General features: G+C 76.1%; 37 protein-coding genes (1 of these 37 only partly in view). 17 read left to right on the plus strand and 20 right to left on the minus strand.

Annotated features, from left to right (window positions below; translation table 11 throughout):
* Nucleotides 1–44: 44 nt before the first annotated feature.
* Nucleotides 45–1,052 (minus strand): GlxA family transcriptional regulator, encoded by a 1,008-nt coding sequence (locus ACSNOB_RS01715; protein ID WP_436684750.1) that lies wholly within the window; start codon nucleotides 1,050–1,052, stop codon nucleotides 45–47.
* A gap of 123 nt (nucleotides 1,053–1,175) precedes the next feature.
* On the opposite strand from ACSNOB_RS01715, the gene ACSNOB_RS01720 reads away from it, so the two are divergent.
* Both ACSNOB_RS01720 and ACSNOB_RS01725 read left to right on the plus strand, forming a co-directional pair.
* Nucleotides 1,176–2,060: an NAD(P)-dependent oxidoreductase gene (locus tag ACSNOB_RS01720; RefSeq protein ID WP_436684751.1), complete on the plus strand. Its 885-nt coding sequence runs from the start codon at nucleotides 1,176–1,178 to the stop codon at nucleotides 2,058–2,060.
* Between the two features lie 2 nt (nucleotides 2,061–2,062).
* Entirely contained in the window at nucleotides 2,063–2,728 is a 666-nt protein-coding gene (locus ACSNOB_RS01725; RefSeq protein WP_436684752.1) for a hypothetical protein, read from the plus strand.
* Between the two features lie 53 nt (nucleotides 2,729–2,781).
* Here ACSNOB_RS01725 and ACSNOB_RS01730 read toward each other — a convergent pair whose 3' ends face one another.
* Nucleotides 2,782–3,786, minus strand: a complete 1,005-nt coding sequence (locus tag ACSNOB_RS01730; protein WP_436684811.1) for a zinc-binding dehydrogenase — start codon at nucleotides 3,784–3,786, stop codon at nucleotides 2,782–2,784.
* Between the two features lie 132 nt (nucleotides 3,787–3,918).
* On the opposite strand from ACSNOB_RS01730, the gene ACSNOB_RS01735 reads away from it, so the two are divergent.
* Nucleotides 3,919–4,632 (plus strand): spermidine synthase, encoded by a 714-nt coding sequence (locus ACSNOB_RS01735; protein WP_436684754.1) that lies wholly within the window; start codon nucleotides 3,919–3,921, stop codon nucleotides 4,630–4,632.
* A 121-nt stretch (nucleotides 4,633–4,753) separates the two neighbouring features.
* Entirely contained in the window at nucleotides 4,754–4,930 is a 177-nt protein-coding gene (locus ACSNOB_RS01740; protein ID WP_436684755.1) for a hypothetical protein, read from the plus strand.
* Here ACSNOB_RS01740 and ACSNOB_RS01745 read toward each other — a convergent pair.
* Nucleotides 4,887–6,518 (minus strand): glycosyltransferase 87 family protein, encoded by a 1,632-nt coding sequence (locus ACSNOB_RS01745; protein WP_436684756.1) that lies wholly within the window; start codon nucleotides 6,516–6,518, stop codon nucleotides 4,887–4,889. The two genes, ACSNOB_RS01740 and ACSNOB_RS01745, sit on opposite strands and share 44 nt — an antisense overlap.
* A 108-nt stretch (nucleotides 6,519–6,626) precedes the next feature.
* Between ACSNOB_RS01745 and ACSNOB_RS01750 the strand changes: the two genes are divergently transcribed.
* Nucleotides 6,627–8,318, plus strand: a complete 1,692-nt coding sequence (locus ACSNOB_RS01750) for a long-chain-fatty-acid--CoA ligase (RefSeq protein ID WP_436684757.1) — start codon at nucleotides 6,627–6,629, stop codon at nucleotides 8,316–8,318.
* A gap of 19 nt (nucleotides 8,319–8,337) precedes the next feature.
* Here the strand turns inward: ACSNOB_RS01750 and ACSNOB_RS01755 are convergent, their stop codons facing one another.
* The 10 genes from ACSNOB_RS01755 to ACSNOB_RS01800 all read right to left on the minus strand — a co-directional run bounded on the left by ACSNOB_RS01755 (nucleotide 8,338) and on the right by ACSNOB_RS01800 (nucleotide 32,570).
* Entirely contained in the window at nucleotides 8,338–8,694 is a 357-nt protein-coding gene (locus tag ACSNOB_RS01755; protein ID WP_436684759.1) for a hypothetical protein, read from the minus strand.
* 65 nt (nucleotides 8,695–8,759) lie between these two features.
* Complete coding sequence (locus ACSNOB_RS01760) at nucleotides 8,760–10,577, minus strand: acyl-CoA dehydrogenase (protein ID WP_436684760.1); 1,818 nt, start codon at nucleotides 10,575–10,577, stop codon at nucleotides 8,760–8,762.
* Nucleotides 10,578–10,712: 135 nt separating this feature from the next.
* Nucleotides 10,713–22,613: an amino acid adenylation domain-containing protein gene (locus tag ACSNOB_RS01765; RefSeq protein WP_436684761.1), complete on the minus strand. Its 11,901-nt coding sequence runs from the start codon at nucleotides 22,611–22,613 to the stop codon at nucleotides 10,713–10,715.
* Nucleotides 22,606–22,938, minus strand: coding sequence for a phosphopantetheine-binding protein (locus ACSNOB_RS01770; protein ID WP_436684762.1), 333 nt, complete (start codon nucleotides 22,936–22,938; stop codon nucleotides 22,606–22,608). The genes ACSNOB_RS01765 and ACSNOB_RS01770 overlap by 8 nt, the downstream gene beginning before the upstream one ends.
* Before the next feature lie 8 nt (nucleotides 22,939–22,946).
* The gene (locus tag ACSNOB_RS01775) at nucleotides 22,947–23,768 is read right to left on the minus strand and encodes a hypothetical protein (RefSeq protein ID WP_436684763.1); all 822 of its coding nucleotides are present in this window, start codon (nucleotides 23,766–23,768) and stop codon (nucleotides 22,947–22,949) included.
* The gene (locus tag ACSNOB_RS01780; RefSeq protein ID WP_436684764.1) at nucleotides 23,704–26,892 is read right to left on the minus strand and encodes an AMP-binding protein; all 3,189 of its coding nucleotides are present in this window, start codon (nucleotides 26,890–26,892) and stop codon (nucleotides 23,704–23,706) included. The genes ACSNOB_RS01775 and ACSNOB_RS01780 overlap by 65 nt, the downstream gene beginning before the upstream one ends.
* Nucleotides 26,889–28,658, minus strand: coding sequence for a non-ribosomal peptide synthetase (locus tag ACSNOB_RS01785; protein ID WP_436684766.1), 1,770 nt, complete (start codon nucleotides 28,656–28,658; stop codon nucleotides 26,889–26,891). The genes ACSNOB_RS01780 and ACSNOB_RS01785 overlap by 4 nt, the downstream gene beginning before the upstream one ends.
* A 273-nt stretch (nucleotides 28,659–28,931) precedes the next feature.
* The gene (locus ACSNOB_RS01790) at nucleotides 28,932–30,104 is read right to left on the minus strand and encodes an alanine--tRNA ligase-related protein (RefSeq protein ID WP_436684767.1); all 1,173 of its coding nucleotides are present in this window, start codon (nucleotides 30,102–30,104) and stop codon (nucleotides 28,932–28,934) included.
* 217 nt (nucleotides 30,105–30,321) lie between these two features.
* Nucleotides 30,322–31,467 (minus strand): fatty acid desaturase family protein, encoded by a 1,146-nt coding sequence (locus ACSNOB_RS01795; RefSeq protein ID WP_436684768.1) that lies wholly within the window; start codon nucleotides 31,465–31,467, stop codon nucleotides 30,322–30,324.
* A 14-nt stretch (nucleotides 31,468–31,481) separates the two neighbouring features.
* Entirely contained in the window at nucleotides 31,482–32,570 is a 1,089-nt protein-coding gene (locus ACSNOB_RS01800) for a ferredoxin reductase (protein WP_436684769.1), read from the minus strand.
* Between the two features lie 84 nt (nucleotides 32,571–32,654).
* On the opposite strand from ACSNOB_RS01800, the gene ACSNOB_RS01805 reads away from it, so the two are divergent.
* From ACSNOB_RS01805 to ACSNOB_RS01840, 8 genes are all read left to right on the plus strand, one after another.
* Complete coding sequence (locus ACSNOB_RS01805) at nucleotides 32,655–33,893, plus strand: PucR family transcriptional regulator (RefSeq protein WP_436684770.1); 1,239 nt, start codon at nucleotides 32,655–32,657, stop codon at nucleotides 33,891–33,893.
* Nucleotides 33,894–34,143: 250 nt separating this feature from the next.
* A complete protein-coding gene (locus ACSNOB_RS01810; RefSeq protein WP_436684771.1) occupies nucleotides 34,144–35,541 on the plus strand; it encodes a hypothetical protein in 1,398 nt (465 codons plus the stop codon).
* Nucleotides 35,538–36,629 (plus strand): transporter substrate-binding domain-containing protein, encoded by a 1,092-nt coding sequence (locus ACSNOB_RS01815; RefSeq protein WP_436684772.1) that lies wholly within the window; start codon nucleotides 35,538–35,540, stop codon nucleotides 36,627–36,629. Before ACSNOB_RS01810 ends, ACSNOB_RS01815 begins: the two co-directional genes overlap by 4 nt.
* 10 nt (nucleotides 36,630–36,639) lie before the next feature.
* On the plus strand, nucleotides 36,640–37,512 hold the full coding sequence (locus ACSNOB_RS01820; protein WP_436684774.1) for a hypothetical protein: 873 nt from the start codon (nucleotides 36,640–36,642) through the stop codon (nucleotides 37,510–37,512).
* Nucleotides 37,509–39,686 carry a tetratricopeptide repeat protein gene (locus ACSNOB_RS01825; protein WP_436684776.1) on the plus strand — a complete coding sequence of 726 codons (2,178 nt, stop codon included), beginning with the start codon at nucleotides 37,509–37,511 and terminating at the stop codon, nucleotides 39,684–39,686. The genes ACSNOB_RS01820 and ACSNOB_RS01825 overlap by 4 nt, the downstream gene beginning before the upstream one ends.
* 35 nt (nucleotides 39,687–39,721) lie before the next feature.
* A complete protein-coding gene (locus tag ACSNOB_RS01830; RefSeq protein WP_436684778.1) occupies nucleotides 39,722–41,173 on the plus strand; it encodes a VWA domain-containing protein in 1,452 nt (483 codons plus the stop codon).
* Between the two features lie 6 nt (nucleotides 41,174–41,179).
* Entirely contained in the window at nucleotides 41,180–42,910 is a 1,731-nt protein-coding gene (locus tag ACSNOB_RS01835; protein WP_436684780.1) for a hypothetical protein, read from the plus strand.
* Nucleotides 42,911–43,029: 119 nt separating this feature from the next.
* Entirely contained in the window at nucleotides 43,030–43,980 is a 951-nt protein-coding gene (locus ACSNOB_RS01840; protein ID WP_436684782.1) for a DUF6528 family protein, read from the plus strand.
* A 212-nt stretch (nucleotides 43,981–44,192) separates the two neighbouring features.
* Here the strand turns inward: ACSNOB_RS01840 and ACSNOB_RS01845 are convergent, their stop codons facing one another.
* From ACSNOB_RS01845 to ACSNOB_RS01865, 5 genes are all read right to left on the minus strand, one after another.
* Nucleotides 44,193–44,573: a VOC family protein gene (locus ACSNOB_RS01845; RefSeq protein ID WP_436684783.1), complete on the minus strand. Its 381-nt coding sequence runs from the start codon at nucleotides 44,571–44,573 to the stop codon at nucleotides 44,193–44,195.
* Nucleotides 44,574–44,594: 21 nt separating this feature from the next.
* Nucleotides 44,595–44,840 carry a DUF5988 family protein gene (locus ACSNOB_RS01850; protein WP_393111078.1) on the minus strand — a complete coding sequence of 82 codons (246 nt, stop codon included), beginning with the start codon at nucleotides 44,838–44,840 and terminating at the stop codon, nucleotides 44,595–44,597.
* 257 nt (nucleotides 44,841–45,097) lie between these two features.
* Nucleotides 45,098–45,835, minus strand: coding sequence for an ABC transporter permease (locus ACSNOB_RS01855; protein WP_393111080.1), 738 nt, complete (start codon nucleotides 45,833–45,835; stop codon nucleotides 45,098–45,100).
* Nucleotides 45,832–46,767: an ATP-binding cassette domain-containing protein gene (locus tag ACSNOB_RS01860; RefSeq protein WP_436684786.1), complete on the minus strand. Its 936-nt coding sequence runs from the start codon at nucleotides 46,765–46,767 to the stop codon at nucleotides 45,832–45,834. Before ACSNOB_RS01860 ends, ACSNOB_RS01855 begins: the two co-directional genes overlap by 4 nt.
* A gap of 277 nt (nucleotides 46,768–47,044) precedes the next feature.
* On the minus strand, nucleotides 47,045–47,719 hold the full coding sequence (locus tag ACSNOB_RS01865; RefSeq protein WP_436684788.1) for an HAD-IA family hydrolase: 675 nt from the start codon (nucleotides 47,717–47,719) through the stop codon (nucleotides 47,045–47,047).
* Nucleotides 47,720–47,973: 254 nt separating this feature from the next.
* Between ACSNOB_RS01865 and ACSNOB_RS01870 the strand changes: the two genes are divergently transcribed.
* Nucleotides 47,974–49,383: an acyl-CoA synthetase gene (locus ACSNOB_RS01870; protein WP_436684789.1), complete on the plus strand. Its 1,410-nt coding sequence runs from the start codon at nucleotides 47,974–47,976 to the stop codon at nucleotides 49,381–49,383.
* Nucleotides 49,384–49,425: 42 nt separating this feature from the next.
* Here ACSNOB_RS01870 and ACSNOB_RS01875 read toward each other — a convergent pair whose 3' ends face one another.
* The gene (locus ACSNOB_RS01875; protein WP_436684791.1) at nucleotides 49,426–50,088 is read right to left on the minus strand and encodes a 4'-phosphopantetheinyl transferase family protein; all 663 of its coding nucleotides are present in this window, start codon (nucleotides 50,086–50,088) and stop codon (nucleotides 49,426–49,428) included.
* 169 nt (nucleotides 50,089–50,257) lie between these two features.
* Between ACSNOB_RS01875 and ACSNOB_RS01880 the strand changes: the two genes are divergently transcribed.
* A complete protein-coding gene (locus ACSNOB_RS01880; RefSeq protein ID WP_436684793.1) occupies nucleotides 50,258–50,719 on the plus strand; it encodes a cold-shock protein in 462 nt (153 codons plus the stop codon).
* A gap of 45 nt (nucleotides 50,720–50,764) precedes the next feature.
* Here the strand turns inward: ACSNOB_RS01880 and ACSNOB_RS01885 are convergent, their stop codons facing one another.
* Nucleotides 50,765–52,144 carry an AMP-binding protein gene (locus ACSNOB_RS01885; protein WP_436684795.1) on the minus strand — a complete coding sequence of 460 codons (1,380 nt, stop codon included), beginning with the start codon at nucleotides 52,142–52,144 and terminating at the stop codon, nucleotides 50,765–50,767.
* Nucleotides 52,145–53,556: 1,412 nt separating this feature from the next.
* On the opposite strand from ACSNOB_RS01885, the gene ACSNOB_RS01890 reads away from it, so the two are divergent.
* Nucleotides 53,557–56,409: an AAA family ATPase gene (locus ACSNOB_RS01890; protein WP_436684797.1), complete on the plus strand. Its 2,853-nt coding sequence runs from the start codon at nucleotides 53,557–53,559 to the stop codon at nucleotides 56,407–56,409.
* Nucleotides 56,410–57,088: 679 nt separating this feature from the next.
* Nucleotides 57,089–57,671, plus strand: the 5' end (the start) of a protein-coding gene (locus ACSNOB_RS01895) for an AAA family ATPase (RefSeq protein ID WP_436684799.1). The gene runs 2,240 nt beyond the window's last position; 583 of the gene's 2,823 nt are visible here — the first part of the coding sequence; the start codon lies at nucleotides 57,089–57,091; its stop codon lies off the right edge, out of view.

Below are 57,671 nucleotides of genomic sequence, written 5' to 3' on the forward strand. Positions count from 1 at the left end.
CGATCGGACCAGGCACCGGGCGACCGCCCTCCGACGTCCACAGGTCAGTCGACGTGCGGCTGCCGCACTGCCCGCGAGAAGGCCCGCCGGTGCTCGCGCGGCGACACCCCGACGTGCTTCAGGAAGTGGTGGCGCAGGTTGTTGGCCGTGCCGAGCCCGCTCAACTCCCCGACCTTCTCCATCGGCAGGTCGGTCATCTCCAGCAGGCCCTGCGCCCGGGCCAGGCGTTGGTGGAGCAGCCACCGCAACGGGGTCGAGCCGGTGGCCGCCTGCAGACGCCGGTAGAACGTGCGGGGGCTCATCGCCGCCCGGCGCGCCAGGTCCTCGACCGTCAGCGGGCGGTCCAGGTGGGCGCGGGCCCACTCGAGCACCGGCGCCAGGCCCGCGTCGTCCTCGACGGGCACCGACAGGTCGATGAACTGTGCCTGGCCGCCCGGCCGGTGAGCGGGCACCACCATCCGCCGGGCGAGCTGGTTGGCGACGTGCGCGCCCAGGTCCCGGCGGACCAGGTGGAGACACAGGTCGAGCCCGGCGGTCAGCCCCGCGCTGGTCAGCACGTCGCCCTCGTCGACGTAGAGCACCGAGTCGTCGACCTGGACCCTGGGGTACCGCTCGGCGAGCTGCGCGGTGTGCATCCAGTGGGCGGTGGCGCGGCGGCCGTCGAGCAGCCCCGCCTCGGCGAGGGCGAAGGCCCCGGTGCAGAGCGACACCATCCGGGCGCCCGCGTCGTACGCCCGGCGCAGCGCCGTGACCAGCTCCACCGGCAGCGGCTCGCCGTCCTCGACGCAGGAGTCCGGCACGGACGGCACGATCACCGTGTCGGCCCCGACCAGGTCGTCGAGCCCGTACGGGCTGCGCAGCACGAACCCGGACTCCATCGGACGGTCGGCCCGCTGCGCGCCCGCCCCGCACAGCCGCAGCTCGTACCAGGGGTCGGCGAGGTCGGGCTGCGGCTGGCCGAAGACCGTGCAGGGGATGGCGAGCTCGTAGAGGTCCCACGAGGGGAGCCCGAGCGGCTCGGTGACCACCACGGCGACAGATCGCACGCTCACGCCGTCGATCCTATGGCAGGAATTTGGTGATAGCCGACTCCACTGTCACTGTCGGGTCGTGTCCGGCGCTGCGAGGGTTGCTCCGTACCTGATCACGCAACACCGCGAACAAGGAGATGTGGCATGGATGCCGGACGCACACCGGTGACCGTCATCGGGCTGGGCCAGATGGGCTCCGCGCTGGCCGGCGCGCTCGTGGAACGCGGCCACCCGGTCACGGTCTGGAACCGTTCCGCCGAGAAGGCCCGGGCGGTGGTGGACCGGGGCGCCCGCCCGGCGGACACCCCCCAGGAGGCGGTCGCCGCGAGCCCGCTCGTCATCGCCTGCGTGCGGGACTACCCCGCGTTGCGCGCCGTCCTCGACCCGGCCGTCGACCAGCTCGCCGGCAGGACGCTGGTCAACCTCACCTCCGGCTCGCCCGAGCAGGCCCGGGACACGGCCGCCTGGGCCCGCGCGCACGGCATCGACTACCTCGGCGGCGCGATCATGACCACGCCGCCGGGCGTCGGCAGCACCGAGGTGATGTTCCTCTTCGGCGGCGCCGGGGAGGTCTTCACGACCCACCGGCCGACCCTGGCGGCGCTGGGCGACCCGCTGCACCTGGGCGACGACCCGGGACTGGCCTCGCTCTACGACGTCGCGCTGCTCGGGCTGATGTGGTCGACCATGACCGGCTGGCTGCACGGCGCGGCCCTGGTCGGCGCGGAGGGGACGTCGGCCGCCGACTTCACGCCGGTCGCGCTGCGCTGGCTGGGCACGGTGGGGACCTTCCTGACCCGGTACGCCGCGCAGGTGGACGCCGGGCGGTACCCGGGCGACGACGCGACCGTCGACATCCAGATCGCGGCCATCGACCACCTCATCCACGCCGCCGCCGACCGGGGCGTCGACAACGCGCTGCCCGAGCTGTTGAAGGCCATGATGCAGAAGGCCGAGGCCGACGGCCACGGGTCGGACAGCTACGCGAGCCTGGTCAGCGTCCTGCGTCCGTCGGCCGGGACGAGGTGACCGTGGCGTCACCCACCCCCGCGACGGCCGCGCGCACGGTGCCGGCGCTCCCCGGCGACACCCGGGCCTGGGCGGAGCTGGTCTCCGCCACCGCCGACGAGTGCCGGGCGGTCCTGGCCGGCGGCGCCGACCGGGACTGGTCGGTCCCCGCCGCCGGCCTCGACTGGAGCTGCCGCCAGACCCTCGACCACCTGGCCCTGGGCGTGGTCGGCTACGCGGGCCTGCTCATCGCCCGCCCCACCGACCGGTACATCACCCTCTTCGCCGCCCTCGATCCGCACGCCGAGATCCCCGCCTGCCTGGAGGGCATCGGGATCGCCGCGACGCTGCTGGCCACCACGGTCCGCCACAGCGCCGAGCACGTGCGGGCCTGGCACCCGTGGGGGCACTCCGACCCGGCCGGGTTCGCCGCGATGGGGCTCGTCGAGCTGACCGCGCACACGTACGACATCACCCGCGCCCTCGGCCTCACCTGGGCGCTGCCGGAGCGGGCCAGCGCCGCCGCGGTGGCCCGGCTGTTCCCCGACGCGCCGGCCGGGCACCGCCCCTCGGACACCCTGCTCTGGTGCACCGGCCGGACCGCGCTGCCCGGGCTGCCCCGACGAACGGCCTGGCAGTGGGACGGCACCGCGCGCCGGCCCACCCCGGGCGGTGCACCGGCGGCCTGAGGCAGGGAGCGTCAGCGGCCGGAGGGGGCGGGGCGTCGGACGGGCGGCGCCGCTCAGGGACGCAGGATCAGCCGGATCGGGTTGCCCTGCTTGCTCTGCACCCGCCGCACCGCCTCCTCCGCCTCGCCCAGCGGCAGCACGTCGCTGACCGAGGCGCTCAGGTCGAGCCGCCGCTGCCGGGCCAGGGAGACGAGCTGCACGACGTGCTCGGGCTCCGAACCGTAGTGACCGAGCACCGCCTGCTGGAAGTAGTTGAACGGGCTGTCCGAGGCGATGGTGACCGGCTTGTTGGCGATTCCCGCGAGCACCAGCCGGCCCCGGCGGCCGAGGACCGTCAGCGCCTGCTCGCGGACGGCGGTCACCCCGGCGAAGTCGAACGCCACGTCCAGCCCCCGCCCGTCCGTCAGCGCCAGCACGGCGTCGCGGAACGCGGGGTCGGCCGGGTCGAGCACCGCGTCGGCCCCCAGTGTCGTCGCCCGGTCCCGCGCCGCCGCCAGCGGCTCCACCGCGATCACCGGGGCCGCGCCGACCAGGCGGAGCAACTGGACGGCGTGCGCCCCCAGGCCGCCCACGCCCCAGACCCCGACCGCCTCGCCGGGCCGGGTTCGCGCGGTCTCCGTCACCGCCGCCCACGGCGTGGAGACCGCGTCGGGAATGATGCAGGCCTGCTCGAACGGCAGGTCGTCCGGGATCGGCACGACCGTGCCCTCGTTGGCCACGGCGTACTCGGCCCAGCCGCCGTCGTAGTCCACGCCCCGGGTGAACACCGTGCCGCGCCGGTCCCGCTCCCCGGCCTGGAGCAGCACCCGCTGGCCCGGTTCCCACCCCTCGACGTCGTCGCCGAGCGCGTCGATGACGCCGGCCACCTCGTGGCCCAGCGTCACCACGTCCCCGGGCAGGTAGAGCGGGGTGAGGGTGCCGTCGATCAGGTGCACGTCGGACAGGCAGACCCCCGCCGCCCCGACCCTGATCCGCACCTGCCCGCGCTCCGGCTCCGGCACCGCCACCTGCTCCATCCGCAGCGTCCGGTCCGCCAGGTGCAGCCGTCCGGCCAGCATCTCCGCCACTGTGCGCGCTCCCTGTCCGGCCCCCGGTCGGCGGCCCTCGACGCTGCACGCATACCCCGCCGGGCGGCGGGAATGCGCGCCGGCGGCCGGCGGCCGGGGCGCCGCCGGGTAGCATCCCGCCCCGTGGGCGTGCGATTCGAGGAACTGGCCTGGCGGGAGACCCCGATCGGGCTCATCAGCCTGCGGCGGCGTCGCGACCCGTCGCTCGGCGTGGACGTGTACGAGGTCAAGCTCGACGACGAGTTCCTGATGTCCAGCCTCTTCCCGGTGGCGGAGATCGAGCTGGCCCGGCTGGGGCTGGCCGCGCTGGCCGGGCAGGACCTCGACGTGGTCGTCGGCGGCCTCGGCCTGGGCTACACCGCCCGCACCGCGCTCGCCGACGACCGGGTCGCCTCGCTGCTGGTGGTGGAGGCGATCGAGGACGTCATCGACTGGCACCGCCGGGAGCTGCTGCCCTTCGCCGCCGGACTGGCCGCCGACCCGCGCACCCGCTTCGTGCGGGCCGACTTCTTCGCCGTCGTCGCCGACGGCACCGGCTTCGACCCGCGGGAGCCGGGGCGGCGGTTCCACGCCGTGCTGCTCGACGTGGACCACTCGCCGCGCAACGTGCTGCACCCTCGCCACGCCGCCTTCTACACCCCGGACGGCCTGCGCCGGCTCGCCGCCCACCTGCACCCGGACGGGGTCTTCGCCCTCTGGTCGGACGACCCGCCGGATCCCGGGTTCGAGGAGGCGCTCGCCGCGGTGTTCCGTACCGCGCGGGCGCACGTCGTCCCGTTCGCCAACCCGCTGACCGGCGGGGAGTCGGCGAACACCGTTTACGTCGCCCGGCGCTGACCGTGGCCGCGCGGCGCCCCCGCCACCCGGCGTTTCCGGCCGTTGTGGCGGCATGCCACGGACCGGACCGGGAAGGCGGGCGGGGGCCGCGCGGCGCGGTCGGGAGTCACGGGAGGTGGACATGCGAGCCATGCTCTGGGTCGTCGCCGTCATCGCCGGCGTGCTCGTCCTGCTGGGGCTGCTCCTGGAGGCGGTCCGCTGGCTGGTGATCATCGGTGCGGTGGCGCTGCTCGCGGTCGTCGTCCTGGCGCTGGTCAAGGGGCGGCAGGCGACGCACCACTCCGCCGGGCGCCGGTGACGTCGAGCGCGGCGGCCAGCTCCTCGTCGTAACTGGCGAGCGGTCGCCCGTCGGCGGCGTACGCCACCAGCCGGCCGTGCGTCATGGTGGCCGACCGGAACGAGAACGTGCGGGGCCCCGGGTGGGGCGCCAGCAGGGGGATGGCGCGGGGCGCGCCGCCCGGGGCGGAGTGGTACTCCAGCCGGGCGACCTCCGGCGACACCACCCCGTTGACCCGGACCTTGGTCTTCTCCCGGCGGGTGCCGAAGGTGACCGGGGCGTCCGTGCCGTACGCGGCGCACTCCGCCGGGCCGCGACAGACGAAGAAGTAGCGCGGGTTGTCGACGTCGGAGAGCGTGTACGCCTTGAACGTCGGGTCGGCGCCGGCCGGCAGGGGCTGCACGGCGAAGAACGCCACGGCCAGCGCGGCGGTGGTGCCCACCCGCAGCCAGCCACGGGCCGCCGGGGTCCGCCGCTCCGCGCCGGCCACGGCCAGCGCCGCCCCGCCGAACCCGGCCAGGCAGAGCACCGCGACGCCGAGGGCCCGGGCGTTCTCGAAGAGGAACTGGATCCCGGGGGTGGTCGAGACCGGGGCGAGCACGGCCCCCAGCGAGACCACCATCGTCACCAGCAGCGCGGCGCCGGCCACCCGCCTGGCGATGCCCTGGGCGCCGACCAGCAGCATCGCCGCCAGCACCGGCCAGATCTGGTGGTGGGTCCAGGACACCGGGGACGCGGCGACGGTGGCGCACCCGACGAGCACGGCGGCGTGGCCCGGCCGCCCCTGCGCGGCCAACCGCCGCGCCCGCACCAGCGCCACCCCGCAGACGACGGCCACCAGGGCCGCCCAGAGCAGCGGCAGGGACGCCTGGTCGAGCCCCAGCCGGAGCAGCATGCCGTGCACCGACTGGTTGCCGAGCGAGGCGAGGTTGCCGATCCGCGACGTGTTGCGCACCGCCTCGGTCCAGTACGTCCAGCTCGCCCCGGGCAGGACCGCCGCGCCGAGCGCGGCGCAGGCCAGGAAGGTGGCCACGGCCCGCCCGGCGTCACGGTGGCGGCCGGTGGCGAGGAAGTAGACCACGAACAGCAGCGGGGTCAGCTTGATCGCGGCGGCCACCCCGACGAGCACGCCCCGCAGCCGGGCCGGGACGACGCCCATGCCGTCCAGCAGCGCGAGCAGCACGATGAAGATGCTGACCTGGCCGAAGCGGAGGTTGCTCTGCACCGGCGCGGAGAGCATGAGGGCGCAGGCGACGGCCGGCACGACGAGGGAGCGCCGGCGCCCGGGGTCGCCGAGCAGGCGACCGACCGGCACCGCGATGGCCACCACGGCGAGGCAGGTCAGCGCCAGCCAGACGCCCTGCGCGACGCCCTCGGGGACGGCGGCGACCGGCCACAGCACGAGGGCCGCGAAGGGTGGGTAGGTGAAGGGCCCGCCGTTCGCGGCCTCGAACTCGTACAGGGGCAGGCCGGCGTGCAGGTGCAGCAGCGCGCCACGGTAGATGTGCAGGTCGGAGAGGCGGTCCGGGCGGAGCGTCACGAGCGCCGACGACCCCGCGGCGACCAGGACGAAGACCGACCAGAGCGCCGCCACCCGCCGATCCCGCATCGTCGGAGTGTAGAGCCGGCGCCCGTCCACGGGGGACCCGGTCGATACCTACGCGACCGTAGGTTACCGTGAAGTAGGCCCACGGGACGCGAGGTGTGGAGGACGGACATGGACCTGAGTGCGGAGCGGCCCTGGCTGCGCAGTTACGCCCCCGACGTGCCGGCGACCATCCCGCCGTGCGACGAGTCGCTGGTCGACCTCCTGCGCGACGCCGCCCGCCGGTTCGGTCCCCGGGTCGCCCTCGACTTCTTCGGCGCCACCACCACGTACGCCGACCTGGCCGGCCAGGTGGGCCGGGCGGCGGAGGCGCTGCGCCGGCTCGGCGTCGGCCGGGGCGACCGGGTGGCGCTGGCGCTGCCCAACTGCCCGCAGCACGTCGTGGCCTTCTACGCCGTGCTGCGCCTCGGCGCGGTGGTGGTGGAGCACAACCCGCTCTACACGGAGCAGGAGCTCACCCACCAGCTCGCCGACCACGGCGCCCGGGTCGCGGTCGTCTGGGACAAGGTGGCACCCCTCGTGCGCCGCACCGCCGGCGCGACGGCGGTCGAGACCGTGGTCGCGGTGGATCTGACCCGCGCCCTGCCCCGGCGCAAGCGCTGGGCGCTGCGGCTCCCGCTGCCCCGGGCGCGCGCCGCCCGGGCGGCGATGACCGCGCCCGCGCCGGGGGCACTGTCCTGGGAGCGGCTGGTCGCCGCGGCCCCGCCGCTCGCCGCCGGCCATCCCGCCCCCGGCCCGGACGACACGGCGCTGCTGCAGTACACCGGCGGCACCACCGGCACCCCGAAGGGCGCCGTCCTGACCCACCGCAACCTGCGGACCAACGCGGCGCAGGGGCGCGCGTGGGTACCGGGCCTGCGCGACGGCGAGGAGACGGTGTACGCGGTGCTGCCGCTGTTCCACGCGTACGGGCTGACGCTCTGCCTCACCTTCGCCGTGGGCATCGGTGCCACGCTGGTGCTGTTCCCCCGCTTCGACCTCGACCAGACCCTGGACGCGGTGCGCCGCCGCCCGCCGACCTTCCTGCCCGCCGTCCCGCCGATCTACGAGAAGCTGGCCACCGCCGCCCGGGAACGCGGGGTGGACCTGACCTCCGCCCGGTACGCCATCTCCGGTGCCATGGCGCTGCCCCCGGCGACGGTGCAGGTGTGGGAGTCCGTCACCGGCGGGCTGCTGGTCGAGGGCTACGGCATGACCGAGACCTCCCCCGTGGCGCTGGGCAACCCGGTCTCCCCCGCCCGGCGGCCCGGCACCGTCGGGGTGCCGTTCCCGTCCACCGAGATCCGCATCGTGGACCCGGAGGACCCCGCGCGCGACCGCGACCCGGGTCAGCCGGGCGAGCTGCTGATCCGGGGGCCGCAGGTGTTCGCCGGCTACTGGCGGCGCCCGGAGGAGACGGCGGCGGCGCTGCTGCCCGGCGGATGGCTGCGCACCGGGGACATCGTGGTGATGGACGACGACGGCTTCGTCACGGTGGTCGACCGGATCAAGGAGCTGATCATCACCGGCGGGTTCAACGTCTACCCGTCCGAGGTGGAGGACGCCCTGCGCCGCGTCCCCGGCGTCCGTGACGCCGCGGCGGTCGGCCTGCCCGGCGAGCACGGCGGCGAGGAGGTGGTGGCGGCGGTCGTCCTGCAGGAGGACTCCGGCCTCGACGAGAGCGGTATCCGGACGGCGTGCCGGCGACACCTCACCGCGTACAAGGTGCCCCGACGGGTCGTCCTGGTCGAGGACCTGCCCCGCTCCCAGATCGGCAAGGTCCTGCGCCGGGTGGTCCGCGACCGGCTGCTCGCCGACGGCTGAGACCGGGCCGGCGGGTCGGTCAGCCGACGGGCGGGCCGGCCCGCAGGATGCGCCGGGCCCGGCGGCGGTCGAGCCACCGCGGCTCGGGCGGGTTCGTCGGATCGAAGCCGACGAACAGGTCCAGCAGGATCAGCACCCAGAACCCGGCCGCGCCGAGGATGTTACGGACGCGTCCCGGTTCCGGCGCGCCCGGCGGCAGCACGGCCTGCGCCCATCGCCAGGCCACCCAGGCGATCTCCCGGTCCGGGTGGCGCCGGCCGACGCGGCTGAGCCGCCGGACCTCGCGGCGCGCGGGAGCCGCCAGCCGCCACCATCGCCGCAGGACCGCCAGGCGCTCCTCGGCGGGTGTGGGGGCGGTCGTGTCACCGAGGTTCATGCCTGGCAAGGATAGGCGCGCCGCCGCCCTCCCACGGACCCCGGGGCCCTGGCCCGCGCGACGACTCAGAACCAGCCGTCGCGCATCTCCAGCGTCGTCCGGTCGAGGCTGTCCAGCAGGTCGAACTGGGGGCCGGTGCGGGGCAGTTCGTAGCGGAAGAAGTAGCGCGCGGCCTGCCGCTTGCCCGCGTGCAGGTCGGCGTCCGGGCCGTCGCCCGGGCCACCGGCCGCCGCCACGACGAGCAGCTGTTCCAGCCACATCCAGGCGATCACCACGTGGCCGACCGCCTCCAGGTAGACGCTGGCGTTGGCCAGCGCCACCTCCGGGTCCCCGGCGCTCCACAGCCGCCGGGTGACCAGGGTGACCCGGTCCAGCGCCGCGCCGAGCCGGGCGGCCAGCTCCGCGGCCTCACCCTCGGCCTTCCAGGCCCGGGTGACCGTGGCGCGGACCGTCTCGACCAGCAGCGCCAGCCCGGCCCCGTCGCGCATGGTGACCTTGCGGCCCAGCAGGTCCAGCGCCTGGATGCCGTGGGTGCCCTCGTGGATCGGGTTGAGCCGGTTGTCCCGCCAGTGCTGCTCGACGTCGTAGTCGCGGGTGTAGCCGTAGCCCCCGTGCACCTGGATGGCCAGGTCGTTGGCGGCCAGGCACCACTGCGACGGCCAACTCTTCGCGATCGGGGTGAGCACGTCCAGCAGCAGGCGCGCCCGTTCCCGGTCCGCCGCCTCCGGTGCCGTCTTCTCCTCGTCGAGCAGCCGGCCGCAGTAGAGGATCAGCGCCAGCGCGCCCTCCACGTAGCTCTTCTGCGCCAGCAGCATCCGCCGCACGTCCGGGTGGGCGACGATCGGCACCTGGGGCGCGCTGGGGTCCTTGTCCGCGAGCGGGCGGCCCTGCGGCCGCTGGCGGGCGTACGCGAGCGACTTCAGGTAGCCGGTGTAGCCGAGGGCGGTGGCGCCCGCGCCCACCCCGATCCGGGCCTCGTTCATCATGTGGAACATCTGCGCCAGGCCCTGGTGCGGCTCGCCGACCAGGTAGCCGACCGCGCCGGGGCGCCCGCCCGGCCGGTGCACGCCCTCGCCGAAGTTCAGCAGCGTGTTGGTGGTGCCCCGGTAGCCCATCTTGTGGTTGAGGCCAACCAGCACCACGTCGTTGCGCGCGTCGAGCGCGCCGTCGGCGTCGAGCAGCACCTTCGGGACGATGAACAGCGAGAGCCCCTTGACCCCGGGCGGACCGCCGGGGATCCGGGCGAGCACGAGGTGGACGATGTTCTCCGACAGCTCGTGGTCGCCGCCGGAGATCCACATCTTGGTGCCGTGCAGCCGGTACGTGCCGTCGTCCTGCGGCTCGGCGCGGGTGGTGATGTCGGCGAGCGAGCTGCCGGCCTGCGGCTCGGACAGGCACATGGTGCCGAAGAACCGGCCCTCCAGCATCGGCCGGACCCAGGTGTCGACCTGCTCCGGGCTGCCGTGCGCCAGCAGCAGGTTGGCGTTGCCCAGGGTCAGGAACGGGTACGCCGAGGTGCCGATGTTCGCGGCCTGGAACCAGGCGAAGCAGGCGGCCCGCACGACGTGCGGCAGCTGCATCCCGCCGATCGAGGCATCCATGCTGGCGGCCAGCAGGCCGGTCTCGGCGAACACGTCGAGGGCCTGCTTGACCTGCGGGATGGTGTGCACCCGGCGGCCGTCGAAGGTGGGCTCGTTCAGGTCGGCGGCCCGGTTGTGCGGGGCGAACCGCTCGGTGGCCACCCGCTCGGCGAGGTCCAGCACGGCGTCGAAGGTCTCCCGGGAGTGCTCCGCGTAGCGGGACCGCTCGGTCAGCCGGGTCACCTCCAGCCAGTCGTGCAGCAGGAAGCGCAGGTCGCGACGGGAGAGCAGGGTGGACGACAACGGGTCTCCTTCCGTCGGCGGGCGGGCCGTCGGCCGCGGCGCGGCCCGGCGACGCCCGTGCGCAGGGTCATCCTGACTGATCGGACGGCCCGGCGCACCACCCGGCGCCCGGCGCGGCGGGTCGCACCCGACCGGTCAGCGGGCGCCGGTCAGCTCGGCCAGCCGCCGGTCGGCGAGTTCCTGGATGCGGTCCTTGTCGCTGACGATGACCGTGCCCGGGTCGGCGTCCGGCAGCTCGTCCTCCAGCCGCCGGATCGGCCGGTACGCCCACCCGACGGCGGCGAGCGCCAGGGTGCACAGCCCGGCGACGACGGCGGTGAGCGCGATCCCCCGGCCGGGCCCGTGCCCGAGCACCGCGCCGAGCGTCCCGGCGACGCCGTCGCCGGAGGCCATCAGCGGCTCGAAGACCCGCTCGGCCAGCGGGGCGGCGGTGAGGAACCCGGCGGGCACCATCAGCCAGGAGAGCATCAGCGTGGTGGAGAGCACCCGGCCCTGCAACTCCAGCCCCACCTTGGCCTGCACGATCGCCAGCCAGTGCGTGTTGACCAGCGCCGAGGCGAGGCCCAGCCCGAACAGGCCCACCGCCGGGAAGACCGGGTCCGGGCGCAGCCCGACCATCAGCATCGCGACGCCGAGCAGCACCACGCCGGTCAGGATGCCGGTGGTCCGGCGCGCCGTGCCGCCCCACACGCCCATCAGGACGCTGCCGAGCAGCAGCCCGGCTCCGCTGGCGGCCAGCACCATGCCGAGCACGGAGGGGTCGCCGAAGGAGAGGGTGAGCGGGGTGGCCAGCACCTCGACGACGGCGAAGAAGTAGTTGAGCAGGGCGGTCAGGACGATCATCGCGAGCAGGCCGTGCCGGCGGGCGATGAACCGCCAGCCGCCGAGGACCTCCTGCCCGAAGGACTCCTCACGCTTCTTGAACAGGGTGTCGGGGAAGCGTACGGCGAGGGTGATGCCGACCGCGACGGCGAAGCTGATCAGGTCGATCAGGACGATGCCGCGCAGTCCGATCGCGACCACCAGCGCGCCGCCGACCAGCGGCGCGAGCACGGTGCTGGTCGCCGTGCCCAGCGAGATGAGGCCGTTGGCCCGCCCGTAGTACCGCTTGGGCACCAGCTGGGTGACCGCCGCGAGGTACGCGGGTTGCTGGAACGCGGTGGCCAGGGCGCTGGCCGTGAGGGCCGCGAAGACGTGCCAGAGCTGCGCCCGGCCGGACCAGAGCAGCACCGCCAGGACGACCGTGCCGCAGGCGGCGAACGAGTCCGCGCAGACCATGATCAGCCGGCGGTTCCAGCGGTCGGCCAGCGCGCCCGCGATCGGCGAGAGGACCACCGCCGGCAGCAGCGCCAGCACGGACGCCAGCGCGAACCAGGAGATCGAGCCGGTGCGCTGGTAGACGAACAGCGACAGGGCGAACCCCGTCAGCCCCGTGCCGATCAGCGACACCAGCTGCCCGAACGCGACCAGGAAGAACGTGGTCAGCCCGGAGCGGGGCGGCGGCACCGGCGCGGGGGCGGCCGCCCGGGGCGCACGCCGGCGGGGCGGCGCGGCGGACCCGGCGACCGGCCCGGTCCCGGTCGCCGCGCCGGCCGCGCGGGGCCGGGGCGCGCCGGCCGACGTCCGGGAGGGCGCGGCCGGGACCGCCACCTCGCCGACGGCCGACGCGGCGGCAGCCGGCTCGGGCGCGTGCGGCGCCACAGCCGGCTCGGGCGCGTGCGCCGCGACAGGCGGTTCGGCCGCCTCCGCCGCCTCGGGCGGGTCGGCCAGGATGATGCCCGCCAGCTCGGTGGCCTGGTGCTTCTGGAAGTAGTGCCCCGCGCCCTCGATGGTGCGCAGGCAGACCGAGTCGGAGAAGTACGCCCACTCCAGGTAGCGCTCCTCGTACAGCTCGGTGGCGCGGTCGCCGGTGCCGACCACGCAGACGATGGGGGCGGCCAGGCGCCGGGGCAGCCCCTTCGCGTAGACCTCGGTGTAGTAGTCCTCCCCGACCCGGGTGTCGGCCAGGAAGACCCCCATCAGGAAGTCCTTCTCCCGTTCGTCGAGCACGTCGGTGAAGAAGCCCATGGCCCGCAGGAAGTCCAGCGCGTGCCGCTTGGAGGTCCAGCGCTCCATGGGGAAGGCACGGCGGAACCAGCGGGCGAACCGGCCCGGCAGCCGGGGCGCCGGGAAGTGCCCGCCGACCACCACCCGGAGCAGGTCCACCCCGGCCGCCTCCAGCCGCCGGCCCAGCTCGACGGCGGTGGCGCCGCCCATGCAGTGGCCGTAGACCAGCACCGGTCCGGAGATGCCGGCGGTCACCTCGGCCACGCACCGCTCGACCAGCTCGGCCATCTCCAGCGGCGGCTCGTCGGGCCGGTTGAGGTCGTGCCCGGGGCGTTGCAGGGCGTAGAGCGCCACGTGCTCGGGCATCGCCGCGGCCAGCGACTGGTAGGTGACCGCGCCGGCCCCGGCGAACGGTACGCAGAGCACCGTCACCGCCGGCGCGGCCGCGCGGGGCGGGGTCAGCTCGTGCAGCAGTCGGTCCGGCTCACCCGCGGCGGCGTCGGCGTGCCCGGTCAGGCCCCGGATCGTCGGGTGGCGGAACAGGTCCAGCACGCTGATGGGCGGCTGGATGCCGCTGAGCGCCCGGATCGCCGTGAACGAGTCCCCGCCGAGGTCGAAGAAGTCGTCGTCGATGCCCACCCGGTCGTAGCCGAGCACCTGCGCCCAGCGCTCGGCGAGGGCGGCCTGCAACGGGGTGGTCGGCGCGGCGCCGCCGTCGCCGGCCCGGGCTCCGCCGCGCTCCGGGGCCGGCAGCGCCCGCCGGTCGACCTTGCCGTTGTCGGTCAGCGGCAGGGCGTCGAGCGGGACGTACGTCGTCGGGACCATGTAGTCGGGCAGCCAGTCGCGCAGGAACGCCCGCCACCGGCCGGCGCCCTCGTCCGGGTCGTCGGGGCGCGGCGCGAGGTACGCGACGAGGGCCGGCTCGCCGTCGATGTCGCGCACCACGACGGCCGCCTCCCGCACCGCCGGGTGCCGCTGCAGGGCCGCCTCGATCTCGCCCAGCTCGATGCGGTGGCCGCGCACCTTCACCTGGGAGTCGTTGCGCCCGAGGCACTCGATGGTGCCGTCGGGACGCCAGCGGGCCAGGTCGCCGGTGCGGTAGAGCCGCGCGCCGGGCCGGTCGGCGTACGGGTCGGGCCGGAACCGGTCGGCCGTCAGCGCGGGCTGGTCGAGGTAGTCGCGGGCCACCCCGGCGCCGCCGAGCCAGAGTTCCCCGACCACGCCGACGGGCACCGGCCGCAGCGCCTCGTCGAGCACGTACGCCCGGAGGTTGGCGATCGGCCGGCCGATGGTGACCTCGGGCGCGTCGGGCGCGATCCGGGCCGCGGTGGCCCAGATGGTGGCCTCCGTCGGCCCGTACATGTTCCACAGCTCGCCGACCCGGGCGGCCAGGTCGCGGGCCAGTGGCAGGGGCAGCGCCTCGCCGCCGCAGAGTGCCTTCAGCCCCGGCATCCCGGGCCAGCCGGAGGCGAGCAGCAGCCGCCAGGTGGCCGGGGTGGCCTGCATGACGGTGGCCCCCTCGCCGCGCAGCAGCCCGGCCAGCCCGGCGGCGTCGTAGCCGACGTCCCGGCCGGCGACGACCACCCGGGCGCCGACGACCAGCGGCAGGAACAGCTCCAGCACGGAGATGTCGAAGGCGTAGGTGGTCAGCGCGACCAGGGTGTCGTCGGCGGTCAGGCCCGGCGTGTGCCGCATCGCGGTGAGCAGGTTGACCACCGAGGCGTGGCTGACCCGCACCCCCTTGGGTCGGCCGGTGGAGCCGGAGGTGTAGAGCACGTACGCCAGGTGCCCGGGCGCGGTGACCGGCTCGGGGTCGGCGGCGCACTCGACGGCCAGGGACGGGTCGTCGACGCGCAGCACCGGGCCGGCGAAGTCCGCGAACCGGTCGGCCAGGCCCGGCTCGGTGACGAGCACCGCCGAGCGGCTGTGCTCCAGCACCCAGCGCTGCCGGTCCAGCGGGTACGACGGGTCCAGCGGCACGTACGCGCCGCCGGACTTGAGCACACCGAGCAGCGCCACCAGCAGGTCGGCCGAGCGTTCCAGGGACACCGCCACGGTCACGTCCGGCCCGACGCCGACGCGGCGCAGCCGCCGGGCGAGCCGGTTGGCGCGCACGTTCAGCTCCGCGTAGCTGAGGGTGCGGCCGGCGAAGGTCACCGCGGGACGGTCCGGGGTGCGGGCCACCTGCTCCTCGACCAGCCGGGCCAGCCCGACCGCCGGCGCCGGCGCGTCCGTGGCGTTCCACTCCCCGAGCTGCCGGTGCCGCTCGGCGGGGGTGAGGATCTCCACGTCGGCGAGCCGGCCGTCCGGGTCGGCCACGAACGCGGTCAGCAGGGTCTCCAGGTGGGCCAGCATCCGCTCGGCGGTCGCCGGGTCGAACAGCGCGGTGTTGTACTCCAGGCAGCAGAGCAGCCCGTCGGGCCGGTCGTACGCGTACAGGGCGAGGTCGACCTGGGCGGTGCCGGGTTCGACGGTGAGCTGCTCGACCCGCAGGCCGGTCATGGCGAGGTCCTGCTCGGGCAGGTTGAGCAGGTTCACCATCACCTGGAACAGGGCGTTGCGGCTCAGGTCCCGGGGCACGTCGAGGGCGTCGACCACCCGCTCGAAGGGCGTCTCCTGGTGGTCGTACGCCGCCAGGGCGGTGCGGCGGGTCTCGTCGAGCAGCCGGGCGACGCTCCAGTCGCCGTCCAGGGTGGTGCGCAGCACGATGCTGTTGAGGAAGAAGCCGACCATCGGCTCCAGCTCGGCGCGGACGCGGCCGGCCACCGGGGAGCCGACGCAGATGTCGCGCTGCCCGGTGTAGCGGAACAGCAGCGCCTGGACGGCGGCGAGCACCGTCATGTAGAGGGTGACGCCGTGCCGCTGCCCGAGGTCGCGGACCCGCTCGGTGAGCGCGGGCGGCAGGGTCAGCCGGGCCACCGCCCCGTCGAAGGTCTGCACCGGCGGCCGGGGCCGGTCGGTGGGCAGTTCCAGGGCGCCCGTCGCGCCGGCCAGCCGCTCGGTCCAGTACGCCAGGTCGGCGGAGTCGGCGGCGGCCCGCTCCCGCTGCCAGCGGGCGTAGTCGGCGTACTGCACCGGCAGCTCGGGCAGGGGCGAGGGCGCGCCCGCGGCGACGGCGTCGTAGAGGGCGCCCAGTTCGGCCCGGAGCACCCCGAGCGACCAACCGTCGGACACGATGTGGTGCATCGCGAGGCAGAGCACGTGCCGGCCCGGCCCGGAGCGGAACAGCACCGGCCGGAACAGCGGCCCGCGTTCCAGGTCGTACGGCCGGCGGGCCTCGGCGACCAGGGCGACGCGCTCCCGCTCGGCGAGGCCCGCCTCGTCGCCGGGAGCGTCGGCGGCCAGGTCGACCACCGTCAGGTCGACCGGCGCGGCGGGCAGCACCACCTGCACCGGGTCGCCGCCGTCGGGGCCCGGGCGGAACACGGTGCGCAGCACCTCGTGCCGGCGCACCAGCTCGGTCAGCGCGTCGGCGAGCACGTCGACCCGCAGGTCGCCGTGCAGCCGCAGGGCGGTGAGCACCGCGTACGCGACCTGGTCGTGCACCTGTTCCAGGAACCACAGCCGGCGCTGCCCGGAGGAGACCGGGGCGGGCCCGGGGTCGGTGGCGCGCGGGATCGGCGGCGCCGCCGGTGCGGGCGCGGCCGGCAGGGCGGCGGCGACCCCGGCGACGGTCGACTGGGCGAACACGGCCTCGATCGGCAGCGCCACCCCGAGCCGGGCGCGCACCCGGGCGACGACCTGGGTGGCGAGCAGCGAGTGCCCGCCGAGGGCGAAGAAGTCGTCGTGCGCGCCGACCGGCGCGACGCCGAGCAGCTCGGACCAGATCTCCGCCACCGCCCGCTCCGCGTCGGTGCGGGGCGGGAGGTAGGCGGTCGGCAGCGCCGGCCGGTTCCCCTCGGCGACGGGCCCCGTCCCCGACGGTGTCGCGGACGCCTCGGCGGGGAGCGCCGGCGGGGCCGGGCGCGGGGCCGGGACGGCGCGGTCGACCCAGTGCCGCTGCCGCTCGAACGGGTAGGTGGGCAGCTCCACCCGGCGGCGCGGCCCGGCGTGGAAGGCGGACCAGTCGACCGGTACGCCGGCGAGCCAGAGCCGGCCCACGGCGTCGAGGGCGACCTGGTGGTCGTCCGCGTCGGCGCGGACGTGGCGCATCACCTGCACCACGCGGTCGGGCCGCGCGCCGCCCTGGCGCAGCAGCCCGCCGAGGGTGTGTCCGGGGCCGACCTCGGCGACGACCAGGCCCCGGTCGGCCAGCAGCGCGGCGCAGTCGGCGAAGCGGACCGTCCCGCGCAGGTGCCGCACCCAGTACTCCGGGTCGGTGACCTGCCCGGGCGTCACCGGGGCGCCGGTGACGTTCGACAGGAACGTCGTGCTCGGCTCGGCGTAGTCGACCCGCCGCGCCTCGGCGCGGAAGTCGTCGAGGACCGGGTCGAGCAGCGCGGAGTGGAAGGCCCGGTCGGCGAGCAGCGGCCGGGCCTCGACCCCGTCGCGGTCGAGCCGCCCGCGCAGGGCGGCGACGGCGTCGGGCCGGCCGGAGACGACGCACAGCCCCGGGGCGTTCACCGCGGCGAGGTCCAGGTCGTCGCCGAGCAGCGCGGCGACCTCCGACTCCGGCAGGGAGACGGCGAGCATCGCGCCCGGCTCGGTGGACTGGGCGAGCCCGCTGCGGGCGCGGACCAGCCGCAGCGCGTCCGCGACGGAGAAGACCCCGGCGAGGCAGGCGGCGACGTACTCGCCGAGGCTGTGCCCGGCCACCGCGTCGGGGCGTACGCCCCGGTCGACCAGCAGCCGGGCCAGCGCGTACTCGGTGACGAAGAGCGCGGGCTGGCTGATCCGGGGCTCGGCGAGCAGGCGCTCGGCCTCGGCCCGGTCGGCCGGCGCGGGGTCGAGCACGGCCCGCAGGTCCACCCCGAGCGGCTCGCGCAGCAGCTCGGCGCAGTGGTCCACGACGGCCCGGTAGCCGGGCTCGACCCGGTACAGGCCGGCGCCCATGCCGACGTGCTGCGCCCCGTGGCCGGGGAAGACGAAGGCCAGCCCGGCGTCGCCGTCGGTCGCGGCGGTCAGCAGCCGCGCCGGGTCGCCGAGCGCGTCGAGGGCGTCGGTCCGGTCGGCGCAGACGACGGCCCGCCGGTGCGCCATCCCCCGCCGCCGGCCCAGGCCCGCGGCCACGTCCGCCAGCCGCAACGCGGGGTACGCGTCGAGGTGCGCGCGCAGCGCGTCGGTGGCCCGGTCCAGCGCGGTGGGCGTACGCGCGGAGAGCACCAGCAGGTGCGGACCGGCCGGCGGCTCGGCGGCCTCGGGCACGGCGGCCGGCGGGGCCTCCTCCAGCACGACGTGGGCGTTCGTGCCGCCCATCCCGAAGGAGCTGACCCCGGCCCGGCGCGGTCCCGCGTCGCCCGGCCACGGCCGGGCCCGGGTCGGCAGGTGGAACGGGCTGGCGGCGAAGTCGATCGCCGGGTTGGGCCGGCGCAGGTTGACCACCGGCGGCAGGGTGCGGTGGCGCAGCGCCAGCACGGTCTTGATCAGGCCGGCCACCCCGGCCGCGGCGTCGGTGTGCCCGATGGCCGCCTTGACCGAGCCGAGCGCGCAGAACCCGGTGTCGGCGGTGCCGCGGCGGAACGCCTCGGTGAGCGCGGCGACCTCGATCGGGTCGCCGAGACTGGTGCCGGTGCCGTGCGCCTCGACGTAGCCCACCGTGCGGGGGTCCACCCCGGCCACCGCGAGGGCCCGGCCGACCACCTCGGCCTGGCCGGCGACGCCCGGGGCGGAGTAGCCCGCCCGGCGGGCGCCGTCGTTGTTCACGGCCGAGCCGCGGATCACCGCGTGCACCAGGTCGCCGTCGGCGAGGGCGTCGGCGAGCCGGCGCAGCACGACGATGCCGACGCCGCTGGAGGCGATGGTGCCCCGCGCGTCGGCGTCGAACGGGCGGCAGTGCCCGTCCGGGGAGAAGATGCCGCCGTCGTGGTGCAGGTAGCCCTGCCGCTGGGCGGGGAAGACGCTCACCCCGCCGGCCAGCGCCAGGTCGCACTCCCCGGCGAGCAGGCTCTGCCGGGCCATGTGCACCGCGACGAGGGAGGTGGAGCAGGCGGTGCCGACGCTCACGCTCGGCCCGGTCAGGTTCAGCTTGTACGACGCCCGGGTGGCCAGGAAGTCCTTGTCGTTGCTCAGCGCGAGCTGGTACTCCCCGAGCGCCCGGATCTCCTCCGGCGCGTCCCGCAGGTGCTCCAGCAGGTAGCTGGCCCGGCCCGAGCCGGCGAAGAGCCCGATCTGCCCCGGGTACGCCTCGGGGTCGTGGCCGGCGCGTTCGAGGGCCTCCCAGGCGCACTCCAGCAGCAGCCGGTGCTGCGGGGCGAGCACCTGCGCCTCGCGCGGGGTGAAGCCGAAGAACTCGGCGTCGAAGCGGTCCACGTCGGGCAGCTCGGTGCCCCGCCGCACGTACGCCGGGTCGCCGAGCAGCGCCGGGTCCGCCCCGTCGGCGAGCAGCTCCTCGGTGCTGAACTCGCGGACGGCCTCGACGCCGTCGCGGACCAGCCGCCAGAACTCCTCCGGGGTGCGGGCGCCGGGGAACCGGAGGGCCATCCCGACCACCGCGATCGCGTCCTCCGGCTCGCCGACGCGGGTGGCGGCGCGCGGCGCGCGCGGCGCCGGGACGGCCGGCGGCGCGGTGGCGCCGGCGAGGAACCGGGCCAGCGCGGCGACGGTGGTGTGCCGGAACAGGTCGGTCACGGTGAGCACCGGGCCGAGGCGCTCGACCAGCAGCCGGTGCACGGCCAGCAGCCGCAGCGAGTGCCCGCCCAGGTCGAAGAAGTTGTCCCGGCCGCCGACCCGGTCGACGCCGAGCACCTCCCGCCACACGTCGGCGACCAGCCGCTCGGCCGCGGCGACGTCGCCCACCGGCGCGCCCCCGGCCGGCCGCTCCGCCGCCGGCGGGGCGGCCCGGCCGGCGCGCCCCGCCTCGTCCGCCCGGTCGACGCCTCCTGCCTCGACCGCCGGCTCCGGGCTGCCGCCGGCGGGTGCCGGGAGGGCGGTCGGGTCGAGCTTGCCGTTGCCGGTCAGCGGCAGCGCGTCAACGCCGACGAACGCGGCCGGCACGAGGTGTTCGGGCAGCTCCGCGCGCAGGGCCGCGCGCAGCGCGGCCGGGTCCGCATCGCCGGTCAGGTAGGCGACCAGCCGGGGGTCGTCGGGGTCGTCGCGGCGCAGCACGACGGCGACGTCGCAGTCCGGCCGGAGCCGGCGCAGCGCCGCCTCCACCTCGCCGGGCTCGATCCGGAAGCCGCGCAGCTTGACCTGCCCGTCGGCGCGACCCAGGAACTCCAGGACGCCGTCGGGACGCCACCGGGCCAGGTCGCCGGTGCGGTAGAGCCGCCGCCCGCCCTCGGCGGCGAACGGGTCGGGCAGGAACCGCTCGGCGGTGAGGCCGGGCCGGTTCAGATAACCGCGGGCCACCCCCGCGCCGCCGACGTACAGCTCGCCGGTGACGCCGACGGGGACCGGGTCGAGCCGGTCGTCCAGCACGTACAGGGTGGTGTTGGCGATCGGCCGGCCGATGGGCACCGAGCCGGTCCGTGCGGTGTCGGGGCCGACCTCGTACACGGCGCAGCCGACCACGGTCTCGGTCGGGCCGTACTCGTTGACCAGCCGGGTGCCGGTGGCGTGGTCCCGCCACAGGGCGACCTGGTCGGCGCGCAGGTTCTCCCCGCCGATGACGAAGACCCGCGTCCGGCCCGCGGCGCCGGTCGCGGCGACCTGCCGGTTGACGATCTCCAACTGGGCGGGGGTGATCTTGACCAGCCCGTACGGCGTGCGCCGCCCGAGCAGCGCCTCGCCGAGCCCTGCCGGCCCGAGGTCGTCGGGGAGCAGCCGGACCGTCGCGCCGGCGGCCAGCGGCACCAGCAGGCTGGTCACCGTCAGGTCGAAGCCGATCGAGGAGTGCACCGGCACCTCGTCGCCCGGGCCCAGCCGGTAGGCGGCGCCGGCCCAGCGCAGGTAGTTCACCACCCCGCGGTGGGTCACCATCACGCCCTTGGGTCGGCCCGTCGAGCCGGAGGTGTGGATGACGTAGGCGAGGTCGTCCGGGCCGGTGGGTGCGGACACCGGGGACGGTGCGGCGGGCGGCCCCGGGTCGAGGTCCACCTCGACCGGTCGGGCCGGCCCCGCCGGGAGCCGGTGCCGCAGCGCGGCCGAGGTGAGCACCACCGGCGCGCCGGTGTCGGCCAGGAGGTACGCCAGCCGGGCCGGCGGGTGGGTCGGGTCCAGCGGCACGTACGCCGCGCCGGTCTTCAGCACAGCCAGCAGCGCCACCGGCAGCGCGGCGGACCGCTCCAGCAGGACGCCCACGAGGTCGCCGGCGCCGATCCCCTCGGCGCGCAGGGTCGCGGCCAGCGCGTCGGCGCGGGCGTCGAGTTCCCGGTAGTCGAGGGTACGGGCGTCGTCGGCGACCGCCGGGGCGTCGGGCAGTTCCCGGGCCCACCGGGCGACCAGCGCGTGGACGCTCTCCCCCGGCGGTGCGGCGGCGGCCGTGTCGTTCCAGTCGACCAGCAACCGCCGGCGGTCCTCGGCGGCGAGCAGCCGGGCGTCGCGGATCCGCGTGTCGGGGTCGGCGAGCAGGTCGGCCAGCAGGGTGCGGAAGTGCCCGGCGAGCCGGGCCACGGTCGCCGCGTCGAAAAGGTCGGTGCGGTACTCGATGACCGCGTCGAGCCCGTCCGCGCCGGGGCGGACGGCCACCGTCAGGTCGAACTTGGCGGTGCGGGTCGGCACCTCCACGCAGGCCGCGTCGATCCCGGGCAGCCGCAGCGGCGCGGGCGCGTCGGCGTGCACGAACATCACCTGGAACAGCGGGCTGTGCCCGGCGTGCCGGGCGGGGCGCACCGCCTCGACGACACCCTCGAAGGGCAGTTCCTGCCGCTCCCGGGCGGCCAGCGCCTCGGCCCGGACCCGGGCGACGCAGGTGGCGAAGGTCGGGTCGTCGGTCAGGTCGGTCCGGATCACGACGGTGTTGACGAACAGGCCGACCAGCGACTCGGTCTCCGGGCGGTCGCGGTTGGCCACCGGGGTGCCGACGAGCACGTCGTGCTGGCCGGTCCACCGGGCCAGCAGCACCTGGAACGCGGCGAGCAGCAGCAGGTACGGCGTGACGTTGAGCCGCCGGCACAGCGACCGCAGCGCGTCGGGCGCGACGTCCAGCGGGAACACGGCCGTGGCGCCGGCGTTCGACGGCGCGGCCGGCCGGGGAGCGGGGGTGGGCAGCTCCAGCACCGGCGGCGCGCCGGCGAGCCGGTCCCGCCACCAGCGCCGCTGCGCCTCGGCCTCCGGCCCCGCCAGCCAGCGCCGCTGCCAGTCGGCGTAGTCGGCGTACGTGACGGGCAGCGCGGGCAGCTCGGCGGGCCGGCCGGCCAGCCGGGCGGCGTACCCCTCGGACAGCTCGTCGGCGACGATCCGCAGCGACCACTCGTCCACGGCGGCGTGGTGCGCGGTCAACACCAGCACGTGGTCGGTGTCGGCGAGGCGCAGCAGGCTGGCCCGCAGCACGGGGCCGTGGCCCAGGTCGATCGGGGTGCCCGCCTCGGCGGCGAGGCGGGCGGCCAGCTCGTCCTCCCGCGCGGCCGCGGCGAGTCCGGTCAGGTCCACCACCCGCAGCAGGCCGGTCGGCGCTGCGGCGACCACCGGCACCACCCGGTCCCCGTCCACGGTCAGCGTGGTGCGCAGCGGCTCGTGCCGGGCGACCACCGCGTCCACCGCCGCGCTCAGGGCGGGCAGGTCCAGCGGGCCGCGCAGCCGCCACGCCACCGGCGCCAGGTACGCCGGGTCGTCCGGGTCGGCCTGCGCCAGGTACCACATCTGCCGCTGCCCGGCGGAGGCGACGGGAGCGCCGGCCGGGGTGATCGCGTCCCCGCCGGCCGGGGTGATCGCGTCCCCGCCGGTGGGGGCGGCGCGCCGGGCGCGCAGGGCGGCGAGCAGCGCGGCCTGGCGCGGGGAGAGCACGTCAGTCATCGAGGCGCCCGAGCATCGTCTCGGCCTCGGCGTCCGAGCAGGCCAGCACGCTGAGGTAGAGCGCGGCGGCCTCGTCCACGGCGGGACCGTGCTCGGCGCGCAGCGCGGCGGTGAACTCGCCCAGCGTGGGATGCTCGAAGACGGCGGCCAGCGGCACCCGCACGTCGAGGGCGGCGCGCAGCCGGGCCGCCAGCCGGGCGGCCACCAGGGAGTCGCCGCCGAGCACGAAGAAGTTGTCCTCCGCCGTCACGTGGTCGGCCCGCAGCACGGCGCGCCAGGCGCCCGCCACGACCTCCGCGACCGGGCTGCCCCCGTCGCGCGTCACGTCCGTCATCATCGCGCCCCCCCGTTGTCCGCGCCGGCACCGGTGGTGCCGACGTCGATGCCCAGATCGAAGACCCGCATCCGCAGCAGGTCGATGGCCTCCTCGTCGGCGGCGGCCTCGCGCACCGGGAACGGCACCGGGACCGGGCCGCTACGGGCGGCGTCCAGCAGGAACCAGAGCCAGGCCAGGTACCGGCCCGCGATCTCGTCGGCGGCAGTCTCCGCCTCGGCCGCGTCGAACCCGTTGTCGGTGACGAAGGCGCGGGCGAGCCGGGTCAGCTCGTCGCGCAGCCGGTCCACGGTGGCCGCCGGGTCGGCGAGCAGCGGCGTCGGGTCGGCCGGCGCGGGCTCGCCGGTGAGCTTGCGGTGCAGCTGCGCGTACTCGCGGCGGACCGTCTCCTCGTCGGGCACGGTCGCGGCGACCAGGAGCAGGTGGGCCGGTGGCCCGCCGGCGTCGGCGAGGGCGTGGAGCAGGTGGTGGGCGAAGACCGCCGCGCTGCAGTAGCCGACGACGGTCACCGGGCCGACGTCGGCGGGGCGCAGCCGGAGAAACTCCGCCGCGCAGGCGTCCGCCAGCGCGCGGTGGCCGGGCAGCCCCGGGTGCAGCTCCAGGGTCGTCACCGGGTCGAGCCGCCAGATCTCGTGCCGGACGTCCGGCCCTGCGACGACCGGGCCGGGCAGGTCGCCGCCCGAGCCCGCCGCTCCGGCGGCCTCGGCCGCGGCGAGCGCCGCGGCGAGGCCGGGGCCGACGGAGTCGCCGGCGAACTCAACCGTCAGCACGCACCCGAACCGTCCCTCGGCGACCTGGCGTAACGCGATCATCCGTGCCATCGGGGTCTCCTTGTGCGTACGCGTCGAGCTGGTCGGTGACGGCGGCGGCGAGCGCCGCCGCGCCGTCCGGGGTGAGCGCCCGCCCGTCGGCCTCGACGAGGACGGACAGCGCCCCGTCGGGGTGCTGCCGCAGGGTCAGGCAGATCGGGAACCGGTTGGCGGTGCGGGCCAGCTCCCGCCGTCGCCAGGCAACCGGGCCGGTGACCAGCTCCGGCTCCTCCACCGAGTCGAGGTAGCAGGTCGGGTACGCGCCGGGCGGCGCGCCGGTGCCGCGCTGCACCTCGCGGGCCACCTCGCGGAACGGGGCCTGCTCGGCCACCGCCCGCCGCAGCTCCGTCCGGACCCGGCCGAGGGTGTCGGCCCAGGGGGCGCGCAGGTCCGTGCAGGGCAGCAGCACGGTGTTGACCGCGTACCCGGCGACGTCGAACTCGTCGGCGGCCCGGCGGGTGGTGGTGGCGCAGCCGACGACCACCGCGTCCCGGTCGAGCAGCGCGCCGAGCGCCCGCGCGTACGCGGCGGCGGCCAGCTCGGTGACGGTGCCCTCGCCCGTCCGGGTCAGGGCGCGAGCCGTGGCGCGCACCGGACGGGTGACCACGGTCCGGCCGGTGCCGCCGGGCACCGGGGCCGGCTCGGCGATCCCGCCCACCCGTGCCGCGGTGGCCCGGACGGCCTCCCGGACGGCGGCGTCGACGACCCGCGCCGACCGGCGCAGGTTCAGGTCGCACAGGGTGGTGGCCGACGGCGAGGGCGACCAGCCCGGGTCGTCGTGGCAGCGGGCCAGGTCGGCCAGGAACAGCCGCAGGGACCACGCGTCGACCGCCAGGTGGTGCCAGACCAGCAGCAGGTCGGTGCGGTCGCCGGCGCCGAGCACGGCGCAGCGCAGCAGCGGCTCGGCCGTGGTGTCGAAGGGACGGCGGGCGCGGGCCCGCACGGCCGCGTCGAGCGCCGGGCCGTCGGCGAGATCGGCCACCTCCACGGTCGGCGGGTGCCGGTCGAGCACCAGCTCGGGCAGGCCGTCGACGAGCCGCAGCCCGGCGCCGAACGCGGAATGGGCGGCGACCGCCCGGCGCAGCGCGGCGACCAGCCGGGGCCGGTCCACCGTGGCGGTCGTGCTGAACCAGACCGGCTCGACGTAGAGGTCGGTGCCGGGGTTCAGCTCGTCGTGCAGCCACAGCCCGAGCTGCTCCGGAGTGAGCGGCGCGCGCCGCGCTCCCGCCGGCGCCGGGCCCACGCCCACGCCCGCGACCGCCGGCCCACCGGGCGCGACCCGGCCGGCGGCGCGGCCCGGTCCGCCGGTCGACGCCCCGCCGAGCCGGGCGGCGGTGTCGGTCGGCCCCTCTCCGAGCCGGGCGGCGGTGTCGGTCGGCCCCTCGGGCGACGCCTCGCGGAGCCGGGCGGCGAGGGTCGCCGCGTCGGGGGCGCGCAGGACGTCGGCGGGGGTCACCCGCACGCCGGTGCGCTCGGTGAGCCGGGCGGCCACCCGGGCCGCGGCGAGCGAGGTGCCGCCGAGCGGCAGGAAGGCGTCGCCGGGCCGGATCTCCCCCGCCGGCAACACCTGCCGCCAGGCGTCGAGCACCACGCCGACCGGGTCGGCCGGGTCCGTCGGGGCGGCCGGGTCCGCCGGGTCGCCGGCGGCGGTCCGCCCGGCGGGCAGGGGCAGCGCGGCGAGCCGGTCGTGGTCGTACTTGCCGTGCGGGGTGAGCGGCAGCCGGGGCAGCAGCGCCACCACCGCCGGCACCGCGTACCCGGGCAGCCGGTCGCGGGCGTGGTCCCGTACCGCCCGCTCGGTCAGTCCGGCCCCCGGCTCCGCCGCCACGTACGCCGCCAGCACGTCCCCGAGCCCGTCCCACCGCCGGGCCGCCACCACCACGTCGCGGATCCCGGGCAGCCGGCGCAGCACCGCCTCCACCTCGGCCGGCTCGATCCGGAAGCCGCGGAGCTTGACCTGGCGGTCCACCCGGCCGAGGAAGAGCAGGTCGCCGTCGGGCAGGGTGCGCGCCAGGTCCCCGGTCCGGTAGGTGCGCGTGCCGTCCGCCGCCGTGCCGAACGCCGGTTCCCCGCCCGGATCCCGCAGGTAGCCGCGGGCCACCGCCGCGCCGGCGACGACCAGCTCGCCGGTGCCGGTCGGGCGGTACGACCCGTCCGGCTGACGCAGCAGCAGCCGGGTGCCGCGCACGGCGGTGCCGATCGGGGTGCGCTCGCCGGCCGCGGCGCCGTCGCGGGGCACCACGTACAGCGCGCAGCAGACGGTCGCCTCGGCCGGGCCGTACCCGTTGACCACGGTCAGCGCCGGCCGGCTGCGGGCGATGTCCTGCAACAGCGGGCGCGGAATCGGCTCGACGCCGACCAGCAGCCGGCGCAGCCCGGCCAGCGCCCCCGGCTCGGCGCGCAGCAGCGCCCGCAGCTCGGGCAGGAACGCCGGCGGCACGTACGCGCTGCCCGCTCCCGCCACGTCCAGGAACGCGGCGAGCGCGGCGCCGTCGTGCCGGGCCGCGGCCGGCACCACCCGCACCGTCCCGCCCCGCACCAGCGGGGCGAAACACTCCCAGACGGCCACGTCGAAGGAGGGGCGGGTCCACCACGTGCCGGTGTGCCCGTCCGGCACCGGCGCCCGCTCGTCGAGGTCGGCGAGGAGGTTGAGCAGGTTGCCGTGCTCGACCTGCACGGCCTTGGGCGTGCCCGTCGAGCCGGAGGTGTGCACCACGTACGCCACGTCGGAGGGTCCGCCGGTGTCGGTGAGGGGCGCGACGGGCCCGGCCCCGACGGCGTCGGGCGCGAGGACGGGCCGCCCGGTCGGGGCGGACGCGGCCACCACGAGGGCCGGGTCGGCCGCGTCGAGCAGGGCGGCGACGCGCGCCGGCGGCTGGTCCGGGTCCAGCGGCACGTACGCCGCCCGGACCGCGAACGCGCCGACGGCGGCGGCGACGGCGTGCGCGCCCGGCTCCAGCAGCACCGCGACCCGGTCGCCGGGGCGTACGCCGCGCGCGGCGTACCCGGCGGCGTAGCGGCCGGCCAGCTCGCGCAGCCCGGCCCAGGTGAGGACGGCGTCCCCGGCGTGCACGGCGACCGCGTCCGGCCGGCGGCCGGCGGCCCCGAGCAGCCGGGTGAGCAGGGTGCCGGTCACCGGACCGCCCCGACCCCGTCCGGCGCGACCGGCCCGTCGGCGCGCAGCGCCTCGACGGCGGCGAGGTAGTCGGCGAAGCGCCGGTGCTCGTAGAGCAGGGTGGCGCGCACGTCGACCCGCAGGCCCCGCCGCACCTGGGCGGTCAGCCGCACCGCGAGCAGCGAGTCGCCGCCGACGGTGAAGAAGTCGTCGTCGGGGCGGGGCGGGGTGCCCAGCACGGCCCGCCACGCCTCGGCCACCGCCGCGCCGGCCTCCCCCGCCGGGTCGTCCCCGTCGTGCGGCGCGGCGGCCTCCCGGGCCAGTCGCCGCGCGGTGCCGTCGCGCAGGGCGGCCCGGTCGAGCTTGCCGTTGGTGGTCAGCGGCAGGGTCTCGCACCGTTCCACGAGGTGCGGCACCATCGCGGCGGGCAGCCGGCCGCGCAGCCAGTCCCGCACGCCGTCGGCGTCGACCGCGCCGACCACCCAGGCCACCAGCAGCGTCTGCCCGTCCCGGTCCAGCGTGCCGGCGGCGGCCTGGCCGACCCCCGGCATGGCGAGCAGGGCGAACTCGACCTCGCGCAGCTCGATCCGGTGGCCGCGGACCTTGACCTGGTCGTCGGTGCGGCCGACGAAGTGCAGCTCGCCGTCGCGGTCGCGCCGGCAGACGTCCCCGGTGCGGTAGTGCCGCTGCCCGTCGGCGCCGCCGAAGGCCGCGGCGGTCTCGGCGGGCGCCGACCGGTAGCCCCGGGCCAGCACCGGCCCGGCGACGACCAGCTCACCCTGCTGCCCGCCGTCCTGCGCACCGGTCGGTTCCAGGGTCAGCCGGGCGCCGGCGACCGGCCATCCGATCGGCGGCGGGCCGCTCCGGTCGCTGTGCCGGCGCAGGTCCGTCGTGGCGGTGACCAGGATGGTCGCCTCGGTGGGGCCGTAGAGGTTGTGCACGGCGGCGCCGAAGTCGGCGGGCGGCCAGGTGCGCAGCCGGTCGCCGCCCGTGGCCAGGCTGCGCAGCCGCCCGGTGTCGACGCCGGCGCGCAGCAGGTGCTCGGCGAGCGGCGTGGTGAGGAAGCAGTGGTCGACCTCGCGCGCCGCCGCCGCCACGCGCTCCGGGTCGCGGGCCACCGACTCGTCGGCGAGCAGCACCGTGGCCCCGCGCATCAGCGGCGCCCAGAGGTCGAGCAGGGCGGCGTCGAAGGCCAGCCCGGCGAAGGCGGCGGTCCGCACGCCCGGGCCGAGGCGGAAGAAGTCGGCGTACCAGTCGAGGACCGTCCACAGGCTGCGGTGGGCGACCTCGACCTGCTTGGGGCGGCCGGTGGAGCCGGAGGTGGAGATCAGGTACGCCAGGTCGTCGGCGTCCGGCAGCCGCAGGTGCTCCGCCCGGCCCGCGCGGACGGTGGTGATCCAGGCCGGCAGCCGGTCGCCGTGCTCCTCGGCGGCGACGGCGACCCGGCAGCCGGCGTCGGTGAGGATCCGGGCGACGCGGGTCGCCGGCAGCGCCGGGTCCAGCGGCAGGAACGCGGCGCCGCAGAGCCAGGCGGCGAGCTGCCCGACGACCGCGTCGGCGGTGCGGGGCCGCAGCACCGCGACGACCCGCCCGTCGGGGTCGCCCCCGTCCAGCGCCGGGGCGAGCGCGCCGGCGAGGGCCGCGGCGGTGGCGACGAGGTCGCGGTAGCGCAGCGTGCCCTGGCTGTCGACGACCGCCGGCCGGTCGGGGTGGGCCCGGGCGGTGCGCAGCACCTCGGCGGGGACGGTGACGGGGCGGTGCTGACCGGCGCTTGCGGTGGCGGTCACGGCTTCCCGCAGGGTCGGGTCACGTCAGCGGCTCCAGGTCGCGCGGCGGCAGTGGACGCGTAACAGGGCGTCAATCCTTGTTACGCGAGCCATCCTGACACCACGTCACGTGTCACGACCATCATCGACGGTGACGCCCTGAAACGGCGTTCGCCTCCATTTTCATGCACGTAGGTCTATTGACGCGCGGATGTCTACTTCGCTAAGTGGAGCCGGTGGGAAACCCAGGGTGAACCGCGGCCGGGCCCCGGCGCGGTACCGGGGCGGACGGGCTCACCCCACCTCGCTCAGCAACCCGTCCACCAGGTCGCGCGGGAGCCCGTGGGTGTCGTGCAGGTCGCGGTAGTCCTCGTCGGTGAGCGGCCCCCGCGAGCGCCGCCGGGAGACCACGGACCGGCCGCGCCGCAGCAGCTCCCGGAACCGCCGTTCCTCGCCGGAGAGCACCTCGCGCACCTCGTCGACGGTGACCCGCTGCCGGAACCCGTCGAGGGTGTGCCGCACCGGCCCGGTGGGCAGGTCGGACAGGCTCCGGGTCGGGTCGTCGCGCCACAGGGTGGTGAGCACCCGACGCAGCAGCCGGCGCAGCACGTAGCCGCGGCCGGTGTTCGACGGCCGCACGCCGTCGCCGATCACCACCACGCCCGAGCGCAGGTGGTCGCCGACCAGACGCAGCGGCTCCTCCCGGAGGCCCCACACGTCGCGTACGCCGCGCACCCACGGCACCAGTCCGTCGCCCTCGTAGACCGAGCGGTGCCCCCGCAGCACCATCTCCAGGCGTTCGAGGCCCATCCCGGTGTCCACGCTGGGCTGCCGCAGCGGGGTGAGGCGACCGTCGGGGTGCCGGTGGTAGCGCATCCGTACGTGGTTCCAGACCTCCATCCACCGGTCGTCGGTGCCGGGGGTGCCCCGGGGCGGCCCGTCGCCGGTCCAGACGAAGATCTCCGTGTCGGGCCCGCACGGACCGGTCGGGCCGTTGGACCACCAGTTCTCCTCCCCGGTCAGTTCCACGGGCAGGCCGAGCTCGCCCCAGGTGCGCAGCGAGGACTCGTCCGGGCCGACCTGCTCGTCGCCGCCGAAGACCGTCACGTGCAGCCGGTCGTGGTCGACGCCGAAGCCGTCGCGCAGCAGTTCGTAGCCCCAGCGCAGGCTCTGCGGGAGGTCGTAGTCGCCGAGCGACCAGGAGCCGAGCATCCGGAACACGGTCAGGTGGGTGGAGTCACCGACCTCGTCCAGGTCGGTGGTGCGCAGGCAGCGCTGCACGTTGACCAGCCGCCGGCCCAGCGGGTGGGGGCGACCCTGCAGGTAGGGGGTCAGGGGGTGCATCCCCGAGGTGGTGAACAGCACCGGGTCGCCGGGCGGCGGGATCAGCGAGCTGTCGGGCACGGGCTCGTGGCCGCGCTCGCGGAAGAAGTCGACGAAGGTCCGGCTGATCGGGTCGTACGTCATGGCGGTTGGCCTTTCCGGGGCAGGGCGACCGGAAAGGGTCCACCGCCGGCGGAACCGGCGGGCCGGGACGAAAAAGGCCGGCGGACCGTTTCCGGTCGCCGGCGGGAGGTGGTGGGGTCAGGCGGCGGCGACCGACGAGCGCGAAGCTCGCGCGGCCGCGGCGGCGTGGTGGCGCCTGATCTCCATGCCCCGACTGTACCCGGGCGCCGGGCGGCGGTCAGGCGCCCGCGGAGGCGGCGAGGGCCGGGGCGGAACGGTCGTCGGCCCGGCGCCGCGCCCTGCGGTTGGGCAGGGACAGCCGGACGACCTTCTTCCAGGCGGAGAGGACCTGCCGGGGCAGCGAACCGGTGGTGTACTTCAGCCCGTACCGGTCGAACAGGGCGCGCACCTCGGGGGCGATCTCCTGGTAGCGGTTGCTGGGCAGGTCGGGGAAGAGGTGGTGCTCGATCTGGAACGACAGGTTGCCGGTCATGATGTGCATCAGCCTGCTGCCGCTGATGTTGGCCGACCCGAGCATCTGCCGCAGGTACCACTCGCCGCGGGTCTCGCCCTCGATCGAACGCTTGGAGAAGGTCTCCACGCCCTCCGGGAAGTGCCCGCACATGATCACCGAGTGGCTCCACAGGTTGCGCAGGAGGTTGGCGGTGAACGTCGCGGCCAACGTGTGCAGGAACGACGGCCCGGACAGCAGCGGGTGCAGGACGTAGTCCTTGAGGACCTGCCGGCGGATCTTCCGGCCCACCGCGCGGGCCCGGGCCCGGAACTGCGGATCCTTGTGCCGGCCCTTGCGCAGGTTGCGCCCCAGCTCCAGGTCGTACGCGGCGATGCCGTACTCGAAGAAGCAGGCGTTGATGAAGTTCCACAGCGGCTGGCCCAGGTAGATCGGGTGCCAGCGCTGGTCCTCGTCGACGCGCATGATGCCGTAGCCGAGGTCGTTGTCCTTGCCGATGACGTTCGTGTACCGGTGGTGCAGCTCGTTGTGCGAGTGCTTCCACTGGTCGGCCGGCGAGACGTGGTCCCACTCCCAGGTGGTGGAGTGGATCTTCGGGTCCCGCATCCAGTCCCACTGGCCGTGCAGGACGTTGTGGCCGACCTCCATGTTCTCCAGGATCTTGGCCACGGTCAGGCCGGCCGTGCCCACGATCCAGGCCGGCGGGAAGAGCGAGAACAGCAGCACCACGCGGCTGCCCAGCTCCAGCTTGCGCTGGGTGGAGATGACCCGGCGGATGTACGCGGCGTCCCGCTCGCCCCGGTCGGCGATCACCCGGTCGCGGATCGCGTCGAGTTCCTTGCCGATGACCTCGATGTCCTCGGCGCTCAGGTGGGCGATCGGGTTGACGGGCTTCTTCTCAATCACGGTCACGTCGGGTACTCCGGTCAGTGGTCGATGTCGCAGGGGCCGGCCGCGGCCGACACGCAGGTCTGGATGAGGACGCCGTCGCCGGGCACCGCCGTGGTCAGGTCCCCGTTGCGCAGGTCGCGGACGGCGCCCTGGCGCAGCGGCAGCACGCAGCCGTAGCAGATGCCCATCCGGCAGCCCGAGGGCATCAGCACCCCGGCGTTCTCGCCGGCGTCGAGCAGCGGGGTGGCGCCGTCGGCCGCCACGGTGACCCCCGAGCGGGCGAAGGTGACCGCGCCGCCCTCGCCGGGCGAGATGACGGTGGGCCGGAACCGCTCGGTGTGCAGCCGGTCGCCGCGCCCACCGGCCGTCCAGTGCTCCGCCAGCGCGTCGAGCAGGCCGACCGGCCCACAGGCCCAGGTCTCCCGGTCGAGGTGGTCGGGCACGAGGTCGGCGAGGTCGTCCACGGTGAGCAGCCCGTCGGCGTCGGTGTGCCGCTCCACCAGCCGGATCGCGCCGCGGGCGGCGAGGTCCCGCAACTCCGCGCCGAAGATCACGTCGGCGGGCGTGGGCGCGGAGTGCACCACGACGACGTCGGCGCCGGCCAGCACCTCCGAGCGCAGCATGCCCATCACCGGGGTGACCCCGCTGCCGGCGGTCACGAACAGCACCCGAGCGGGCGGCCGCCCCGGCAGCACGAAGTCGCCCTGGGCCTGGTCGAGCTGGACCAGGGTCCCGGGCCGCGCCCGGCGCACGAGGTGGTTGCTGACCACGCCGTCCGGGATGGCCTTCACGGTGATCGAGACCGGTCCGCGGCGGGCCGGTGGCGAGGTGACCGAGTAGGCCCGCCACTGGCGTACCCCGTCGACGTCGACGCCGAGGCGGACGTACTGCCCGGGGGTGTGCCCGCGCCAGTCGCGGCCCGGCTGGATCACCAGCGTCGCCGCGTCGGCGGTCTCGGGCCGGACGGCGAGGATCCGCCCGCGTAGGTCCGCGCCGGAGCGCAGCGGGGCGACCAGGTCGAGGTAGTCGTCGGGCAACAGCGGGGTGGTGACCGACGCGGCCAGCCGCAGGATGCGACCCCGGAGGGACGCCTTCGCGGGTGGACGCGGAACGGTGGTGGTCATAATTCGATGGTCCCGGCAGCCTGGCATAAAATCTTGGCCTGCGAAGGTGAACCGGTCCTTGGTTTTTGTGCGGAGGGAACAAACGTGTCGGAACGCTTCGAGGCCACCCGGCGCGCTGCCCACCTCGAACTGGACGCGCGCGTCGCCAGCGCGCTGCGCGACCAGCTGCCGCTGCTCGCCGAGCGGACGGTGACCGCGATCACCGCCGAGGTGCCCAGCTACTCCGGCACCCTCACCGGCCAGATGCGCGAGAAGATCGAGACCGCCGTGCAGATCGCGCTCGGCACGTTCCTCCAGCTCATCGAGCGGTCCGAGTCCGCCGACCCGAGCACCCCGCTGGTCGGCGCCCTGGAGGCCGCGTACGCCCTGGGCAGCGGCGAGGCACGCTCCGGGCGGAGCATGGACGCGCTGCTGGCCGCGTACCGGGTGGGCGCCCGCGTCTCCTGGCGGGAGATGTCCACCACCACCGTACGGGGCGGACTCTCCGCCGCCACCGTCGCCGAGTTCGCGGAGCTGATGTTCGCGTACATCGACGAGCTCTCGGCGGCCAGCGTGGCCGGGCACGCCGACGAGCTGGCCAGCGCGGGCCGTGCCCGGCGGCGCAACCTGGAACGGCTCACCCAGCGGCTGCTCGCCGGCGAGCCCGAGGAGGCGCTGCTGCGCAGCGCCGACCGGGCCGACTGGCCGCCGCCGCAGACCCTCACCGTCGTGCTGCTGCCCCGGGCCAACCTCCGGGCGGCGCTCGCGCTGCTGCACCCACGCACCCTCGAGAGCGGCGACGACCTGCCGGCGGCCGGGGCGGGCGAGGACCTGGCGGTGCTGCTGGTGCCCGACAGCCACGGCGACCGTCGGCGACAGCTCGCCCGGGTGCTGCACGGGCGGCGCGCGGTGCTCGGCCCCGCCCGCCCCTGGACCCGGGTGGCGTCCTCCTACCAGCGGGCCATCCGGGCCCGGTCGCTCGGCCTGCGCCCGGCCGACGACGGCGCGGCGCTGGACACCGAGGAGCACCTCGCCGAGCTGGTGCTGAGCACGGACCCGGAGGGCCTCGCCGACCTGCGCGCCCGGGTCCTGGCCCCGCTGGCGGCGCTGCCGACCGGCGCCGCCGACCGCCTCGCCGAGACGCTGCGCTCCTGGCTGCTGCACCACGGCCGGCGCGACGACGTCGCCGCCGACCTGTTCGTGCACCCGCAGACGGTCCGCTACCGGATGGGCAAGCTCCGCGAGCTGTACGGCGACCGCCTGACCGACCCGGCGACGGTCCTGGACCTCACCCTCGCCCTGGCCTTCCCGCCCCGGGACGCGGTCGACGAACCGTCGTCCTGACCGGCCGCCGCCCGCGCCCGCGCCGGTGGCCGGTGCCGATCACGTCGGATACCGGACATACCCGTGCCGCCCGGCGGCGCGGTCTGTCACCCTGGTGCCTCCTCGCCAGCGATCGCCCCGACCGCTGCCGGCTGCCCGGGAGCCGGTGACGGGGCCGCGCGGCGGGGCGGAACGGGGCCGCATTCCGGGCACCGCGACGCCCTCGGACACGAGGGCCACCGCGCGGGGCCCGGCGAGCGAGAGGACAACCATGGCGCCGCACACGGGGGACGGACCCGGGGCCGACCGGTCGGCCCCGGCCCCCCGACGGCCGCGTCGGGGCGGCGCGGGCCGACTCCGCGACGCCCTGCGGACGACCCCGGCGCTGATCGTGGTCGGCGGGGCCGTGCTGGTCGCCGCGCTCGCCGCCACCGCCGCCGTCGCCGTGCAGTCCCGCGCGTCCGCCACCACGCTGGGCGAGCGGTCCGCCGAGACCGCCGTACGCACCAGCACGACCGCCCGGGAGATCTACCAGGGCCTCGCCGACGCCGACGTCGCCGCCAGCGCCGTCTTCCTGCTCCCGCCGACCGAGGACCGGCGCGCCTCCCTGGTGGGCGCCTACGACGCGGCGGTGCACGAGGTGGAGCGCACGCTCACCGACTCGATGGGCGACGCCGTCGACGACCCGGACCGGCTGAGAAGGCTGGCGACGATCGCCGACCGGCTGACGGTCTACCGGGACGTGGTGTGCGCCGCGCTGCGGGTGGCCGGCCCGCTCCCCGCGCTCCCCGGCGCGGAGAACCGGCGGCCCTGCGCGCTGGCGGAGGAGACGGCGGAGACCGGGACGGACAACGCGGCGGCCCGCGCGGTGCTCGCGTCGGCCTACGCCCGCGAGGCGTCGCACTACATGTCCACGGAGCTGCTCACCGAGGCGCAGGGCCTGTGGAACTACGACACCCGGCGGTTGATCGACGCCCGCGCCGACGCGCGGCCGTGGCTGGCCGCGTCCGTCCTGGTACCGCTGGGCACCCTCGCCGCCCTGGTCGTGATGCAGGTGTGGCTGCGCCGGCGGACCCGGCGCCGGTTGAACGCCGGCCTGCTGCTGGCCTCGGTGGGCACCACGGCCGTGCTGGCCATGCTCGTCGCGTCGTGGTGGCACTGGCCCGCCGCCGACCGGGGGTTCCCGGAGCTGGAACGGGCGATCGACGCGCAGAGCGCCACCCAGCAGCGGCTCGGCGCCCTGCTCGCCGGCCGCGCCGACGTCTACCTCGGGCTCGGCGCGAGCGTCGACCCGGCCGGGCACAAGGAGGACTTCGACCGCCGGGACCTCTGCGTCCACCCCGCCGCCGGGCCCGAGCCGCCGAAGGACCGGATCGACTGCACCGCCCTGGAGGCGGCGGTCTGGCCCGCCCGGCAGAGCCGGACGCCGGACGCCTTCCGCGACGCGGTCGACACCGTGCTCAGCGAGGGGTCGGCGGGCCGGGCGTTCGTCGCCGCCGAGGAGCACCTCCTCGCCGACCTGACCGCCCGCAACCAGGAGGTCTCCCGGATGGTGGCCGATCTGCCCGAGGCGCCGCACCACCGGGGCGCCGCGGCCGCCTGGGTCACCCTGCTCGCCGCCGCCGGCGTGGTCGCCGGGCTGCGCCAGCGCTACCTGGAGTACCAGTGAACGCATTCCCGAGGATCTCGCCGAGGCCCCGACGCCGCGCCCGTGCCGCGTCGCTCGCCCTGCTCCTGGCGGGTCTGGCCGGGTGCGGCGCGCCCGCGGCGTCGAACAGCGCGCCCCCGGCGCGGCCACCGGGGGTGGCGACGGCGCCGACCACCGACGCGGCCGGCGCGATCTGCCCGGTGCGCCGCAGCCTCCCCGCCGTCCCGACGCCGCCGGCCCACGTCCTCGCCAGGGGCGAGCTGGTCGCGGGCGTCGACCCGTCGGACGCCACGATGAGCCACTGGGACGCCCGCACCCAGCGGTTCGAGGGCTTCAACATCGAGCTGATGCTGGCGGTGGCCCGGGCCATCTGGCCGACGGAGGACCCGCGGAAGAAGCTCACCTTCAAGGTGGTGCCGCCCGGTCAGGGCGCCTTCACGATGCTGGAGCAGGGCGACATCGACGTCGTCGCCACCTCGCTGACGGCCACGTGCCAACGTGCCCGGCGGGTGGTCTTCTCCAACGACTACCTCGACTCCGGCCAGACCGTGCTGGTCCGCGAACGCGCCGAGGGGGTGCCGGAGTACGCCGGCATGGAGCAGCTCGGTGGCAGGCGGGTCTGCGCCGCCGCGAACACGACCTCGCTGGCGATGATCGCCGGCTACCGCACCACGGCCGGCGAGCGGCCCGTCCCGGTGCAGGCCGACCACTCCATCGACTGCCTCGTGATGCTGCGCCAGGGGCAGGTCGAGGGGGTCAGCACCGACGAGAACATCCTGCTGGGCTTCGCCCAGATGGCCCCGGACACGATGCTGGTGACCGAGCCGCCGCGCCGCGACCGGCAGTTCTGCGCGTACCACCGGGACGAGGAGTGCACCTGGTTCACCGACGAGCCGCACGCCTTCGCGTTCCACCTCGACAACGGCCGGGAGCTGGCCGCGTACGTCAACCACGTGCTGGCGTCGCCGCGCACCGCCACGGTGTGGCGGCAGGCCCACGACCGGTGGCTCGCCGGCCACCGGGACCGGGGCATGCCGTCGCCCGGCCCGGCGACGACGCAGTGGCCGCCCCCCGACCCCCCGCCGGTCACGCCAGGGCCGACCGACTGAGGGGCGGTCCGTGATGTCCCTCCGGGAACGCCTCGACGCCACCCTGGCCGCGCACGCCTGGGTGTGCGAGAGCCTGCTCGACGTGCAGCAACTGGTCACCGACGCCTTCCGGCAGCCGACGGGCCCCGCCGCGGCGCCCGCGCGGGAGGCCCGGGACCTGCTGCACCGGCTCGGCTGCCTGTCGCTCGCCCTCGACCGCCTGGTCGACGACCTCGACGGCGTCGACCGGTCCACGCCCGCCGGCGAGGACACGCTGGCCCGGCTGCTGGCGGGCCCGTGCCAGGTCCGGTTCACCGCGGCGACCGGCGAGCCGGTCCGGGTGGAGGCGATGACCGTCGAGCAGGTGGTGGCGGCGGCCCGCGAGCACGTGGCCGGGATCCGCCGGATCGTCGACGCGTACGGCCGGGACCGGCTGGCGGTCCGGGCGCAGCGGCTGCGCTCCTCGCTGGAGCGGCTCCGGCGGCTCGCGGCGGAGGCCGCCACCGAGGGCCTGGGCGACGGGACCGACCCCGTGGCCGGGCTCGCGGTCGACGGGCTGCTGGAGCGGGTCGCCGCGGCCGGGCAGGCGGGCCGCGGCCGGTGGCTGCGGGGCGACGTCGGGCCGGACGCGGACGACGGGTCGCTCGGGGAGGCCGTCGACCGGGCGGTCGAGCTGACCGACGCCGCGCGGCGCCGGCTGCGCCGCCGGTGCCACCTGGAGTTGACCGGGCGGCTGGAGGCGTACCGGCAGAAGGCCGCCGACGTGGGCCGGGCCGAGCACCCCGACGTCGAGCGGAGCTACCTCGACGCCCGGGCCGCGTTGCGCCCCGACGTCTTCGTCGTGACCGGCGCCAGCCGGGCGGTCCGGGCCTACCAGCAGGCCGTGAACGGGGGTACGCCATGACGCCGGTCAATCGCGGCTGCGCGGAGCGCAACTGTCCCGGCAGCGTCGACCAGGACGGGTTCTGCCGGCTGTGGGGGCACGAGTGCGCCGGGGCCGGCGCGCCGACGGCCGGCGGGGGCGGTGCCGCGGGACCGGGCCGCGATCCGGACCTCGACCGCCGTCCGCCGCGGACGGCGTCCCGGCCGTGGGAGCAGCCGGCCGTGCTGCGGACCGCCCGCCCGCACGATCCGCTGTCGGCGGTGGTGTCGCAGGCCGTCGTGCCCGAACACTCCCGCTACTGCCCGAAGACGACCTGCCGGCGCCGGCTGCCCCGGGTCGCCGGGTACTGCCCGGACTGCGGCACCCGGTACTCCTTCACCCCGCCCCTGGCGAACGGCGACCTGCGCGCCGGGCGCTACCGGATCGAGGGCTGCCTGGGCAACGGCGGGGTCGGCTGGGTGTTCCTCGCCCGCGACGAGAACATGGACGGCGCGTGGCGGGTGCTGAAGGGGCAGCGCAACCCGGAGGACCGGGAGGCCGCCGCCGCGTTCGTCGCCGAGCGGCAGGCGTTGATCGCGCTGAACCACCCGCGCATCGTCACGATCACCGACGCGCTGCGGCCGGAGTCCGACCGGGACGCCGGCTATCTGGTGATGGAGTACGTCAACGGGGGCACCCTGGAGGAGGCGCGCAGCACGGCCGGGCCGGGCGGTGGCTCCTGCGCGGTCGACGTGGCGCAGGCGCTCGGGTACGGCGTGCAGATCCTCGACGCCTTCGAGTACCTGCACGACCAGGGCTGGCTGTACTGCGACCTGAAGCCCGAGAACGTGATGCGGGTCGGCGGCCAGGGCGCCAACGACCCGATCAAGCTGGTCGACTTCGGCGCCGCCCGCCGGATCGACAACACGGTGAGCCCGGCCTGGGGCACCGCGGGCTTCACCGCCCCGGAGGTGGAGCGCCTCGGGCCGGCGGGCCCGAGCGTGCCCTCGGACCTCTACACCGTCGGCCGGACCCTCGCCGCGCTGACCCTGGTGCCCCGCTCCATCGAGGTGACCCGGATCCCGGCGGGACAGGACGTGCTGCGCCTGCCCGTGCCGGCGCGGCTCGACCCGTTCCTGCGGTTGCTGGCCCGCGCCACCGCCGCCGAGCCGGACGACCGGTTCGGCTCCGCGGCCGAGATGCGCGAGCAGGTCCGGGGCGTACGCCGGCAGGTCGGCTCGGCCTCCGACGGCGTGCCCCGGCCGACCCGGTCGACCCTGTTCAGCCCCTCCGCCTGCGCGTTCGGCCTGCACACCGACGGCGCGGCCCTCGACGTCGTGGAGATCATGCTGGGCCTGCCCGCGCCCCTGGTCGACGGCGCCGACCCGGCCGCCGGGTTCCTCGCCTCGCTCGGCCCGGCCGACCCGGCCGAGCTCATCGAGCAACTGAGGACCGCACCCGAGCAGACGGCGCAGGTCACCTACCGTGCCGTCCGGGCCCACCTCGCGGCCGGCCGGGTGGACGAGGCGGGGCCGCTGCTCGCCGGCTTCCCCGAAGAGCTGCGGGACTGGTCGCTGTGGTGGCACCGCGGCCTGGTGGCCCTGGTGGGCCGCGACTTCGCCACCGCGCGCCGCCGGTTCGAGCAGGTCTACGGGTGGCTCCCCGGCGAGGTCTCCACCCGGCTCGCGTACGCGGTCGCCTGCGAACTCGACGGCGACCCACGCACGGCCGCGGACCACTACCGGGGGGTGTGGGACGCCGATCCGGGCGTGGTGGCCGCGGCCTTCGGGCTGGCCCGCTGCCTGCTGGCGACGGCCGACGCGCGCAGCGCCGCGGATGCCCTGCTGAAGGTGCCGGAGTCCTCCCGGGCCTCGACGGTGGCGGTGACGTGCGCGGTGCGCATCCTGCTCGACGCGCCGGGCGACGAGCAGCGGCTCGACGCGGCGCTCGACGCCGCCGGGATGGTCGACAAGCTGCCCCCGTTCGACGAGCGGGAGCAGGTCGAGGCGCACATCCTGCGGATCGCGCTGGACTGCGACCTGGCCGCCGGGCGCCACCCCGGCCGGCGGCTGTTCGGCCACCCGCTCGACGAGGACGCCCTGCGCCGCGCGTTCGAGCGCCGGTGCCGCTCCCGCGCCCGGCGCACCGCCGACCGGCGCGAACGGATCGCGCTCGTCGACCTTGCCAACGCCTACCGGCCGGTGACGTGGTGGTGAGCCCGACCGCCGGCCCCGACGGAAAGAGGTCACCCGTGCCCCCCGCCAACGGTCTGCCGCTGGGCCTCAGCGTGCACCACACCGAGTACGTGCCCGCCGACGGGGCGGTCCTCGACGTGGTCGCCACCGTCCGGGGCGAGGAGCCGGCCGACGGGGACGTCCGCCACGACGGCCTCGCCGAGGTGATCCTGCTCGACTCCTCGGGCTCGATGGGGGCGCCCCAGGCCAAGATGCGGGCCGCCCGGCAGGCCACCGCCGCGGCGATCGACGCCCTGCCCGACGGCGTCGCGTTCGCGGTGGTGGCCGGCACCGCCATCGCCACGATGGTCTACCCGGGCGACCGGCGGCTGGCGGTCGCCGACGAGGCCACCCGCGCCGCCGCCCGCAACGCGCTGCGGCACGTGGCCCCGCACGGCGGCACCGCCATCGGCACCTGGCTGTTGCTCGCCCGCCAACTGCTCGCGACGCGGCCCGACGCGATCGGGCACGTCATCCTGCTCACGGACGGCCGCAACGAGTCCCAGCGCCCCGCCGACCTGCGGGCGGCGGTGGACGACTGCGTGGGCCGCTTCACCGTGGACTGCCGCGCCATCGGCTCCGCCGACGGCGTGCACGACTGGGACGCGGCGGAGCTGCTGGGCATCGCGGAGGCGTTGGGGGCCAACCCCGTCGTGCCGGTGGAGGACCTCACGGGGCTCGCCGACGAGTTCCGGGCGGTGCTGACCCGGGCGATGTCCCGCCGGGTCGCCGACGTCCGGCTGCGGGTCCGCACCACCGGGCTGGCCCGGGTCCGCTTCGTCAAGCAGGTGCATCCGGCGATCGCCGACCTGACCGGGCGCGGCACGCCGGCCGGCGAGCTGACCACGGAGTACCCGGTCGGCGCGTGGAGCCCGCACGACCAGCGGGACTACCACGTCGCCCTGGAGGTCGACGCGATGGCGCCGGGGGCGCGACGGCGGGTCGGTTGGCTGAGCGTCCACGCCGACGCGGACGGCGAGCCGGTCGAGGCGCCGGTCACCGTGGAGTGGACCGAGGACGCCCTGCGGTACTCGGAGATCAACGAGAGCGTCGCGCACTACACCCGCCAGCAGGAGTACGCGGCGGCGGTCCAGCGCGGGCTGGCGGCCGCCCGGGCGGGCCGGGTCGCGGAGGCGGAGGAGCACCTCGGGCGCGCGGTGGCGCTCGCCCACGCCGCGGGCCGCGACGACGACGTCGTCCTGCTCGCCCGCGTGGTGGACGTGCTGGACGCGGCCGGCGGCAGGGTCCGCCTCAAGCCCGACGTGGACGCCCGGTTGACCCAGTCCTCCCTGGTCGTGTCCCACCACACCTCGCGCTGGGGGCCGCAGGAGCCGCCGGCGCAGCGGGCCGCGCCGGCCGGCCCGCCCGCGCCGTGGCAGCACTGCGGCGAGGCGCAGACCGGCGCGTACTGCCAGGGGTGCGGGGCGCACCACCTGTCGCCGGACCGGCCCGCCGCCGGCCGGCCCTGACCGCCGATGGACCTGGAGCTCTCCAACCAGGTCGCCAGCGTCGTCAGCGGCGCGCTGGCGCTGGCCGGCGCGGTCGTCGCCGTTCACCGCCACCGCCGGGACCGGGACCGGCGCGGCTGGTGGTCCGCGCTGAACCCGGTCTGGCGGCGGGAGGCGGACGCCGGCATCGTCCACCCGCACCGTTTCGGCGGGTACGTGAAGCCGCTGTCCGAGGTGTACGTGCCCCGCCGGGTGGTGCCACGGTTCAACGCGGCGGGCGACGGCGTCGACGTGGCGGACCTGCTCACCGGCGCCGGCAACGTGCTGCTGATCGGGGAGCCGGGCAGCGGCAAGACGGCGCTCATCCGCTACGAGAGCGCCCGGTCGGCGCAGCGCTGGCTCGCCGGGCGCGGCCGGCGACGCCGGTGCCCGCCCGGGCCGGTGCTGGTGAGCCTGCCGGCCGCCGCCCTGGTGCACCAGCCGCTGCCCGCCGCGCTCGCCGAGGCGTACCCGCGCGAGGGCGCCCCGCTCGACGTCGAGCAGCCGCCCGCCCCCGGGCGGCAGTGGCTGGTCTGCGTCGACGGGGTCGACGCCGTCGCCGACCCGGACGAGCGGGCCGTCGTCCTCAACCGCCTCGCCACGCTGGCGCGCTCCCCCGGTCCGGCCGCCGCGCCGAGGCCGTGGCGCGTCCTGGTGACCACGCGGCACCTGGCCGAGGACGAGCTGGCCGTGCTGAGCGCCGGCTATCCGGCGTACCACCTGGCGCACTTCACCGACGCCGACGTCGCGCTGCTGGCCGCCCGGTGGTTCCCGGACGACGCGACCGCTCGCCGGTTCCTGGACTGGACGCACACCCAGCGCATCACCGGGCCGGTGCACAACCCGCTCACCGCCACCGTCGCCGTGCTCGTCTGGGAGGGCGGGCAGGCGGGAGCGGCCCCGCCGCCCGGCCCGGCGGCCCTGCTCGACGAGTTCGTCCGCGCCCTGCTGCGCGGTGGCCGGGACAGCCTGGACGCCGCCTGCGAGGCGCTGCTGCGCTGCCCGTCCGAGGGCGAGTCGATCGCCGCCTGGCTGGCCGCCCGGCACACCGAACTCGTCGAGGTGGCGGCGACGGCCGCCGTCGCCGGGAATGATCCGGTGGCGGCGGTCGTCGACTGGTCGGCCGCCCACGCGCCGGCTCCCCCGGCCCGGGCGCTGCCCGACTGGCCCACGCACGTGCGGCGGATTTTGCTGGCCACCGACCTCTTCCGGGCCGACCGGCACACCCTGGTCTCGGTCTGGCCCAGCCTGGTGGAGTACCTCGCGGCGGGGCCGCTCGCCCGCGACTGGCGGCCGGACGAATGGGTGACGCTGATGAACACCCGCTCGACGCGGTTCGTCGCGCTGCAGGCGATCAGCCGGGCCGCCGTCGCGCCGGCCTTCCTGCGGGACCGCCTGGCGGAGCCGGCGGGCGCGATCGCGGCCGGTCACCTGCTCGCCGGCCCCGCCGGGACCGGCGAGGCCGGCGAGGCCGGCGCACCGTCGTTCCGGGCGGACGTGCTCGCCGCGCTGCTGGCGCACTGGGCCGGCGGCGCCGACGGCCCCGCCGGCCGGGACGCCGCGCGGGAGTGCTTCGCCCTGCTGATGACGCTGGCCGCCGACCGGGCCCACCGGGACCTGCTGCACGACCTCGCCGCGGATCCGCGGCGGCCGGGCGACGTCCGTCGGGCCGCGGCGCTCTTCTTCGCCGTACGCAAGCGCGACACCCTCCGCCCCTGACCGGGGCGCCCTCCGCCCCTGGGCGCGTTGCCCTTCACCGCTGGGCGAAAGGGGCATCCCAATGTGGACGGTCGCTGGCAGGATGGGTCACTCGACATGACCACGGGAGGATGTTGAGGATGCAGCGACGCACGGTTCTCCGCGGGCTGGCGGCCGGGGCGGTCGCCGCGCCGGCCGCGGCCCTGCTGGGCCAGGCCCCCGCGCAGGCGGCGACCAGCTACTACGTGGCCACCACGGAGCAGGTCAGGAACAAGGTGCTGGTGTTCCACAAGAACAAGAGCTGGACGGACGCCAACGTGCACTGGAGCTTCAGCCCCGGTGGCGGCGCGTGGGCCAACCTGTCGGACGTGAAGATCCGCTCGACGCAGGCGCAGGGCTGGATCGCGCTCATGGTCGCCTCGGGCGGCCGGGCGGGCATCGTCGACATCGACAGCGAGAAGCACACCGAGCTGAACGACCTGGCCTGGAGCGCGACCCCGGGCGGCAACCCGCACGCGATCGAGCGCATCCCCGGCAACGGTTCGGTCGTGGTGGCCAGTTCGCACGGCTACCTCACGCTGTACGCGCCGACGAGCGTCGGCAACCTCGGGTCGCTGGCGAAGGTGCAGACCGTCAGCCTGCCCGGCGCGCACGGCGTGCTCTGGGACCCGACGTTCAAGATCCTCTGGGCGATCGGCAAGGGCAAGCTCGTCCACTACGCGGTCGAGGGCTCGTACCGCAACACCCGGTTGCGGTACTACGGCGGATCGGTGAGCCTCGGCAGCAGCAACCTCGGGCACGACCTCCAGCCCGACTACGGCAACGCGTACAAGCTGGTGTGCACCGCGACCGACGGCGTCTACGAGATCAACACCGCCGGCGGCTCGTTCACCAAGCGGAAGATCTCCAGCGAGACCCGGGTGAAGTCGTACGTGCGGCACTCCTCCGGGGAGGTCGTGTCCGTACGCGCCGACAACACCGGCGCGCGCACCTGGGGCAGCCCGACGGTGCGCTTCTCCCAGTCGCCGGACCGGACCCGCTCGGGCGCCGAGTTCTACAAGGCCCGCATCTGGACGCCGGACTTCCAGTGACCGGAGGGGCCGGAGACCGCCGACCCCCGGGAGGCGGTCCGGTGCCCGGCGGCGGGCGGACCCGCCACCGCGTCGCCGGGGCCTTCGGGACCGCCCCGGCCGCGCGCGGCGCACCCGGCGGCGATGCCCGGTCGGCGTAGCACGACGAGGGCCCGCGCTCGGACGAGTGCGGGCCCTCGTCGTCGCCGGAGGACGGCGGGCGCGGGGCTCGCCTAGGCCGGCCGCCGCGGACCGACGACGGTCCAGCAGAGGCCGGCGGGATCGCGCAACATCGGCTGGTGCGACGGGCCGGCCGCCGGCTCGACGCGGGCGCCGGCGGCCAGCGCGCGCCGCAGCACCGCCTCGGGGTCGGTCCGCTCGATGGTCAACACGTCGTCCCGACCCTCGGCCGCGGCCGGCGGCCCCGCCTCCCACCACTCGCTGACCGTCACGTGGTGGCCGCCGACGGCGAGTTCCGCGTGCAGGACGCGGCCGTCGGGCAGGCACTCCCGCTGGAGCGCGACGGCGTCGAAGACGTCAGTGTAGAAGGCGATCGCCTCGGCCGTGTCACTGACCGTCAGGTGGGGCCCCGGCCGTTGGCTCTGTGCGCTCATGAGACTGGCGCCGCCCTTCCGCTACTCGGCGATCCGGGTGCGACCGGTCCAGCGGAAGACCACGGGCACGTCGGCCGCCTCCGGGGCCGCGCCCCGTTCGAAGTGCTCGTACCCCCCGTAGTGCCGAACCTTGATCTTCTCCTCCGCCCGCGCCACCCGGTGACTGCGCAGGTCGGCCGGCAGGTCGGCCGGGCCGCCCTCGAGGACGACATCGATGATGCCGGCGGCGTCCCGGACCACCGGGTCAGCTTGCGAAAAGTCCTTCATGGCACGACCTCCGTCGCATTCCGCACACCTCGGACGGGTCCCACCGCTGCGCGGCGGACGCGTCCACACAGGCCTGACGACACCCGTTGCCGGGGTGAACGGACGCCTCGGGTCGAACGCCCTTGTTCCGGTGACCGACCGCCCGTTCCGCCCTGAACGTAATCCAGGTCACATCGGCCGAACACCCTTAGCGGACCCCTAGGACCGGCCCTGGGCAGCGACGATGCCCCACCGACCGCGCCGGGCCATCGGTGGGCTCACTCCCAGCGGAAGAACCGGGTGGCCGCCACGGAGCCGAGCACGGCCGTCACGGCCAGGGCGAGCAGCTGCGGCCACTCCGGGCTGGCGCCCGCCCACGCCGCCCCGAGCGTGTCCACCGTGGCGCCCAGCGGCGAGTAGTCGCCGATGGCGGCCAGCACGGCCGGCATCCGGTCGCGGGGCAGCCAGGCGCCGGCCAGGAAGAGCAGCGGGAAGAACAGCGCGGGGCCGATGGACTGCGCCGCCCGGGCGGACGGCGCCAGCGCCGCGATCAGCAGCCCGACGGCGAAGAGGCAGGCGACCCCGAGCAGGAACGCCAGCACGAACCCGGGGACGTTGGCCGGCGCCGGCTGGTCCAGCAGGAACCGGACGGCGATCGCGGTGACGACCGCGCCGAGGACGCCCATGACGAGGTTGACCACGACCTGGGCCACCAGCAGCAGACCGGGCTGCACCGGGGTGGTCGCCAGGCGACGCAGGACCCGGCGTTCGCGGTAGATGCCGAGCGCCATCGGCAGGGTGAAGAGCGCGAGCATCCCGATCGTCAGGGCCAGCGCGAGGGAGGGCAGGAAGGTCTGCTCGGCGTGCTGCCCGGTGTCGGCGGCCGTGCCGGCGCGCTGCGGCAGGCCGAAGACGAGCATCAGGCCGATCGGCAGGGCGAAGACGAAGAACAGCGACACCGGCTCCCGGAGGAACAGCTTCGTCTCGACGGCGATCAGCTTGGTCAGGGCGCTCACGATGACCTCTCGTCGGTCGGGGTGGCGGTCCGGCCCGCACGGCCGGTGAGGGACACGAACGCGTCGTCGAGGCTGGGCTGCTCCACCCGGAGCCCGGTGTAGCGGATCCCGCTCCCGTTGAGCGCGGACAGGACCGACTGGAGCACGTCCGTCGTGCCGGTCACCGTCACCTCCTCCCCGGCGCGGGACACCCCCGTCACGTCGGGCAGCGCGAGCAGCAGCGCGTCCTCCACCGGCCCGGCGGGACGGAAGTGCACCCGGTGCTCGCTGCCGACCCGGGTGAGCAGGCCGGACGGGCTGTCGATGGCCACCACGCGCCCCTGGTCGATGATCGCGAGCCGGTCGCAGAGGCGTTCCGCCTCCTCCATGAAGTGGGTGACCAGCACGACGGTGACGCCCCGGTCGCGGATCCGCTCGACCAGGTCCCACGTGTCCCGGCGGCCCTGCGGGTCGAGCCCGGTGGTCAACTCGTCGAGGATGGCGACCTCGGGCCGCCCGACGAGGGCCAACGCCACCGACAGCCGCTGCTTCTGGCCGCCGGAGAGCCTCTGGAAGTAGGTGTTGCGCTGCTCGGCCAGGCCGAGGTCGGCCAGCAGCTCGTCGATGTCGGCCCGGTTGCGGTAGAAGGACCGGTACAGGTCCAGCGCCTCCCACACCCGCACCTTGTCGGGCAGTTGGCTCTCCTGGAGCTGGGCGCCGACGCGCTGTCGCACCTCGGCGCGGTCGCGGATCGGGTCGAGCCCGAGCACCCGGACGGTGCCGCCGTCGGGCCGCCGCAGCCCCTGCACGCACTCCACGGTGGTGGTCTTGCCCGCACCGTTGGGGCCGAGGACCCCGAAGATCTCGCCCTGCTCGACGGTGAAGGAGACGTCCGCGACCGCGACCTTCTCCCCGTACCGTTTCTGCAGATGATCGACTTCGATGACCGGCATGGGCGTGGTCCTCCTTCACGTGCGGGCGGCCGTCGGAGAGGGCGGGACCCCTGGGCTGATCGCGGCGCCGGCGTGCGTGGCGTGCCGGCGCCGGCACGCTGCGAGGCCGGCCGACGCCCGACATCATCCGGCCAACCGAGGTACGAATCAACTGATCAGTTGACGAATCGGGGGTATCGAACGGGAGAAGGCGCGGGGACAGGGGTGTCGACCGGCGGCCGGGCCCGGCGACAGGGGTGTCGGCCGGTCACCGCGTGTGTCCGTCGATGCCTGCGGGTCAGCCGAGGGCCGGGCAGAGCGGCAGCAGCTCGTCCAGCCGGGTCAGCACGACGTCCGGGCCGGCGGCGCGCAGGGCCTCCTCGTCGGACTCGCCCCACAGGGCGGCCACCGCGACCACCCCGGCGGCCCGCGCGCTCAGCAGGTCGCTCGGCGCGTCGCCGACCATGAGCGCCTCCGCCGGCCGGGCCCCGAGCAGCCGCAGCGCCCGCCGCACGATGTCCGGCGCGGGCTTGGGCCGGGGAACCTCGTCCGAGCCCACCACGTGGTCGACGAGCGGCAGCAGGTCGAGCCGGCCGAGCAGGTCCCGCGCCCGCACGCCGCTGCGGCCGGTCGCCACGGCCAACCCGATCCCCCGCCGGCGCAGCGTGCCGAGCAGTTCCGGTACCCCGTCGACCGGGGTGACCCGGTGCGCGAGGCGGTTGCTCTCCCGGACGAACGGCCCCGCCAGCGCGGCCGGCAGGCCCATCAGCTCCAGCACCTCCGGCAGGTACCGGCCCGGATGGCGGCAGTACTCCTCGACCGGGGCGGCGCCGTCGCCGACCACCTCGGCGTACGCGAGGGCGAACGCCTCCCTGGCCACGGCGAGACTGTCGACGAGCACCCCGTCGAGGTCGAGCACCACGGCGCGGACGCTCCCCGGCACCGGCGTCCGGCCCGTCGCCTCCCCGACCACCGACGCCACCTCCCGCCCACGCAGACCCGATCCGCGCCGGCCGGTAGGGGTGGCCGGCCGGGGGACGCCCCGACTACGGTCAGGATCGTCGTTTCCGGCCCGCCGGCCGGGCGCGCGCCGCCGCGGTCCGTCGGCGCCCCCCGACCCTACCGGCGTCCCGGGCGTCCGGTCCGGAGCCGGTCGCGCCCGGTCCCGCGCCGGTCGCGCCGAGCCGGGTCCGTTGGGGGTCCGAGCCGCTGGAGGAGGGTCGCACCATGCCGCTGCTGAGCTGGCTCTCGGAGAGCGCCGACGAGCGTCCGGACGCGGTCCGCGTCGACGACCGCGCGGTGTCCTGGGTGGAGCTGCGCGGCCTGGCCGCGGCCGTGGCGGACGAGCTGCGCGGCGTCGACCGGGTGGCCGTCGAGGCCACCGCGACCCTGGAGACGGTGGTCGGGGTCGTCGGCGCGCTGACCGCCGGCGCGGCGGTCGTGCCCGTGCCGCCGGACGCCGGGCCGATGGAGCGCGACCACATCCTGCGCGACTCGGGGGCGACCGCGCTGTTGGTACCGGCCGGCGCCGAACGGCCGGCCGACGGCGGCGGCCGGGCCACCGTCCCGATCGACCTGACCCGGCGTTCGGACGGCACGCACCCCGAGCCGGACCCGGCCCGCACCGCCCTGATCCTCTACACGAGCGGCACCACCGGCGCGCCGAAGGGCGCGGTGATCTCCCGAGGCGCGGTCGCCGCCTGCCTGGACGGCCTGGCGGACGCCTGGGCCTGGACGCCGGACGACCTGCTGGTGCACGGCCTGCCGCTGTTCCACGTGCACGGGCTGGTGCTCGGCGTGCTCGGTCCGCTGCGGCTCGGCAGCCGGCTGCACCACGTCGGCCGGCCACGGCCGGAGCGGTACGCGGCCGCCGCGGGCTCGATGTACTTCGGCGTGCCCACGGTGTGGTCCCGGATCGCCGCCGACCCCGACGCGGCCCGGGCGCTGCGCCCGGCGCGACTGCTCGTGTCGGGCAGCGCGGCGCTGCCGGCGGCGGTCTTCGCGGACCTCGCCGCGCTCACCGGCCACCGGGTCGTGGAGCGGTACGGGATGACCGAGACCCTGATCACGGTGAGCGCCCGGGCGGACGGCCCGCGCCGGCCGGGCACGGTCGGGCTGCCGCTGCCCGGGGTGCGGACGCGGCTGGTCGACGAGCACGGCGCGGCCCTGCCGGCCGACGGGGCCGCGATGGGCGAACTCCAGGTCAGCGGCCCCACCCTGTTCGACGGGTACCTCAACCGGCCGGACGCCGACGCGGCGAGCCGCACCCCGGACGGCTGGTTCCGCACGGGTGACGTCGCCACCGTCGACCCGGACGGGTGGCACCGGATCGTCGGCCGGGCGTCCACCGACCTGATCAAGAGCGGCGGCTACCGGATCGGCGCGGGCGAGGTGGAGGACGCGCTGCTGGCGCACCCGGGCGTCCGCGAGGCCGCCGTGGTGGGGATCCCGCACCCCGACCTGGGCCAGCAGGTCACCGCGTACGTGGTGGGCGACGGGGTGGACGGGCCGGAGCTGGTCGACTTCGTGGCCCGGCACCTGTCGGCGCACAAGCGGCCGCGCGAGGTGCGCCTGGTCGACGCGCTGCCCCGCAACGCCCTCGGCAAGGTGCAGAAGAACCGCCTGCTCACGGACTGACCGTCCGGTGTGGTGGGCCGGGTCGGGCCCGTGGCACGGTGGTCAGTCGCTGACCGCGGGGACGCTGATCGCGGTGACCACCAGGCCCCGGCCGACCAGGAACCTGCCGACGAAGGCGGTCACCGGCGTCCCGCCGAGCACCGGGCCGGGCACCAGCAGGTGGGCGGTGAACGTCCCGGCCGGATCGACCACGATGTCCGCCTCGGCGAAGTCCAACCATCGGCCGGTGAGCGGGAACCAGGCCTTGTACACCGACTCCTTGGCGCTGAACAGCAGGCGGTCCCAGCACACGGCGGGACGGGCGGCGCCCAACGCGGCGGTGCGGACCCGCTCGGCCGGCAGGGCGATCGCGTCGAGCACCCCGTCGGGCAGCGGCGCGTGCGGCTCGGCGTCCACCCCGAGGGTCGCGAACGCCGCCGTACGACCGAGGACGGCCGCCCGGTAGCCCTCGCAGTGCGTCATGCTGCCGACCACGCCGTCCGGCCAGACCGGGGCGCCCCGCGCGCCGGAGAGGATCGGCACCGGGGCGAGCCCCAGCTCGCCGAGGGCCCGGCGGGCGCAGTGCCGGACGGTGGTGAACTCCCGGCGGCGCTTCTCCACGGACGCGGCGACCAGCGCCTGCTCCTCGGGGAAGAGGGTCAGGCCGGCGGGGTCGGTGAAGGACTCGGCCACCGCGACGCCGGAGGGCAGGATCTGCTCGATCACGTCCGCCGATGCTAGGCGCTGGGCCGACCCTCACGGTCCCGGCGCCCGCCGTACGGTGCACCATAGGGGTCGGGTACGGGTGCCGGGCCGCGCGGGCGGCTGCCAGTCTGGGGGCTGCCCAGGCCCACGGGCGGGGCACGCGGATTGGTCGGATGGATGCGGGAAAGCGATGCTCACTGGCAAGGTGGTGCGGTTCGACGAGGTGCGGGGCTACGGGTTCATCGCCCCGGACGACGGCAGCGACGACGTGTTCGTGCACGCGAACATGCTGGACGGCGACAAGTGGGCGCTGACGCCCGGCGTCCCGGTGGAGTACGACGCGGTGGAGACCGACCGCGGCCCGAAGGCCGTGCTGGTACGGGTGGTCGGCGCTGCCGTGGGGGCGGAGCGGAACGGGACGGCTCGGGCCGGTGCCGTGGCCCTCGGCGGGCGGGGTCGGGAGAGCGGGCAGGCGGCGGGCGGCGCGGAGGACGAGGAGGGCCTGTGCGACGTGCTCTCCGAGCGGGCGTTCTACGCGGAGACCACCGAGGCGCTGGTGACCTCCGTGCCGGACCTGACCGGGGCGCAGATCGTGGCGGTGCGCGCCCGCATGCTGGCGCTGGCCCGACGGCACGGCTGGGTGGAGGGCTGACCGCCGGCCGTCCCGGAGCGGACCGGCCGGCCCCGACCGGCGGGCTCAGCCGACGGCGGCCAGCAGGGACTTCCTGATCCGACCCAGCGCGGTGCGGGGCAACTCGTCGACGAAGTGCACCCGCCGGGGGCGGTGGGCCGCCGAGAGGTGCCGCCCGACGTGGTCGATGAGCACCTGCGCGGTCAGTTCCTCGGCGGCGACGACGTACGCGGTGACCTGTTCGCCGAGCGTGGGGTGCGGTGTGCCGACCACGGCGGCGTCCCGGACGCCGGGATGGCTCAGCAGCGCCTCCTCGACCTGGCCGGCGTGCACCCGCCGGCCCCGGCACTGCACCACGTCGAGCCCCCGGCGCCCGATGATCCGGTGTGACCCGTCGGCGGCCACGGTGGCCAGGTCACCGGTGGCGTGCCACCGACCGGCCCCGCCCTTCCCGCCGCCGACGTAGCCGCTGAACAGCGTCGGCCCGCAGACGCTCAGCTCACCGACCGATTCGCCGTCGGCCGGCACCGGCCGGGCCTCGCCGTCCAGCACCCGGGTCTCCACGCCGGGCAGCGGGGTGCCGACGGCGCCGGCGGCCGGCGGGTCGCCGGCCCGACCGGTCACCGCGATGAGGGTCTCGGTCGTGCCGTACCCCTGGACCGGCGAGTGCGAGGTGAGCAGCCGGAGCCGCTCGGCCACGGCGGTGGCCAGCGGGGCGTCCGCGGAGATCAGGATCCGCGCCGCGGCCAACGACCGGGCCCACGGGCCGTTGCGCGCGATCCGCCGCCACTGCGCGGGCAACGCCAGGTACATGGTGCCGATCGGCCCGGCGGCGGCGTTCCGGTCGAGGTGGACGAAGCGGCTGCCCAGCCGCAGGGCGCCGAGCAGGCCGACGACCAGGCCGTACGCCCGGAACAGCGGCGCGCCCTGGACCACGACGTCCTCCCCGCTCCAGCGCCACGCGTCGGCCAGCAGGTCGATGTCGGCGGCGATGGCACGACGGGAGATGCGCACTCCACGCGACGGCCCGGCGGCGCCTCCGGTGTGGAGGATGAGCGCGTCGGCGCCCGGCTTCGGCTCGGGGTGGTGCGTCGAGGAGCGCTGGCGCAGGTCGACCGGGACCGTGGGCAGCCGGTGGGCCTCGGACCGGCCGCCACCGAGGAGCACGGTCGTCCCCGACTGCCGCAGGATCCGTCTCCGTTCGCACGCGTCGGCGCCGGGCGGCAGTGGCACGAGCGGAACGCCCGCGTGGAGGGCGCCGAGCATGCCCACCACCGTCTCCAGCGTCGGGGTGGCGTCGATCGCGACCACGCCCGCCCCCCGGATCCGGTCGGCGACCGCGGTGACGCAGCCGAGCAGTGCCTCGCTGGAAAGCATGCCGCCGGCCACCCTGACCGCGTCGGCCCGGTCCGGGCCCGATCCCCGCAGCGCCGGCAGCAGCGTCATCTCCGTTATCCCCTGCCAGGGACGTGGACGAGTCGCGGCAACAGCTGGGACATCACGGCGGCCACAGGACCCTTCACATCATGGGGCTCGGGCAGCCCCATATCCGGCCATCCCGCCCATGAACGCGGGTGCCCCGAAATTAGGCTGCGGCCAGGTCCGGCACAACCCCTAGCCGGCCGGCCGGATCCCCTGCCCCGGGCGCGGCAGGCCAGGTAGGACGCGATGCCACCACAACCCCGGCGGCGGCTGGCCCGGCGGCCCGAATTTCCGCACGACACTGTGGAGAAAACTGCGTCCGGCCATGCGGTCGCGAACAATCGCTTCGAGCTGGCGACGAATTTCCGACCGGCCTCGGATTGATTGCGGGAATCAATATCGACCAACCGGGCCAACGCAATTATCGTCGACGGCGCCGCCCCCGCCGGCACCCACCCGAGGGGCCACTGAGCGCATAATTCATTTTTAACGACATAGCTGTTCAATATTCCCAAACGTCCGAATCGGGCGCGTACGGACGAGTCATACCGGGAAGCGCCGTTCACCCCGCCCCGCACGTCGGTGGAAGCGGGACGCCGTCGCACAGCGAACGCATTACGGCCGTAAACAGAAATCCCTCGTGAACAACCGGAAAGTAACCCGAGACCCACGCCTTTGGGCGGACCCGGCGAACTCGCCGGTCCCGGCGGCCGGACCGACGGGCGCCGCCGGGCGGCGGCGTGGGCACCGGCGGGGCAGGCGGCACCGGGGCCGGGCGCCTCCGCAGCCCCGGCAACGGGTTGAGCTGTACGTACGGGGCCGGTGACGACCCTTGGACCGCGCCTCCCGGCGGAACCCCGGCCAGGTGGGATTCCCGGACCGGGCGACGGCAGCGGCCGGGTCGAGCCGGACCGGGCGACGTCGTCGCGCCCCGCGGGTTCGGCGGGCGGTCGCGCACGCGCGACACAGGGCCGGACCCCAACGGCCGACGGCGCACAAAAGGCGGCCCGCGGGCCGCCGCGGCACTCGGTCACGTTACGAGACGGATCGGCGACTTTCTGCTGTCAATCGTCCGCCGAACGCCGCGCACGCATGTGACGGCACCGAAGCGGTGTTTGCCCATCCTTTACAAACCTCGGCTTGCCGCCCAATTGCCGAACTGCCATACTTCCCACCATCACAGCGGTCGATAGGGGGAGACCGGCCCGGATGGGCTGGGGAATTATCGCCGACACCGGTGAGGCGCGCCACTCGCCAGCCAGCATGCGCCAAGTCGGTCGACGACGCTCCAGCCTTCCTCGATGATGGTCTATATTTACCAATATTGGAATGGGTAAAGAATTGCCGGTCTCCGATTTCGTCGAGCCCCAGGGCCGCGCAGGGCAGGCGGCGCGCCCGGTGACCGCGGGCCGCCCGCTCCCCCGGGGGCCGCGTCGATGGAGCTGACCGAGCGGTCGTGCCAGCTCGACCTGCTGGAGCGCCGGCTCGCGGAGCTGATCGCCACCGGCGGCACCCCCACGGGGCGAACGGTGACCGTGCTGACCGGCCCGGTGGGCTCCGGCAAGACCGCGCTGGTGCAGACCTTCGCCCGCCGGGCCGGCGAGGCCGGCGCGCGCATCCTCGGCGCCAGCGCCTCCCGCGCCGAACGCACCGTCCCCCTCGAGGTCGTCCGCCAGCTCGTCCGGGCGGCCTCGTTGAGCCCGGACGACCGGGCCCGCGTCGGACGGCTGCTGGACGCGGGCGCCCTCGCCTGGGCCGACGCCGACGACGCGGAGCACGGGGACACGGCCCGGACCACCGCCGCGATCGGCGGTGCCCTGCTCGAACTGACCACGCAGGGACCGCTGGTCATCGCGGTCGACGACGTCCACCACGCCGACGTGCCGTCGCTTCGGTGCCTCGACTACGTGGCCCGGCGGATCGCCGGGCTACCCGTGCTGATCCTGCTGACCGAGGCGCCGAGGACCAGGCCGTGGCGCCCCGAGGTCTACGCCGAACTGCTGCAACCCGCGCGACTGCACCGCATCCGGCTCCCGCTGCTCACCGCCGAGGGGACGTTCCAGGTGCTCGCCCACCGCCTCGGTGTCCCGGTCGCCCGGACCATCGCCGCGGAGAGCCACCGGATCACCGGCGGCAATCCGCTGCTGGTGCAGGCGCTCGCCGACGACCAGGCCGCCTCGGCCCGGCCCGCGGACCACCCGGTCGCCGGGGAGTCGTTCCGCGAAGCCGTGCTGAGCTGCCTCTACCGCTGCGACCACCTGGTGCTCAACACCGCCCGGGTGCTCGCCGTGACCGGCGACCCCCTGCACGGCAACCTGCTGCACCACCTCGTCGACGTGCGGTCGCGGGCCGCGCTGGGCGCGATCGACGGCTCGACCAGCGCGGGCCTGATCGTCGAGGAAGGGTTGCGCCATCCGGCGGTGGGCCAGGCGGTGCTCGACGGCATGACCGCCGAGGAACGCGCCCGGCTGCACCTGGAGGCGGCCTGCCTGCTGCACGACGACGGCGCGCCGCCGGCACGGATCGCCCCGCACCTGGTCAAGGTGGACGAGCTGGCCGAGCCCTGGATGGCGCAGACCCTGCTGGACGCCGGCGAGCAGGCGTTGCTCGACGGCGAGGTGGAGGCCGCCCTGCGGTATCTGCGCCGGGCGAACCGAGGGTCCGCCGGCGACTGCCTGCGGGCGCTGATCCGCTCCGCGCTGGCCCGCGCCGAGTGGCGGCTCGACCCGCAGGCGGCGGTCCCCCACCTGATCGGCGTCGCCACCGCCGTGCGCGCCGGTCACCTGGGCAGCCAGCAGGCGGCGGGGCCGATCCAGTACCTGCTCTGGCACGGTGAGATCGACAAGGCGGTCGAGCTCGTCCAGCACCTCGGCCGGCGGGCCGACAGCGCGGATCCGCGGTCCGCCGCCGAACTGCTCGTCACCACCGGCTGGATGGCCACCCTCTATCCCGGGGTGATGGTCGACCGGCCCGCGCCGACCACCACCCTCCGGAACCCGCTCATCCTGGCCAAGGTCAAGCGAGGGCTCGAGGGGGCCACCCTGATGTCCGCCGTGCTCGAACGCGGTGACGCCGCCTCTGTCGAGCAGGCCGAGCGGGCGCTGTCCACCGCCGGGCTGGACGACGAGCCCAGCATGTGGACCAGCGTCTGCGCCATCATCGCCATGATCTACGCCGACCGACTGGACCTGGCCAATGGCTGGTGCGAGCGGCTGGCCCGCAACCCGGCCGCCCCGCGCTATCCCAGCCCCTCGGCGACGCTCGCGGCCCTCCGGGCGTCCATCAGCGGCCGGCTCGGTGACCTGCCCAGGGCCGAGAAGCTGGCCGACGAGGCGCTGGGCCAGCTCTCGCTGAAGGGCTGGGGAGTGGTGATCGGGATGCCGCTCGCCGTCCGCCTGCGGGCCCTCACCTTCATGAACGAGCTCGACGCGGCGGCGGCCTGCCTCCAGGTGCCGGTCCCGCCGGCGATGTTCGAGACCCCGGTCGGGCTGCACTACCTGCACGCCCGCGGGGTGCACGCGCTCGCCGCCGGAAGCCCCGAGGCCGCGCTGGCCGACTTCCAGCTCTGCGGGCAGCTGATGACCTCCTGGCGGCTGGACTTCTCGGGTCTCGTCCCGTGGCGGACGGAGTCGGCGCGGGCGTTGCTGCGGATGGGCCGCCGCCAGCAGGCCAGGAAGCTGGTCCGGGAGGAGTTGGCCCGGCTGCGGCCCGTCCAGCTGCGATACCGGGCCGCCGCCCTGCGCGTGCTGGCGGCCGCGGAGGACGGGCCGGACCGGATCACCCACCTGCGCAGTGCCGTCCGGCTGCTGCGGCAGTGCGGTGACCGGATGGAGCTGGCGCACAACCTGACCGACCTCGGTCACGCGTACCAGCAGGCCGGTGACCGGCGGGAGGCCCGCGTCGCGGCACGGGCGGCCCGGGCCCTCGCCGAGGAGTGCGGCATCCCGCTGCTGCGGCCCAGCACTCCGACCGCCGGGTCCGGCGCCGGATCCGCCGAGGAACGCCTCGAGACGGCCGTCGTGGTCGACGGGCTCAACGACGCGGAGTCCCAGGTGGCCACCCTCGCCGCCCAGGGCCACACCAACCGGGAGATCGCCGAGAGGCTGTTCCTGACGGTCAGCGCGATCGAACAGCGGCTGACCCGGATCTACCGGAAGCTGGACGTCAACTCGCGCAGCGAGCTGGCCGCCCGGCTGCGGCTGCACCGGCCCGGCGCGACCCTGCTGGACCCCCCGGCGCCGGGTCCGGGCGACCAGGCAGGCCGTCCCCCCGGCACCCGGTCCCGCTGACCTTCACCGGCCGCCCCGCCGACCCCCGCTCCCACCGACCGTCGTCGGCCGCCGACCGGCCCCGGAGGCGCTGACCGTCACGGGCCGCCGACCGGCCGGGCTCCGTGGTGCTTCCCCGGGCCCTGCCCGCGCCCCCGCGGAGCGCCCGGGGTCGGCGTCCGTCCGTCCCCGCGGAGCGCCCGGGGTCGGCGTCCGTCCGTCCCCGCGGAGCGCCCGGGGTCGGCGTCCGTCCGTCCCCGCGTGGGCCGCTGTTCGCCCGGTCACACTCCGCCGGGCGGGGCAGCGCCCGGGGCCGCGGTATGACACCGTCGGGGCGTAGCGCCGACACCCGTCGTTCATCGTGTCGTCATTCCCGGGCGTCCGGCCAATCTCGACACCCCTTGTCGCGATTCGCGCAACCCCTAACGCCCCACCAACTCCGCAGGTTTGTGCGCGAAACCATGGGGTCTCACGCCCGTTGTCGCACAACCCCCCCGATGCCAGACTCGCCTGAGCGCACGGACTGTCCGGTCGACGGCACGGTCCGGCGAAGAATTTCCAGGTCCACCCGGCATGGCGGCCCGGTGCGCTCCACCCCTACCCCGGTAGGCGCGGCGGAGGGGCGGCTGTCCGGCAAGGGGGGGCGGCGTCGGCGACACCGGGGTTCCGGTTCCGCGCCGCGTACGAGGAGGGCTGACACGTGGTGCTGGTGCAGCAGGAGGAGCAGACGACCCGTCTCCAACGGGCGTTCCGCGCGTGCGAGGAGCAGCAACGAGGACACGTCGCGCTGGTCACCGGCGCCGTCGGCAGCGGGAAGACGAGTTTGCTGGAGGCGTTCAGCGAGTGGGCGGCCGCCACCGGCGGGCAGGTGATGAGCGCCGCCGGCTCCCGCGCCGAGCGAGGGCTCCACCTGGGAGTGATCGGGCAGTTGTTCCACAGTGCCCGGCTCGCGCCCGAGGCGGCGGCCCGGGTGGAAGACCTGCTGCGGGACGCCACCACCGCGCCCCTGCCCGAGCCCGGCGGCGAGGCCACCGAGGGTGACCGGGCCTGGGCTCCGCTGCTGCACGGCCTCTTCGCCACCCTGCTCGACCTGGCCGGCACCGGACCGCTGGTCCTGGCCATCGACGACGTGCACCACGCGGACCCGGCCTCGCTGCACTGCCTCCTCTACGTGACCCGCCGGCTGCGCCACGCCCGGATCATGGTCGTGCTCGCCGAGGCGTCGACGCTGCGCCCGCCGCACCCGCTGTTCCGCGCCGAGTTGCTCAGCCAGCCGCACTTCT

This window comes from Micromonospora sp. URMC 106, assembly GCF_051386395.1.
Taxonomy (GTDB): Bacteria; Actinomycetota; Actinomycetes; order Mycobacteriales; family Micromonosporaceae; genus Micromonospora.

What these genes read in the sequence shown, in the direction of transcription:
- ACSNOB_RS01885 (WP_436684795.1), bottom strand. Translation starts at nt 52,144, where the DNA reads ATGACGCTGCTGCCGGCGCTGCGGGGATCGGGCCCGGACCGGGCCGAC.
- ACSNOB_RS01800 (WP_436684769.1), bottom strand. Translation starts at nt 32,570, where the DNA reads ATGACCACCACCGTTCCGCGTCCACCCGCGAAGGCGTCCCTCCGGGGT.
- ACSNOB_RS01890 (WP_436684797.1), top strand. Translation starts at nt 53,557, where the DNA reads ATGGAGCTGACCGAGCGGTCGTGCCAGCTCGACCTGCTGGAGCGCCGG.
- ACSNOB_RS01740 (WP_436684755.1), top strand. Translation starts at nt 4,754, where the DNA reads ATGCGAGCCATGCTCTGGGTCGTCGCCGTCATCGCCGGCGTGCTCGTC.
- ACSNOB_RS01840 (WP_436684782.1), top strand. Translation starts at nt 43,030, where the DNA reads ATGCAGCGACGCACGGTTCTCCGCGGGCTGGCGGCCGGGGCGGTCGCC.
- ACSNOB_RS01880 (WP_436684793.1), top strand. Translation starts at nt 50,258, where the DNA reads ATGCTCACTGGCAAGGTGGTGCGGTTCGACGAGGTGCGGGGCTACGGG.
- ACSNOB_RS01845 (WP_436684783.1), bottom strand. Translation starts at nt 44,573, where the DNA reads ATGAGCGCACAGAGCCAACGGCCGGGGCCCCACCTGACGGTCAGTGAC.
- ACSNOB_RS01775 (WP_436684763.1), bottom strand. Translation starts at nt 23,768, where the DNA reads ATGGCACGGATGATCGCGTTACGCCAGGTCGCCGAGGGACGGTTCGGG.
- ACSNOB_RS01860 (WP_436684786.1), bottom strand. Translation starts at nt 46,767, where the DNA reads ATGCCGGTCATCGAAGTCGATCATCTGCAGAAACGGTACGGGGAGAAG.
- ACSNOB_RS01720 (WP_436684751.1), top strand. Translation starts at nt 1,176, where the DNA reads ATGGATGCCGGACGCACACCGGTGACCGTCATCGGGCTGGGCCAGATG.
- ACSNOB_RS01825 (WP_436684776.1), top strand. Translation starts at nt 37,509, where the DNA reads ATGACGCCGGTCAATCGCGGCTGCGCGGAGCGCAACTGTCCCGGCAGC.
- ACSNOB_RS01750 (WP_436684757.1), top strand. Translation starts at nt 6,627, where the DNA reads ATGGACCTGAGTGCGGAGCGGCCCTGGCTGCGCAGTTACGCCCCCGAC.
- ACSNOB_RS01810 (WP_436684771.1), top strand. Translation starts at nt 34,144, where the DNA reads ATGGCGCCGCACACGGGGGACGGACCCGGGGCCGACCGGTCGGCCCCG.
- ACSNOB_RS01870 (WP_436684789.1), top strand. Translation starts at nt 47,974, where the DNA reads ATGCCGCTGCTGAGCTGGCTCTCGGAGAGCGCCGACGAGCGTCCGGAC.
- ACSNOB_RS01790 (WP_436684767.1), bottom strand. Translation starts at nt 30,104, where the DNA reads ATGACGTACGACCCGATCAGCCGGACCTTCGTCGACTTCTTCCGCGAG.
- ACSNOB_RS01835 (WP_436684780.1), top strand. Translation starts at nt 41,180, where the DNA reads ATGGACCTGGAGCTCTCCAACCAGGTCGCCAGCGTCGTCAGCGGCGCG.
- ACSNOB_RS01850 (WP_393111078.1), bottom strand. Translation starts at nt 44,840, where the DNA reads ATGAAGGACTTTTCGCAAGCTGACCCGGTGGTCCGGGACGCCGCCGGC.
- ACSNOB_RS01765 (WP_436684761.1), bottom strand. Translation starts at nt 22,613, where the DNA reads ATGACTGACGTGCTCTCCCCGCGCCAGGCCGCGCTGCTCGCCGCCCTG.
- ACSNOB_RS01755 (WP_436684759.1), bottom strand. Translation starts at nt 8,694, where the DNA reads ATGAACCTCGGTGACACGACCGCCCCCACACCCGCCGAGGAGCGCCTG.
- ACSNOB_RS01730 (WP_436684811.1), bottom strand. Translation starts at nt 3,786, where the DNA reads ATGCTGGCCGGACGGCTGCACCTGGCGGACCGGACGCTGCGGATGGAG.
- ACSNOB_RS01745 (WP_436684756.1), bottom strand. Translation starts at nt 6,518, where the DNA reads ATGCGGGATCGGCGGGTGGCGGCGCTCTGGTCGGTCTTCGTCCTGGTC.